The sequence below is a fragment of the Flavobacterium sp. 90 genome (assembly GCF_004339525.1).
In the GTDB taxonomy this organism is placed as follows: domain Bacteria; phylum Bacteroidota; class Bacteroidia; order Flavobacteriales; family Flavobacteriaceae; genus Flavobacterium.
Genome location: NZ_SMGE01000001.1, coordinates 2,883,575 through 2,941,245 on the forward strand (window position 1 = coordinate 2,883,575; position 57,671 = coordinate 2,941,245).

Consider the following 57,671-nt stretch of genomic DNA (forward strand, 5'->3'; position numbering starts at 1 on the left):
AAGCCAAAGTGGCTGTAACAACAAGAGATTTAACGACAGAAGAAAAAGCAAGATTCGACAAAAGCAAGATAAATCCCAGAGTAACTAAGTTTGCAACAGATGCAATTGCTTTAATTTCAAACAAGAGCAATAATGATACATTAATTGCGTTGAAAAGTGTAATAGATTTTATGCAGGGTAAAGCTGATTCTAGAATCAAAGGGCTGGTATTTGATAATCCAAACTCAAGTACTGTGCGTTACATGAAAGAATTAGCTAAAGTTAAAAATATTCCTGCAAATGGTGTTTTTTCTTTTAAAACTAACGATGAAGTTATTAAATTCGTTTCTGAGAATGATGGTATGATTGGGATAGTTGGTGTAAATTGGTTGTCACAGCCTTCTCCAAACATGATAGAGTCGATAAAAAAAATTAATATTTTAAGTGTAAAACCCTTAAATGATGAAAAGTATTATGATCCAAGTCAAAGTGATCTTATATTAGGAAAATATCCTTTGGCACGTGATTTGTTTATTATTAATTGTCAAGGTTATTCAGGTTTAGGAATGGGGTTCGCGTCATTCATTGCCGGAGATATTGGTCAACGTATTATTTTGAAATCCGGATTAATGCCAGTTAGGACTCCAAGTAGAAAACTTAAGATTAGAAGTCAAATTATAAACGAAAACGAAAAAGAATAAATTAATTACAATAAAGATGAATAAATTTAAAATTTTTAGTCTTGCCTTAGTTGCTTCAGCTTCTGTAGCAAAAGCGCAAGATATCAACCAGGCTAAGAAAGCTATCGATGCTGAGCAATTTGATAAAGCAAAGTCATTATTAAAATCAATCATTAAAGCGAAACCTTCTGATGGAGAAGCTAATTTTGTTTTAGGTAATATTTACTTAAATCAGGCTATTGTTGATTCTGCTAAAATTTATTACTTAAATGGATTAGAAGCGGCTGATAAGAAAAACTTAAATTATATCGGATTAGGTCAGATAGATCTTGATGCTAAAAATGCAGCAGCGGCTAAAGCAAACTTTGATTTGGCAGCAAAAGATATGAAACGTAAAGATGTAAATGAGTTTATTTACATTGGTAGAGCTTATATGAATTCTACAAATCCTGATTACACAAATGCTATTGCAGTTTTGAAAAGAGCTTTGTTAATCGAGCCTCAAAATGCTACGGCACTTTTGGCTATTGGAGATGCTTATCATGGAGCAAATAATCAAAATGATGCTTATAAATCTTACCGTGATGCATTTACTGCTGATCCAACGCTTTTAAGAGCAAAAATGCAATTGGGTGTTCTTTTAAAAGGTGCAAAATCTTATGAAGAAGCGATTAAAGCATTTAATGAAGTTATTGCGTTAGACGCAAATTACGGACCGGTTTACAGAGAATTAGCGGAAACATATTACAAATGGGCTAGAAATAAACCATCTACTCAACAAGTAAACTATCAAAAAGCAATCTCTAACTATGAGAAATACTTAAGTCTTACTGATCGTTCAATTGATTCAAGAATGCGTCATGCGGATTTCTTGATCTTAGTAAAAGACTATAAAGCTCTTGAAGCTGAAGCGAACAAAATGATTGAGTTGGATAAAGTTAATCCTAGAATTTTTAGATATTTAGGATATTCAGCTTATGAAAATGGAAACGTTGATGTTGCTATTAAATCATTAGAAGATTATGTGAAAGTTCCAACAAATAAAGTAATTGCAAAAGATTACTTGTATTTAGGATTTGCTAAAATTAAAAAAGGAACAGGTGCTGATGGTGTAGTTGATGCTGCTGCTTTTGATGCTGGTTTAGCCGATATTAAAAAAGCGGTTGCTATGGAACCTTTAGCAGTTGAAGATCTTGGAGATTTTGGAAAAGAATTGTTTACAAAAAAACAATACAATCAAGCTGCAGCTTTATATGAGTTAAGTGCAACTAATACAGAGTCTAAAAATTATTTGAATGATAATGTATACTATGGTATTTCACTTTACTATGGAAATGCAAATAAAGAGAAAACGGCTATTGATGCTGCTGCTTTAGCGAAAGCTGATGCGGCATTTGATAGAGTTTTAGTTGCTTCTCCAACATATGATGAAGCTTACTTGTACAAAGGAAGAATCAATAACTTGTTAGAGAAAGATGATTTAATCATTAAAAACTACCAAGAGTATATCAATAGAACATCTGCTAAAGGTGCTGAAGAACTTGCAAAACCAGCAACTGTTAAAAAAGTAGTTGAGGCTTATAATAGTATTGCAGCAAGTTATGCTAACACAGACAAAGCTAAAGCTGTTGAGTATTTCAATAAAACTTTAGTTTTAGATCCAACTAATGCTTATGCAACACAATCTATAAAAGCTTTAAAATAGTTAAAGACTTTTAATTAGATATAAAAACCGATAGTTCAGAGCTATCGGTTTTTTTTTGTTCCGTATTTAATTGACTATCTTTGCACTTTAAAATAAAATAATGTTATCAAAAGAAATACAATTAGAAGTTAATAAAGGAGCGATGTTACCTTTGATGGAAGAGTTTTACACGATTCAGGGAGAAGGGTTTCATACAGGAACTGCTGCGTACTTTATACGAATTGGAGGTTGTGATGTAGGTTGTCACTGGTGTGATGTAAAGGAAAGTTGGAATGCTGAATTACATCCACCAACAAGTGTTGATTTAATTGTAAAAAATGCTTCAACTTATGCAGATACTGTCGTGATTACGGGTGGAGAACCATTAACTTGGGATATGACATTCTTAACGCAACAATTAAAGAATAAAAATTTAAAAGTTCACATAGAAACCTCAGGAGCTTATCCGTTAACCGGAACTTGGGATTGGATTTGCCTTTCGCCTAAAAAAAATAAATTACCAACTCAAACCGTTTACGATAATGCACATGAGTTGAAAGTGATTATTTACAATAAACACGATTTTATTTTTGCAGAAGAACAAGCAGAACTTGTAAATGATAAAGCTATTTTATTCCTTCAGCCAGAATGGAGTAAAAAAGAAGAAATGACGCCGCTGATTGTTGATTATGTAATGAATAATCCAAAGTGGAGAGTTTCACTTCAGACACATAAATATCTAAATATTCCTTAAGTACAATAAAAAAATCTCTTCAACTGAAGAGATTTTTTGTTTTAGGTAAAGATTACACATTGTATAAAAAAGAAACAGGTTTTTTATTTCCAGTTCTTATATTTTTTTAGAGAAGTAATATGTGCCAAATGATGATATCCGTGCCAGGCATAACTTCCTATGATTTGTTTTATTCGATATTCAGAATTATTTTCGGGATGAATAAATGATTTTTCTAAATCCAATTCTGATAAATTTTTCATTATGTAGCCAAGTCTAAAATGTAAACCTTCCAATAATGTTAATGTTGGCTGAATTGGCATGTTTAAATTGTCATTTAATTCAGACCATAATACTTCGTCATATGCTTTTATCACTGGATTATTTTCGGTCAAAGCCCATTTTAGTCTTATATAACAATTCATATGACTTTCTGCGCAGTGGTGAATCACTTGACGAACAGTCCATCCTCCGGGACGATATGGCGTGTCTAATTGTTCATCAGTCAAATGAATCGTTTCTTTTTTTAATTTTTCTGGAAAAGACTCAATTTCTGCAATTTTATCAGCGATATATTTGAGAGAATATTCTGTTGGAGTTTCAAATTTTCCTATCGGATATTTTAATTTTTCTAAATCTAATTCTTCCATGATTTCAATCTTTAGTTTTAAATAGAAAGTTTGGCTAAATAATCATAATGCTCACCTTCTAAAATAAGTTCACATTTAAGTCCGTTTGCAATTGCAGCATTTTGCAATGTATTGTAATCTAAATATAGCCAATCAAAAGGTTCTTCTTTTTCTCCTTTATACGAAATATTAAAAACAAGTTCCCCGTAATAATCATTATTAGACGGAATCCATTTTCCACCATCTTCATCTTCGTCAAACATATAGATGATATCAGAACTGTCTATTAAAATTTGACCACCAGGATTTAAAAGAGATCTCAGCTTGGTCAAGAATTTATTGCAATTTTCCAGTTTTCCAAAAATACCAGTTCCATTCATCAATAAGATAATCGTATCAAATTTTTCTCCTTCAAAATCTAATATATTCTGAACTTTTGTGTTTTTTACGCCGCGAAGTCTACAGGTTTCGATTGCTTTTTCTGAAATATCAATCGCAGTTACATCCAAATTACGATCATTTTGTAATGACAAACTATGACTTCCCGCTCCGCAACCAACATCTAGTGTTTTTCCCGTCGCTAATTGCAATGCTTTTTGCTCGAGTTTTGGCATTTCAATATAAGAACGGAATAAATAATCGACGCTCATTTCATCCTCTTCAGAAATTGAAGTTTCTGTAATTATGTTTTCCGGCGAATTATTGGTGTGAAAGTCGAACATCGCCTTCCCAAATAGATCTTTCATCGTATTTTAGTTCAAAGTTTAAGGTTTCAAGTTTAAAGTTGTTTAATTTTGCAGATCAACTTTAAATTTTAAACTTGAAACAGATTTTAAATAACTTAAATAAGTTAGCCAAAGATAAGCATATCGAAAACAAAAAGTATTTTGATAAGCTGAAAAAGAAACAGCCCAAGAATTTAGATTATGTAATGCAGGATTTGCATGACGCCGAATTTAAAAAAACGGATTGTTTACAATGCGCCAATTGTTGCAAAACAACCGGGCCATTATTTACTTTGGCAGATATCGAGAGAATTTCAAAATCTTTCAGACAAAAGCCACAGCAATTTATTGAGCAATACCTTCGAATAGATGAAGATAAAGATTATGTTTTAAAAAGCGTTCCATGTACTTTCTTGGATAGTGAGAATTATTGTATGATTTATGATGTTCGTCCAAAAGCATGTCGTGAATTTCCGCATACTGACCGAAAAAAGTTTCATCAAATTACTGATCTTACGCTTAAAAATGTTGCTATTTGTCCCGCGGCTTATAATATAGTAGAAGAAATGAAAAAGAAGGTTCCTTTATAAGGATTAAAGTTTTTGTAATTGTTTTTAGAAGCAAATCATATTTGTTTTTTTAAATGTAATTTTGATTCCGAGGATTTAGTAATGTTATTACGATTAACAAAAGACAACTGAAAATTTGAATTTAGAATATTTCATAGCCAAAAGACTAATTACTGCAAAAGATTATAAAAGCAGTATTTCATCGCCTATTATTAAAATTGCTATTTCGGCAATTGCTATTGGTATTATTATGATGCTTGTTTCAGTTGCAACCGGAATTGGACTGCAGCAAAAAATACGCGATAAAGTTTCTGCTTTCAATGGACAGGTAATTATTTCTAATTACGATAATAATAATTCGGAAGTAACTTTAGTGCCAATTTCCAAAAAACAGGATTTTTATCCCAATTTCAAATCAGTTCCCGAGGTAAAACATATTCAGGCAATCGCAAGTAAAGCCGGAATCATCAGAACTGAAAGTGCTTTTGAAGGAATTATTTTCAAAGGTGTCGGATCAGATTACGATTGGAGTAATATAAAAGAATATCTTGTTGAAGGGAAATTGCCTAATTTCTCAAAAGATCTGAATGAAGAAGTTTTGATTTCAAGATTTCTAGCAAACAGACTGAATTTGAAAGTAGGGGATAATTTCAATACTTTTTTTGTAAAAGAAGAACAAGGAAAGTTACCAAATATCCGCCGATTCAAGATTGCGGGTATTTTTAATTCCGGATTTCAAGATTTCGATGCTACATATGTAATAGGTGATATTCGTCATATCCAAAGAATTAATAAATGGACTCCAGATCAGATTGGTGCATTTGAAATTTTTGTAAATGATTTTGGGAGTATCAAACAAGTGGGAAATCAAATTTATGATCAGACACCGTCAACTTTAGATACTAAAACAATAATTGAAAAGTACAGTTATATTTTTGACTGGCTTCAGCTCTTCGATTTTAATATAATAGTAATTTTAGCCGTAATGATTTTAGTGGCGACTATAAATATGGTAGTGGCATTGTTGGTTCTTATTTTAGAGCGCACCCAAATGATTGGGATTCTAAAAGCAATGGGGGCCAATAACTGGACAGTTCGAAAAATCTTTTTGTATAACGCCTTTTATCTAATCATGCGTGGATTGTTTTGGGGTAACTTAATTGGTATATCACTTTTGTTAATCCAACAGCAGTTTGGAGTAATCGCTCTTAATCCTGAAAACTATTATGTCAACCAGGCGCCGGTTTATTTAAATTGGACTTACATTGTTTTATTGAATGTCTTAACGGTTACGGTTTGCTTTTTGGTATTACTAATTCCTTCCTATATTATAACAAAGATTTCGCCGGTCAAAGCAATTCGATTTGAGTGATTTTTAATCTACATTATATAACCCGTAAGTTTAACTTGCGGGTTTTTGTTTTGTATCTATATATAAGAATAAAATCATGCTATCATTTATAGATAGTTTTTGAGGGACCATTTTGAAGTTTGATTTTAATAAGGAGCTATTTCCTGCTATCCGTTTCAATCTTTTGTGCCGAACCCCGGCACAAAAGGATTTTCTCTACTATCAGGGCTAGGGTGGTAGTTTTTAAAAGAAGCTAAGCGATAAAAATAAAAACTTTGCGTCTCTGCGACTTTGCGAGAAGCAGCAAACAGCATGAAAATAAGATTTGGCGTCTTTCTGTGAGCCAAAACAAAGAAAGAACCAATAAAAGTAGTATTTCATAGCTGTTATAAAGTAATCAGTAAAGAGGTAATAAAGGTGAAAACTCCTTAAAACAGTTGGATTTTGAAACGACTAAATTACGATAAGCACAATGCGAATAAGAAAAATCCTAAAATTTATAAAAAAGTAAAAACTCTAAACTTGCTGTTATCAGAATGTTAAGAAAAAGTTTTGAAAAAGAATAAAAATAGTTTTAAAAAAGGCTTGTAAATGTAAATAAACTGCCTACTTTTGCACCCGCAACAGCGATATACGCTCTTAGAAATACTGACAAGCAAACGAATTAAAACAGAAAATTTATTTTCAAAAAAAGATTCTAAAAAGCTTGTGAGATTCGAAAAGGGATATTACATTTGCACCCCGCAAAACAGGGAAAGTTCATTGAAAGATTGGTAAATAAGAAGTGAAAAAGGAATGAAAATTTTCTTTAAAAAAACTTCAAAAAACATTTGCCAGTTAGAAATAAGTTTTCTACTTTTGCACCCGCTTTGAGAGACAAGCGAAACAAAAAAGAAACACGTTCGTAGACATATTGAATTGACAGCCGTTTTAACAGAGATGTTAAAACAAAAGAATAAGAGTAATAGAATTGAGAGATTCGAAAAGAACCGATAGAGAAAACATCGCAATATAATATTAAAATATACGATGAAGAGTTTGATCCTGGCTCAGGATGAACGCTAGCGGCAGGCTTAACACATGCAAGTCGAGGGGTATAGTTCTTCGGAGCTAGAGACCGGCGCACGGGTGCGTAACGCGTATGCAATCTACCTTTTACAGAGGGATAGCCCAGAGAAATTTGGATTAATACCTCATAGTATAGCTGAATCGCATGATTCTACTATTAAAGTCACAACGGTAAAAGATGAGCATGCGTCCCATTAGCTAGTTGGTAAGGTAACGGCTTACCAAGGCTACGATGGGTAGGGGTCCTGAGAGGGAGATCCCCCACACTGGTACTGAGACACGGACCAGACTCCTACGGGAGGCAGCAGTGAGGAATATTGGACAATGGGCGCAAGCCTGATCCAGCCATGCCGCGTGCAGGATGACGGTCCTATGGATTGTAAACTGCTTTTATACGAGAAGAAACACTCCAACGTGTTGGAGCTTGACGGTATCGTAAGAATAAGGATCGGCTAACTCCGTGCCAGCAGCCGCGGTAATACGGAGGATCCAAGCGTTATCCGGAATCATTGGGTTTAAAGGGTCCGTAGGCGGTTTAATAAGTCAGTGGTGAAAGCCCATCGCTCAACGGTGGAACGGCCATTGATACTGTTAAACTTGAATTATTAGGAAGTAACTAGAATATGTAGTGTAGCGGTGAAATGCTTAGAGATTACATGGAATACCAATTGCGAAGGCAGGTTACTACTAATGGATTGACGCTGATGGACGAAAGCGTGGGTAGCGAACAGGATTAGATACCCTGGTAGTCCACGCCGTAAACGATGGATACTAGCTGTTGGAAGCAATTTCAGTGGCTAAGCGAAAGTGATAAGTATCCCACCTGGGGAGTACGTTCGCAAGAATGAAACTCAAAGGAATTGACGGGGGCCCGCACAAGCGGTGGAGCATGTGGTTTAATTCGATGATACGCGAGGAACCTTACCAAGGCTTAAATGTAGTTTGACCGATTTGGAAACAGATTTTTCGCAAGACAAATTACAAGGTGCTGCATGGTTGTCGTCAGCTCGTGCCGTGAGGTGTCAGGTTAAGTCCTATAACGAGCGCAACCCCTGTTGTTAGTTGCCAGCGAGTCATGTCGGGAACTCTAACAAGACTGCCAGTGCAAACTGTGAGGAAGGTGGGGATGACGTCAAATCATCACGGCCCTTACGCCTTGGGCTACACACGTGCTACAATGGCCGGTACAGAGAGCAGCCACTGGGCGACCAGGAGCGAATCTATAAAACCGGTCACAGTTCGGATCGGAGTCTGCAACTCGACTCCGTGAAGCTGGAATCGCTAGTAATCGGATATCAGCCATGATCCGGTGAATACGTTCCCGGGCCTTGTACACACCGCCCGTCAAGCCATGGAAGCTGGGGGTGCCTGAAGTCGGTGACCGCAAGGAGCTGCCTAGGGTAAAACTGGTAACTAGGGCTAAGTCGTAACAAGGTAGCCGTACCGGAAGGTGCGGCTGGAACACCTCCTTTCTAGAGCCTCAAATGTTAGTTGACTTGTCAACACGTTGAGGAAAAAAGATGTCTATTTATAGGTTTTGAATATTAAGATTCAATTACTCTTGCTGTTAATTTAAAAAAATAATGAAAAACTTAAGAAAAACAGAGTCTCGTAGCTCAGCTGGTTAGAGTACTACACTGATAATGTAGGGGTCGGCAGTTCGAGTCTGCCCGGGACTACTATTTAACTTAAGAAAGGAAATTCTGGAAGTTGGAATTCACCAAAAGAAATTAGAGAAGAATTAGAAATCTAAAATCTGAATTCTACAATCTAAGATTTAAGAAATGGGGGATTAGCTCAGCTGGCTAGAGCGCCTGCCTTGCACGCAGGAGGTCAACGGTTCGACTCCGTTATTCTCCACAAATTTAGTCGAAAGACTAAAGTCTGAAAGTCAAAAGTATGACTTTATGACCTTAGACTTTACAACTTTCGACATAAATAAAGTTCATTGACATATTGAGATAAGAAAATAATAAAAAGTAGAAAGCGTTTTTTACAATTTATTGTAAAAGACAAAAAAAAACGGTCTTGTTTTAAATAACAAGATTGGTACAATAAGCAAAATAAGGGCGTATGGGGGATGCCTAGGCTCTCAGAGGCGATGAAAGGCGTGATAAGCTGCGAAAAGCTACGGGGACGGGCACACACCGATTGATCCGTAGATACCTGAATGGGGCAACCCACTATGTTGAAGACATAGTACACCGATAGGTGGGCAAACCCGCTGAACTGAAACATCTAAGTAGGCGGAGGAGAAGAAAACAAAAGTGATTCCGTAAGTAGTGGCGAGCGAACGCGGATTAGCCCAAACCAATGATGTTACGGCATTGTTGGGGTTGTAGGACCACGACATTTTATGTACAAGGAACCGGAAGTTACTGGAAAGTGACGCCATAGAGGGTGATAGCCCCGTATGGGTAACAAGTATAATAGATAGTGGTATCCTGAGTAGGGCGGGGCACGTGAAACCCTGTCTGAATTTGGCGGGACCATCCGCTAAGGCTAAATACTCCTGAGAGACCGATAGTGAACCAGTACCGTGAGGGAAAGGTGAAAAGAACCGTGAATAACGGAGTGAAATAGATCCTGAAACCATACGCTTACAAGCGGTCGGAGCCCTTTCGTGGGGTGACGGCGTGCCTTTTGCATAATGAGCCTACGAGTTAACGTTGCTGGCAAGGTTAAGTGGTTAAGCCACGGATCCGTAGCGAAAGCGAGTCTGAATAGGGCGCTTTAGTCAGTAGTGTTAGACGCGAAACCGTGTGATCTACCCATGGGCAGGATGAAGCTGTGGTAACACACAGTGGAGGTCCGAACCGGTTGACGTTGAAAAGTCTTCGGATGACCTGTGGGTAGGGGTGAAAGGCCAATCAAACTCGGAAATAGCTCGTACTCCCCGAAATGCATTTAGGTGCAGCGTTATGTTTAAAGTTATATAGAGGTAGAGCTACTGATTGGATGCGGGGGCTTCACCGCCTACCAATTCCTGACAAACTCCGAATGCTATATAATGTTTCATAACAGTGAGGGCTTGGGTGCTAAGGTCCAAGTCCGAGAGGGAAAGAACCCAGACCATCAGCTAAGGTCCCCAAATATACGCTAAGTTGAAAGAACGAGGTTTGTCTGCCCAGACAGCTAGGATGTTGGCTTGGAAGCAGCCATTCATTTAAAGAGTGCGTAACAGCTCACTAGTCGAGCGGACGAGCATGGATAATAATCGGGCATAAGCGTATTACCGAAGCTATGGATTTACAAGCAATTGTAAGTGGTAGGGGAGCATTCTAACAGGGTTGAAGGTGTATCGTAAGGTATGCTGGACTGGTTAGAAAAGAAAATGTAGGCATAAGTAACGATAATGCGGGCGAGAAACCCGCACACCTAAAAACTAAGGTTTCCACAGCTATGCTAATCAGCTGTGGGTTAGTCTGGTCCTAAGGCGAACCCGAAAGGGACAGTCGATGGCTAACGGGTTAATATTCCCGTACTACTAATTACTGTGATGGGGTGACGGAGTGATGAAAGCGCCGCGAACTGACGGAATAGTTCGTTGAAGTACCTACCTATAAGATCTGCAGGCAAATCCACAGATCTTGGGGAAATACGATAGTACTCGGAGTCTTCGGACAAAGAGATAGTGCGCCTAAGGGCTTCCAAGAAAAACCTCTAAACTTCAGGTAATTAGTACCAGTACCGTAAACCGACACAGGTAGTTGAGGAGAGAATCCTAAGGTGCTCGAGAGATTCATGGCTAAGGAATTAGGCAAAATAGACCTGTAACTTCGGGAGAAAGGTCGCCAGCGCAAGCTGGCCGCAGTGAAGAGGTCCAGGCGACTGTTTATCAAAAACACAGGGCTCTGCAAAATCGTAAGATGAAGTATAGGGCCTGACACCTGCCCGGTGCTGGAAGGTTAAGAGGAGATGTTATCTTCGGAGAAGCATTGAATTGAAGCCCCAGTAAACGGCGGCCGTAACTATAACGGTCCTAAGGTAGCGAAATTCCTTGTCGGGTAAGTTCCGACCTGCACGAATGGTGTAACGATCTGGACACTGTCTCAGCCATGAGCTCGGTGAAATTGTAGTAACGGTGAAGATGCCGTTTACCCGCAGTGGGACGAAAAGACCCTGTGCACCTTTACTATAGCTTAGTATTGACCTTGGATAAATGATGTGTAGGATAGGTTGGAGACTGTGAAGTGGCGTCGCCAGGCGTTGTGGAGTCATTGTTGAAATACAACCCTTTGTTTATCTGAGGCCTAACCCCATATTGTGGGGGACATTGCTTGGTGGGTAGTTTGACTGGGGTGGTCGCCTCCAAAAGAGTAACGGAGGCTTCTAAAGGTTCCCTCAGTACGCTTGGTAACCGTGCGTAGAGTGCAATGGCATAAGGGAGCTTGACTGAGAGACATACAGGTCGATCAGGTACGAAAGTAGAGCATAGTGATCCGGTGGTTCCGCATGGAAGGGCCATCGCTCAAAGGATAAAAGGTACGCCGGGGATAACAGGCTGATCTCCCCCAAGAGCTCATATCGACGGGGGGGTTTGGCACCTCGATGTCGGCTCGTCACATCCTGGGGCTGGAGAAGGTCCCAAGGGTTGGGCTGTTCGCCCATTAAAGTGGCACGCGAGCTGGGTTCAGAACGTCGTGAGACAGTTCGGTCTCTATCTACTGTGGGCGTTAGAAATTTGAGTGGATCTGATTCTAGTACGAGAGGACCGAATTGGACAAACCTCTAGTGTATCTGTTGTCCCGCCAGGGGCACCGCAGAGTAGCTACGTTTGGAAGGGATAAGCGCTGAAAGCATATAAGCGCGAAACCCACCACAAGATGAGATTTCTTTTAAGGATCGTGGAAGATGACCACGTTGATAGGCTATAGATGTAAAGGCAGTAATGTCATAGTCGAGTAGTACTAATAATCCGTAAGCTTATGTACACCTTTTCCCGCACCGCAAGGTGCGGGGAGAAACTTTCTAAAATAGTAAATAAAAGTACTTTTCTTTATCTCAGTATGTTAAAATATTTGCTCGACGCAAGAGCAGTTGATGGTTAATAGTTGATAGTTGTTGGAGAAATCCATCAACCGACAACCAAAAACCAACAACTAAAAACCTTAAGGTGGTTATTGCGGCGGGGCTCACCTCTTCCCATCCCGAACAGAGTAGTTAAGCCCGCCTGCGCAGATGGTACTGCAGTTATGTGGGAGAGTATGTCGTCGCCTTTCTTTAAAGAATCCTCATCATTTATGTGATGAGGATTTTTTGTTTTATATGACTTTCTTAAAATAGCTGGTTTACCGCGAAGGGCGCAAAGTTTTTTTGTTATAGATCACGCTCATTAAACGCAAAGTTCGCAAAGCTTTATTAATATAGCTTTGCGAACTTTGCGTTTGTATAAAACCTTACGAATAAAAAAAACTTTGCGTCCTTTGGGGTTAAAATAATTAGTCAATGCAAAATATTTTATGTTTCTGCGCAGGTTTTTGTGTTGATCCAAAGTACGCTTAGAGGTGTTTTCTGTATTTAAATGTGTCTGGATATTTAAAGTGCGCAAAGCTTTGTTTTAGTACCGCATACAATACAAATGAATGAAAAGTCTTTTTAAGGATTGGAATTTTATCCCGAAGTTTTAGAATTGGAATTTCTGATAAAAAGTAAATCTCTTTTTAAACCGGAGCGCGTTAGAGATGGAAGCGATATCCTTTTGTGATAAACCAGACTTCTTCTGTTTTATTAAACTTCTATCACAAAAGATTTAGCGGACAGCCCGACCCGGAGGGAAACGCCATAATAACTATTTTTAATTAAATTAACTTTGCGAACTGTGAGATAAATATTCTCTTTAACTAAAGTTGTTTTTTTGACGAACTATATATCGATTTTAAGCTTTTCTTATCTTTAGAATATAAAAGAACATTAAGCATTCAGATAAGTGCTTTAAATAGTCTGTTTCGATTTAATTTGTAAGTCTTACTTATTAATATTCTGAGTACTTTAAATTATATTGATAAATTTGTTTTCACTAATATTTTAAAAACAATGACAGAACTTCTATACTTAATCAATTCTATTCAGGAATTGGATTTTGAAACAGAACAAGCTATAAAGAAGTATTTCGTTGAAGAAACATTTGAAAAGAATCAAATTATTATTAACGAAGGTAAAATATGCAACAAGATTTATTTTATCAAATCTGGAGTAGTTCGTAGATTTTGTCTGGAAGATAGTATAGAAGTAACAAAGTGGATTTATACCGATAGTCAATTCGTGACTTCTATGAGTAGTTTTTTTGAGCAGAAACCTTCATTTGAGACTTTTCAAACATGTGAGGAAACAACAGTATATTCGCTAACCTATATTGATGAGCAAGTTTTATTAGAATATCCTCTATTCGCTAAATTTCATATTAAATTATTACGAGTTTATCTTTCTAAAATAAATGAGTTTCATCATTTGTTTCGTGCAATGAATGCTCACGAAAAGTATTCGTATTTACTTCAGTTTTTTCCTCAGATTATTTTAAAAGCAAAATTAAAACATATTGCATCATTAATTGGTGTAAGCCAGGAAACTTTAAGCAGAATTAGAGCATCAATTAATTGACATTAGGTCAAATAAATTATTTTTATTTTGTTCAATATTTGCTTTTAATTTTAAAGGTAGTGAATTTGAGAAATATTGTAATTGAACGGAATGCAAATATTGGAAAAAATGTTCATATTGGGAATTTTACAACAATTGAAAATGATGTTGTAATTGGTGAGAATACCTGGATTGGAAATAATGTTACGATATTGAATGGCTGCAGAATTGGTAATAATTGCCAAATACATTCTGGTGCTGTGTTGGGAGGAATTCCGCAGGATTTCAAGTTTAACGGCGAGTATACTTTGCTGGAAATCGGGAATTATAATAGTATTCGGGAGTTTGTAACAATAAATAGAGGAACGGCATCTAAGGGCAAAACAGTAGTTGGCAATCATAATTTAATAATGTCAAATGTACATATTGGTCATGACTGTTTTATTGGAGATCATTGTATTATTGGTTTTAGTGTTGGAATGGCTGGTGAAGTTATTGTAGAAGATCATGTAAACATTAGTGGTTTGTCTGCTATACATCAATTTTCGGTTATTGGCAGACACAGTATTATAAGTGGAATAAGCCGAATTGTTAAGGATGTTCCGCCTTTTATTATGGCAGCTCGTGAACCGCTTTCTTATGTTGGATTGAATGTTGTTGGATTGAAACGGAAGGGTTTTTCAAGTGATAAAATAGAGGAGTTAAAAAATATTTATAGGATTATTTTTCAGGAAAGAAGAAATACTACACTTGCTTTGGATTTGATTGAAAACGAATTTGAGCAATCTAATGAACGTGATTTAATTTTAGATTTTATAAAGAACTCGAAAAGAGGTATTGTTAAAGGATCATTTTCGTGATTTTTAAACTTATCATAGCTAAAAAAACTCCTTAAGCAATTAAGGAGTTTTTCATGACTAATATTAACAATTTATTTAAAAGGCATTCTGATATTATTCTATTCGTATTTTAAATATTTCAAAATATCTGTTTTTGTTGCAGCATATGCTCTTGAAAGCACAATTATTAATGTTAGAATTAACAGAGTTATAAAGCCTAAAATAAATGGAAGCAGAGTTATATCAATTCGAAATGCAAAATTTTCAAGCCATTTATTTAATAAGTAATACACGGGAAATAATGCGATTAAAAATCCTATTATACAATAGACAATATATTGTTTCGATAATTCTTTTAATAAAGTATTTGTTTCTGCTCCAAGAGTTTTTCTAATTGCAATTTCTTTCATGCGTCTTTGTATGGAATAAGATGCGAGTGCAAATAATCCAAAAAGTGCAATTAAAATAACAACGATATTGAGCAGTGAAAACAAGTTTTTTTGTTTTGTGTAAGCTTCATAAGTTCTTGCATATTCTTTATCTACAAAATCATATTTAAACGGATATTCGGTATCAACTTTCGACCATAATTTTTCTATGTTCGCAATAGTGTTTCCAAGATCGTCTGATTTTAGTTTTACATAAACTTTGTTAATGTTTTGTGTCATACCAAACATTTTGATGTTGTAAAAAGCAATTGGTGGCACTTTTAATTCAGGACTTAATAAATGGAAATCCTGAACAATACCAATTATTTTTAATTTCTGCTCTCGAATTAAAAGTTCCTTGCCAATAGGATCTTTTAGATTCATTAATTTTAATGCACTTTCGTTTATGACTACTGAATTTATAGTATCTGAAGCCAGTTTTCTGTCAAAATTTCTTCCCTTAATTATTTTGATGTTCAACATTTCAAACATGCCAAAATCTAAAGGAATAACGCGTTGTTTAAAAAGTTCATCATTGTATAAAACCCCCGATATAGAATTGTCTAAACCATCAAATGCAATAAGGCCCGTGGAGACTTGTTCAACGCCTTTAATTTTGCTAAGCTGCTGTTTTATGATGTTGTATTTGTTGTAAATATTTTGGGCAGCATTTTCTCCTTGGTAATCAACTGATGGAAAATTTAAAGAAACCGAAATTACCTGATCGCCCTTAAAACCCAGATTTTTATTCTGTAAAAATTTAATTTGCTGGTATACGATATTTGAGCCAATAATAAAAAAAGCAGCAATAGCAAACTGAAAAATAAGCATTCCGTTGCGCAGCCAGATACCGTTTTTGCTTCTTTCGAAATTTCCTTTTAAAACTTTAAAAGTTTCGAAATTGGATATATAAATGGCCGGAAATAATCCTGCTGTCAAAATTGTAATGATAAAAATCAATATCAATTGTATATAAAACTGACTGGCAAGAAGTACAATGTTTTTGTTTAAAAAGTTGTTGTAATATGGTAAAGTCAACTCTACAATTACTAATGCCAGTAAAATAGAAAAAGTCGTGGTTAAAACCGTTTCAAAAAGAAACTGCCTTACAATATCGCCTTTTGATGCACCCGAAATTTTACGTACTCCAACTTCTTTCGCACGCTTTACAGCATTAGCAGTTGCAAGATTGATGTAATTAACAATCGACAAAACGAGAATCAAAAGAGACAAACTCATCATGATTATTAAAAACTGATAATTCCCTCGTGTTTCAGGATAACCATCTATCATCGAATGTAATCGGGCTTTTGATAAAGGTTCAAGAATAACCGTAAAATGCCCCACTTTTTTAGTCATAACTTCGACTGTAAAACCTGCTTCTTTGGCAATTATCGCAATAAAATCGTGGTTGTAAATTCTTTCGAGTTTCTGTCTTGTAAGGTCAACTTTTGACGGGTCTTTTACTTTTAATAATAACTTTAAAACAAACGGACCACCTAATCCGGAAGTTGTGTATTGTTTCATTTTATTGATGATGACATTTGGCGCAATCGAAGAATTTCCGGGAATATGGTACACGGCCCTTACAGAAAACAACTGGTCAAAACATTTTATTTGTTTTCCAATGGGGTTTTCATTTCCAAAAATCCTTTTAGCCGTTATATCTGAAATAGCAATGCTGGAATCATCTTTTATAGCTGAAATTGCGTCGCCCTGAATAATTTTGAAAGGAAAAAAAGAAAAGAAATTTTGTTCGACATTGATAATTTTATCTACAAACTCCTTTTTTCCTTTGTAAATAATTTTATCCTTTTGATACCAGCTATCAGCATATAGTATAGATTTGACATTTGGATCTTGATCTAAAGCCGGTTTCAGGAATAAAGCACAATCTGACAGAGCGGGCATATCGCTTAGTTTAACCAAAACCTGATAAACATTCTCTTTTTCAGGATTCCATTCGTTGTAACTCTGCTCGTCGTTCCAATAAAGTAAGGCAAAAACTAATCCTGCGATTCCTATAGATAATCCTAAAATATTGAGAAATGAAAATAATTTATTGTGCTTGAGCTGGTAAATAAATATGTTGATATAATTTAAAATCATAGTTTTAGTTGTATGGTTAAAGAATAAAAAGAAGTTGATTCTTTTATTTATTCGTATTTCAGGTATTTCAAAACATCAATTTTGGTTACCTGATATGCTTTTGCCAAAACAATAGTTAAGGTTAAAAACATTAAAGCAATAAGAGCAACAAAAAATGGAAGAACCGGAATATCAATTCTAAAGGCAAAATTTTCTAGCCATTTTTGCAACAAAAGGTAGGCGGGAACTATTCCGATTGCAAAACCTATCAAACAAAAGAATACATATTGTTTAGATAATTCTTTAAGTAAAATATTGGTTTCTGCTCCTAAAGTTTTTCTAATGGCAATTTCTCGAAATCTTCTTTCCATAGAAAATGAAGCTAAAGCAAATAATCCAAAAACGGCAATCAGAATTACAATTCCGTTTAAGAGTGAAAATAATTGACTTTGATCCTGATATTTTTTATACGTTCTGGCATAGTTTCTATCAACAAAATTATATTCAAAAGGATACTCGGTATCTACCTTTGTTTTCCAAAACTTTCCAATATCACCAATAGTCTTAGATATTTTGTTTGGAGAAATTTTAACGGCGATTGTGCGGATCTCATTTTGAGTCCATAATTGTGCTTTAATGTGAAAGAAAATCATTGGGGAGATTTTATTTTCAAGCCCAAAATAATTAAAGTCTTTTACAATTCCCACTACTTTGTAATTTCCATCTTGCCAATTGATTATCTTATTTATGGGATCTTTTTCCATTAATGTCTTGGCTGCAGTTTCATTTAATAAAACATTTGAAATTGTGTCTGAGGAAATTTTTTCTGTTAGATCACGTCCTTTTATCACTTGTATCTTCAAAAGATTCAGCATTCCAAAATCAACACCCATTTGCTGAGTTATAACCTCCTGATGATTTTTGTAATGTAAGCCAGACCAAGAATTATCGCTGCTTCCAATAGAGAATGATCCCGTAGAAACAGCTTCAACGCCATTAATTTTTTGAAGTTCTTGTTGAATCGCTTTATATCTTTCAAATTGTCCTCTTCCTTTTTTAGACATAAATGAAATATCTATGACTTGTGCTCCTTTAAACCCTAAATCTTTTTCAGTCATAAAATTTACCTGTTGGTATACAATAAAAGAACCAATGATAAAAAATGTGGCAATAGAAAATTGTAAAATCAACATTCCATTACGAAGCCAGACACCGCTTTTACTTCTCGAAAAGTTTCCTTTTAAAACTTTCAGCACTTCAAAATTTGAGATGTAGATGGCAGGAATAACACCGGAAACAAAAACAACAAGAATGAAAACCAATACTAATTGGAGATAGAATTGATTTCCAATAAGAATGAGGTTTTTGTTTAATAAAGCGTTATAAAAAGGCAGTGAAAGTTCTACAATTACCAATGCCAGCAATACTGAAAAAAGAGTAATTAATATGGTTTCAAATACAAATTGAATAACGATTTGCAATTTTGAGGCACCAATAACTTTTCTTATGCCTACTTCTTTAGCACGTTTTACAGCATTGGCAGTTGCGAGATTAATGTAATTGGCAATTGATAATAACAGAATAAGTATAGATAAAGCCATCAATATTCGTAAAAAAGTCAGATTGGCATTTCCTTCAGGAAATGGAGTATTTCCCTGATACAGTCTTGCCCTGTTAAGGGGTAATAATTCTGCTTTAAGAGGTTCACCATATCTTTTTATAAAGTCTTCAAGAGATAAACCTTCTTTCTTTGCCTGTTTTTTGTAGTTTTTTTCAAGAAAGATTTTATCCAGTTGCTTAATAACTGCGGTTGTGTCAGTTTGTTTTTTTAGCTTAAGCATTAATCCGTAACTCAAACCCCAGCTTTCTCTGTATTTTTCTAAATCGTCTTCTATTATTGTTGTAACTGCAGACGGCTGTACCGAAGATTTGTCTGACAATCGATATACACCCCGAACAACGAAAAGACGTTCAGCATATCGGACTTGTTTTCCCATCGGATTTTCGTCCTTAAATAAACGTGCAGCAGTTTCTTCAGAAAGCGCAATACTATTGCGATCATGAATGGCATTTTTTGCGTTCCCACGAATAAATTCAAATGGGAAAAAAGAAAAGAAACTACTTTGCGCTGTAAAAATCTTATCAACTAACTCTATTTTTCCGCGATATTGTATTGTTCCCTTGGAATAATTGTTTCTAAAATAGCAATATTCATCTAAGTAAGAAGTGGTAGATTTTAAAATAGGTGCAGGAATTGTTGAAGTTACAGCCCAGATATTTCCTCCTCCAAGATTACTCATTACCGAATAAATTTTATCTTTTTCGGGATTCCATTGATCGTATGAATGTTCTTCATTCCAATATAAAATTGCAAAAATTAATCCTGCAATTCCAATACTCAAACCCAAAACATTCAAAGCCGTAAAAAACTTGTTGTTCTTGATGTGATAAATAAATATGTTCGTCCAGTTTTTCAGCATGATCTTAATTATTTAGAGAGACTGCAAAAACATCGACATTTCTATTGTTTACTTTTTCTGAAAGTATAATTCCGTCTTTCATCAAAATTGTTCTTTGCGAAAAAGAAGCATCATAATCAGAGTGTGTTACCATCAAAATTGTAGAACCACTCGCATGAAGATCCGTCAATAATTCCATTACTTCATTTCCATTTTTACTGTCCAGATTTCCTGTAGGTTCATCGGCAAGAATGATTTTTGGATCATTGATCAAAGCTCTTGCAACTGCCACACGTTGTTGCTGTCCTCCGGAAAGTTGCTGCGGATAATGTTTTAAACGATGCGAAATTCCTAATATAGTAGCAATATTTTCTACCTTTTTCTTTCTTTCAGATGAAGGAACATTATTGTAAATCAACGGTAATTCTATATTGTCAAAAACAGATAGTTCATCAATCAGGTTGAAATTCTGGAATATGAATCCGATGTTTTCTTTTCTGGCTTTCGATTTTAATTTCTCACTAATACCAATCATTTCCTGACCAAGCAATTCATAACTTCCGCCAGAAGCGCTGTCTAATAATCCTATGATATTTAACAAAGTTGATTTTCCGCTTCCTGATGGTCCCATAATTGAGATAAAATCGCCTTGATTGATCGTTAATGAAATTTCGTGTAATGCATTTGTTTCTACTTCCTCGGTTCTAAAAATTTTTGAAAGTTTTTTGATTGTGATCATGATTGTTGTTTTAAGATTGTTTTTTTCGTTTTAATAATTTTATTCCCGAGTAAAAGAATTTTATCCTAAATTAAGATAATTGACAATATAGTTTATAGAAACCTATTTTTGTTACTTTTACCAGTAATAATGATTGTCATATTTGCTGATTTGTTAGTCTTAATGTGATTTTCGTGCCAAAAATTTAAAGGTTGTAACTGCCTTATTTTTAAAATTTTATTTTTTAAAAGAAATCTAAAGTGTCCGTTATTGGACAGCTTTCGTCCAAAACCGAACAAAAATGAAAAAGACAAATGCTTCAATATTAATTATCGACGATCAGGAAGACATCCTTTTTGCGTCAAAAGTGTTCCTGAAAAAGTATTTTGAAGAGATTTATACGCTAAATAATCCAAAAAATATTGTCGAATTATTGTCGAAAAAAACAATTGATGTCGTTTTGCTCGACATGAATTATCGAATAGGTTTTGAAGACGGAAGAGAAGGTTTGTATTTATTGAAAGAAATAAAAACGCTTTCGCCAAAAACAGTTGTGATTTTAATGACCGCTTTTGGTAAAGTTGAAACTGCCGTTGAAGGATTAAAAAACGGTGCTTTTGATTATATTCTAAAACCTTGGGAAAATAAAAAACTGCTTGAATCTGTAAAACAAGCCGTTGATAAATCCCGAAAAGATCAAAAGAAATCGAAGAATATCGAAATTGAAAATGACTATTTTATTGGAACTTCTGAAATTATAAAAAAGGCATATTCTCTGGCTGATAAAGTGGCAAAAACCGATGCGAATGTTTTGATTCTTGGAGAAAACGGAACCGGAAAATTTGTTTTGGCACATCATATTTTTAGTCAATCCGAAAGAAAAAACAATCCTTTTATTGCGGTTGATTTGGGATCTCTGAATTCGAATATTTTCGAAAGTGAATTGTTTGGTTATGCCAAAGGCGCTTTTACAGATGCTAAAGTTGATACACCCGGACGTTTTGAGATGGCGCAAAACGGAACTATTTTTTTAGACGAAATCGGGAATGTTCCGCTGCATTTGCAATCTAAATTGTTACAAGTAATTCAGACTAAAACCGTAACAAGATTGGGCGAAACCAAACCAAGACCTTTGAATGTCAGGATTATTACAGCTACAAATTTAAATCTGAAACTGGAAGTTGCCGATAAAAGTTTTAGAGAAGATTTGTATTATCGAATCAATACAATGGAAATTATTTTGCCTCCTTTAAGAGAACGCAACGAAGATAAAATTCCGTTAGCCGAATATCTTCTCGATAAAATGATTGAAAAATACGGAAGAGACGAAATTACTTTCGATAAAAAAGTCTTAGAACAAATCGAGAAGCATGCCTGGAATGGAAACATCAGGGAAATGGAAAATAAAATTGAGCGTGCCGTAATTCTTTGTGAAAATAATAAAATCACAGTTTCTGATTTAGATTTAGAAATCATAACGACTTATGAAGCAAGTCCGGATGACATTCAGCTTTCTTCGGTAGAGAAAGCGACGGTCGAAAAAGTTTTGTTCAAAAACAATAATAATATCAGCAAAACTGCCGAAGAACTTGGTTTGTCAAGAGGCGCATTATACAGACGTTTAGAGAAATATAATATCAGCATCAATTAATATGTTTAAATCATTTCAGACTTACAAACTTCTTTTTTTGCGATTAATTCTTATTGTCGCAGGAATAGAAATCTCGATTTACTTTTTTAAAGAAGGTTTGCTTTTTACGGCTGTATTTGGTCTTTTTATAGTTTTTCTATTAGGTCGGGAAATGTATTTTTATGTTCGAAATTTCGTTCTGTTTTACGATAAAACTATTTCTTCGATCTTGCAGAATGATTTTACTTCGGATTTTACCAAGCATAAATTCAATAAAAGTTATACTGATTTATTCCTTTTATATGATACTTTAAAAAACAAACAAAACGAGCAGGTTTCAAAAGATATCATTTACCGTTCAATTTTAAATAATATTGAAACCGGAATTATCATATTGCAAAAGCAGGATAATGATTGGGATATATTTTTACTAAACGATTATTTTTCTTCTCATTTTAATGTTCCTAAAGTTTCAAAATGGAAATATCTCAAAAACCAAATGCCTTCATTGTGCGAGATTATTGAAGAAGAAGGTTTTCAGGAAATCAAAACATCTGTAGAAATTAGAATAAACGAACAAAATATGCAAACGTTCGTTTTGCAAGCTTCGAGAACAGAGATATTCGAAAAGGATTATTTTATTGTTTTGCTCGATTCGATTCAGAATGTTGTTGAGAAAAAAGAAAAAGATGCGTGGGTAAATTTGATGAAAGTTATTTCGCATGAACTTTTAAATTCCATAACGCCAATTCGTTCTATATGTCAGAATTTGCAGGATTTGGTCGAGCAGGATTCGTTATCGGCTGAAGATTTAGAAGATATCAAAAATAGTGTCGAAACGATGTTGAGACGAAGCGATCATCTTCAAAAATTTGTCGAAGGTTATCGAAAGTTGGCGATGCTTCCTTCACCCAAGAAAGAAAAAATAGAATTACAATATTTGATAGACAATTGTTTACAAATCATGAATCCCTTATTTAAGGAAAATAAGATTGAGGTTTTGAATGCAATTTCTTTGAAACGCTGGATAAATGTTGATTCACAGCAAATCGAGCAAGTTTTGATTAATCTTCTTACAAACTGCATTTATGCGGTAAAAGATATTGAAGAAAAACAGATTTTAATTTCGGCGGAAGCCAAAGAAAACCGAACTTTTATTAAGATCACAGACAACGGAAATGGCATTGAAAAAGAAATCGAAAATAAAATATTCCTTCCATTTTTTACCACTAGAAACGAAGGCGCCGGAATTGGATTGACGCTTTCTAAAAATATTATTGAAGCTCACGGCGGTTATATTACACATAAAAGTGAAGGCGGAAAAACTATTTTTGAGATTTCTTTGGTTGAAGATTGAGCTCTTTCATTTTGATATAATTTAAATACTAATACTTGTAAAGATGGAACTAAATAATTTAAAGCTGGATTTTTACTCTGATTTTGTAGGAGAATTTGAAATACGGCTTTATTGCAATGCTAAAACGACTGAATTTAAATTAAATATTTCTGAAAATGAATCAGGCGGTTACACTCAAATTTCACTTAAACAAGGAGAAAATGGAATTTATTATTTCAGTTTGTGGGATGGATATTTTGATCAATTAATGCATATTTTATACAATAATGCTACTTCATCTGAATTACCAAAATTCATATTAGATTATGAGATTGGCGAAGGATGGGTTTGGGATGTAAGTAATGAATTGATAACGGAAACCGAACTGAATTGGGTTTTAGTACAAATTAAAACATCTATAATGAATAATACAGAAAAGTATAAAAATGAATTTAGAAGTTTTGATTGTATAAGTAACCTTTATTTATTTTTAAAATTTGTTAAGGAGAATAATTTACAATTGCACATAACTAAAGAATAGAACGGGAATCTATTAGCGTTTCTTTATTCTGATATAAATAGAGTTTAACAATAATCGTATTGATTGTTTAGTAAGATTAATATTCTTTTTAGCAATAAAATTAGTTCTATATTAGCGATCATAAAAAGTTGTTCGGCAATAAAAACATGAAAATGTTGATTGCAGAAAAATAGAAAAAAGACCAAAAGCATATCTAAATATTCCAACTAAAAATGACATCATCTCCTCTTGAAAATAGAATTTCTAAAGACAAAAACATTCTAATTATTTTACATGAAAATGTAACTATAACTTCAGAACTTCAATATCTAATCGATAATTTTTGCGGAATTGTGGTAAACAATCTCTCTGAAATAAAAATTTCGCTTGACAACAAAAAGATTTATGTATGCGGAGATATTGATCAACTTCAAAATGATGATACTACTTTATATATAATTAAAGAAGTTTCTACAAATTATGAAAATCGAACAGAGAAAAATATTCATCTAATAGAATTAGGTAAAGTTCCAATTTTGGTTAGTAATGCCGGAGTTTATTTTAGAGCAATGTTTGACGATGAAGATTATTTTAATACGATAAAATCAGAACACACTTTTCAGCATTTGACAGAATCCAATAAAGAATCTACAGCTTTAAGAACAGGAATTTATTTAACGGAAGTTTCAAAAGAAGAAACCGAAGATGAAAGATTAAATTTTCGCCTTTTGAGATGTTCCAGTAATTTTACCGGACCAACAGATAATTTCCGTAACGCAGATCATATCATAATAAATGCATTAAACGATGCCGTTAAATATACTTTTGAAGAAGAAACAAAACTCAATCACGTTTTGGTTCAGATTTATGAGAATAAAATGAAAACGGAAGAAAATACAAAAGAAGTAAAATCTAAAATAAAAGCACATTCTGATAAAACCAAGGATATGCCAAAAGACGGTCTTATTGCTTTTTGTACTTTTTATGATCAATCTAATTTTGATAAACTAAAACCATCAAAAGAAGATCGATACGATTGGTGTTATAAAAAAAGCAGCGGATTTACGAGACTTCATTTCAAGTTAAAAAACACGGTTAATGATGAAACTTTAGACAAAGAATTTACGGTTACTTTATATCCAAATTCGGCTTTTTTAATTCCGCTTTCGACCAATAGATTGTACACGCATGAGATTAAACCATCGGTTTTAAATGTCGATCAAATCCCGATTAGAATGGGTTATGTTGCCCGATGTTCAAATCTTGAAGCTGTATATATGAAAGGTGAGACTTATATTAAAGAAAATAATGAGTTAGTTAAACTAGAGCAAATGACTCCGGAAATGATGACCGATTTGCGAAATTCATATTACGAAGAAAATAGCACCGAGAAGAAAGTAGAATACGGAAAAGTCCACTTTAGTATGAATTCCGGTGATTATGAAAAACCAATATATTAAGTTGAAACGCGATAAAAGAAACAATGAATAAGTCAGATTTTTATAAAATTACACTTCCGTTAGAAAAGAACTTATTCGATGAATTATTGCTTTCTGCAGAATTTGAAGATGTCGCCAAAGGAAGAATCGGAAATCATTTGGTTGATGTAAGCGACAAAGGCGTTCCAATAGTCAGAACGACGACAATGTACAATATACCGGCGCAAAATTTCTCTGAGATTCATCATAAGATAATTGAATCTATAAATGATACAACGGAAGATTTTCCGCAATTAGAATTCAATAATGCATTGATAGAAAGATACGATTGTAATTATACGACAATGAAATATCATTCAGATCAATGTTTAGATTTAGAAGCAGATTCTTATATAGGACTTTTTAGCTGTTATGAAAATCCGGAGAAATTAATTGAGAAAAATATCCGAAAACTGAAACTCAAAGACAGAATTACCAACGAAGAATTTGAAATTTCATTGACGCATAATTCGGTTGTTATTTTTTCATTAGAGGCAAATGCAAAGTTTCTTCATAAGATTATATTAGAATCAATTCCGAATCCAAAACGATCAGAATCAGATAATAAATGGCTTGGAATTACCTTTCGAAAATCAAAAACCTTTATAGAATTTAAGGATAATTTGCCTTATTTTTCTAATGGAGAATTATTGACTTTAGCAGACGAAGATCAACAAAAAGAATTTTTTAAATTAAGAGGACAGGAAAATAGCGTTATGAATTTTTCTTATCCAAAACTATCGTACACACTAAGTGTTGGCGATACTATTATGCCAAAATTATGATATTAGCATTCGATACTTATTACTACGACGGAAAAGCAAAAACAGTTTGTCTTGAATTTACAGAATGGAACCAAAGTGAAAACTTCAAAATTCACACCGAAATAATCGATAACGTCGAAGATTATATTCCGGGAGAATTCTATAGAAGAGAATTACCTTGTATTCTGAGTGTCTTAAATAAATTCGATTTAAAAGAAATTGAAGCCATTATAGTTGATGGTTTTGTTTATCTGGACGATGAAAAGAAATACGGTTTAGGCGGACATTTATATGAAAAAATAAATAAAGAAGTTCCGATTATTGGCGTTGCTAAAACAAATTTTGCTTCGATCGAAAAAGACAAAAAAAGTTGGATTAGAGGCGAAAGTAAAAAGCCGCTATATGTTACCGCAATTGGTTTAGAACTGGAAGATGCTTTCGCGAAAGTAGAAAAAATGGCGGGCGAATTTAGAATGCCAACTTTGTTGAAAGAAATGGATCGATTAACGAAGGAAATATAAAGTAGTTTAGATATGAGTAATATATATAAAGATTTTTTCAGAGAGGTAAAATGTTTTATTGTCGAGTTGGGCATTGATGGGAATAAAGTAGCAGGTTGTTCAGAAGAAGAAATAAATCAAATAGAGCAGGAATACGGGAAATTACCCTTGGCTTATAAAGAATATTTAGCTGAAATTGGTAAAAATTTTCTGTTTGAATTTTTTGATGGAGAGCAATTTTCTTATCAGGATTATGAAGATATTAGAGAACATGTAAATGATACTCTGGAAGAAACTAAATTTAAATTTGAAAAAGATATATTTCCGATTTCTCATTATAGATACGACTATTTTACTTTTTTCTATAAAGATGAAAGTGATAATCCTAAAGTATGGCTTTATAAACAGTACGTTCAGGAAAATGAAAAGAACCCAAAATTAATGGAAACTCAATTTACGGATACTATTATAATGTTCTTTCAACGAATTTTAGTCAATAAAACTGCTGGCTTTCATTGGGTGACGGCTGAAGAGGAAAAAAATAATAAAAATATTGTTGAAGACAGATATATTAAATGGTTTTCAAGTTTGTTTAAAATGAAAAAATGGATTGAAAATTCTAAAAGCGATAATGTCTTGGTGAAAAAATTACATTATTCTTTTTCAGAGTATTATTTACGTAATGAAAATCAGATTGTTGCAGAACTTCAAAAAAAAAGAATACTTACTACTAGTGGAATTTTAATTCAAAAAGAGGTTGTAAAGAAAACAAATAATCAAGAGGAAGGAAAGGAAGCAGAAATAAAGAAATCTAGTAAAAATATAGAACAACAAGAGAGAAATTTAATTGAAAAGTTGCTAAAGTTTTTTAAAGTATAGTGGGCGAATTTAGAATGTCAACTTTTGCCGAAAGAAATATAAATTAAGATAAAAAACAATAGATTTATTTTTACGATTGTAAATACCATTATTTACCAGAGAAGAGGACTAAAACTTAGAATAACATCAAATATGAATGGACAGATAAAATCTTGCAAAACGATATCACAAGATAAAATTAAAAGTGCTCGATATTTTGATGTTCAGGGAAAAGTGATTAAGGACGAAGAATATGATTATGATAGTGGAACTTTAAAGTACGTTCTAATTTTTAAGTATGAAGACAATAGTATTTTAAAAGAAACATTTAATGCGGATGGAATTCTTGTTGGGAGAAACTTAAAAAAATTAAATAAAGAAGGAAAAATCGAAGAAGAATACGACGGATTCGGAAATTATGTATCTAAATCTTTTTATAAATATGATCAAAATCAAAAATTAGTATCTGAAACAGCATTTGATTCAGAAAATAAAATTGAGCGTACAATTCTTTACAACTTGATTGGTAATAATCAATATACCAAACATTATAATAATAACGGACTTCTTGAATATTTGGAAATTCTAAAGTTTAACGAAAAACAACAAGTCATTCGTGAAATATATTTTAGAAAGCCAGAGATTACGAATTACGATCCTGATGAATTGCAGTATTTTGAAGAATATTTCGAAATGATGAAAGCTTTTCGTGTTGATATTTCCGGAAACACAATAGAGATTCCTTTGGCTATGAATTTTATGGATTCTGAAACCATTTATGAATATGATGAATCTGGAAATAAAATACTTCAGGAAGAATTTGAGTATTATCAAGAATCTTCTTCACGCGCAATAGCACTTGTCAGCGGAGATAACTACGAGTATAATGCATTAAATTTGGTAATCAAAAATATGTCATATGAAATTCATACCGATTGGGATGATAAAAGGGAACTTGATTTTACATATTCCTTTGACGAAAAGGGGAATATGATTGAAAAAACAATGAACAGTGGCTTCAATAAAATAAACGAGAAGTTTAGTTTTAACGATAACGGAAAACTAGTTTACTACATTGAAGACCGAAATAATACGGAAGAAACTAATGAAAAGTTTTATGATGATGATGGTAATCTAATTTTAGAAGCAAGAAAATGTTATTATGATAATGAGTATGAAGAAGAAATAACCAAATATGAGATTGAATATTATTAATTGAAATTTAAGTTTCTCTTTCATATAGATTTTCTAATTTAGTATAACGTATGAATTTTAATACATAGTAAGAATTTAAAAATAAAATACTATGAATCCTGAAGTTGATTTTTATTTTGATGAAGCCGAAAAGTGGCAAAAAGAACAGGAACAATTACGCGAAATTGCGCTTGATTGTCAACTGAACGAAGAATTAAAATGGGGAAGTCCTTGTTATACTTTAGGTAAAAACAATGTTGTTTTGATTCATGCTTTCAAAGAATATTGTGCATTCTTGTTTTTTAAAGGAGCTTTATTAAAAGATACCGATGATATTTTGGTGCATCAAAGTGAAAACGTACAAGCTGGAAGACAAATCAGATTTACTAATCTTGCTGAAATAATAGAACAAAAAGCTATCTTGAAAACCTACATTTATCAGGCGATCGAAATAGAAAAAGCCGGCCTAAAAGTGGCGCTTAAAAAGACAACTGATTTTGAAGTTGCAGAAGAATTTCAAAAGAAACTCGACGAGATGCTCGATTTAAGACAAGCTTTTTACGACTTAACTCCAGGCAGACAAAGAGGTTATTTACTATATTTTTCTCAACCGAAACAATCCAAAACCAGAGAATCAAGAGTAGAAAATAGTATCGCAAATATTCTGAACGGAAAAGGTTTGAAAGATTAGGATTTAAATCAGGTTTAAAGATTCCATAAAAAAGAACAATATGAGTCAAAAAAACAAATTGTCAGCAGAACAACAAGAATCATTATTGAGTGTTTTAGAAGGACGTTTCGAGAAAAACATGCAACGTCATAAAGGTCTTGAATGGTCAAAAGTAGAAGCAAAGCTAAAAGCAAATCCGGATAAACTTTGGTCACTTGACGAAATGGAAAGCACCGAAGGAGAGCCGGATGTTGTAGGTTTTGATGCTAAAACTGGCGAATATATTTTTTATGATTGTTCAACAGAAAGCCCAAAAGGGCGCCGAAGCATTTGTTACGATCATGAAGCTTTAGAAAAAAGAAAGGAAAATAAACCCGCAAACAGCGCCATTAATTTGGCCGAAGAAATGGGAATCGAAATTCTGACCGAAACACAATATCGCGAACTTCAGCAATTGGGTAAGTTTGATGCTAAAACTTCAAGCTGGATTCAAACTCCGGCAAATATAAGGAAATTAGGCGGCGCCATTTTTTCGGATTTTCGTTATGATACCGTTTTTGTATATCACAACGGAGCAGATTCTTATTATGCCGCCAGAGGATTTCGCGGTTCATTAAGAGTTTAAATTAAATTTTATAAGTTTTATCAGGAGCTAATCCAGCCATTCATTATATCTTTTATGGCTCCCGATAGCTATCGGGACCGCCATAAAAGGATGCCATTTCTGTCTGGGCTAGGGCATCAGGTTTTAAAAGAAATCAATGTTTTATAATTTAAAAATTAACATTCGTCATTTTGGCTAACACAAGAACCAAAGTGGCTACATTCAACTTTAGATTTCATCGGACTTTTGCATTGTAATATTAAAACAATAAAAAAATGCAAAAGACAATCTTCATTACAGGCGCTTCTTCAGGATTAGGAAAAACAACCGCAAAATTATTTCAAAGCAAAGGCTGGCAAGTAATTGCAACCATGCGTAATCCTGAAAAAGAAACCGAATTAAACCTTCTCGAAAACGTAATTCTACTTCCGCTTGACGTATCAAATTCGGAACAAATTAATGAAACCATCAAAAAAGTAACCGATTCTTATTCGGTAGATGTTGTCATGAACAATGCCGGTTACGGATTAATTGGCGCGTTGGAATCTTTAACTGAAGAACAAATTCAGCGTCAGATAACAACCAATTTATTAGGCGTTATTTTGGTTTCAAAAGCTTTTACGCCACATTTCAGAACAAATAAAAGCGGTGTTTTTCTAAATATTTCTTCGACATTTGGATTAATCGGATTCCCAACTTGTTCTATTTACAGCGCTACAAAATTTGCCGTTGATGGGTTTTCAGAAAGTATGGCTTATGAATTGGCACAATTTGGAATACAAGTAAAAGTTGTTGCTCCAGGCGGAATGCAAACTGATTTTGCCATTCGTTCTATGGAAGTTGGTCAACACGATGCTTATGCAAAACTAACCGAAGAAGTTAGTAAAGGTTATAGCGCAGAACAAATTGCCAATTACAGCAAAGTCGAAGATATTGCTCAAATTGTTTATGAAGACGCAACAGACAATAAAAACCAACTGAGATATGTTGCCGGAAATGATGCGAATGCTTTATATGACGAAAGAATAAAATTTGGTGTAGAAACACAAGTTCAGAATATCAAAGCAATGTTTACTTTTTAATTAAATCTGAAAAATGAAAAATCAAGCGATAGAACTCACTACTTTTAGACTTAACGGATTTACGATTGAACAATTTATTGAAGCCAATAAAGAAGTAGACGAATTCCTGAAACGTCAGGAAGGATTTAGATCCAGAAGTATTTTTGAGCTCAAAAAAGGCGTTGTCCATGATATGCTTTTTTGGGATAGTAAAGAAGAAGGAACAGCGGCAATGCATCAATTAATGACAGAACTTAGCGATTCAGTCGTTCACGATATGATCGATCAAAGTACCGTAAGCTGGAATATTGCAACAGTAGAACATTTCGTAAATTTGTAAATGTTGACCATTCAAAACTTAATGGTTTTAAATTCAGAATAATGAAAAATCAACCCAAAATATTCGAGACAATATCAGAATTGCATAAAGCAATGGGACAACCCAAACCGATGCATCCGCTTATCAGTATTCTGAATTACGGCGAAGCTATTTTTGATCCAAAAGATTTTGAGAACGGCATTATTCTGAACTTTTACAAAATATCTTTTAAAACTAATTTCAGTGGAAAATTGCGATACGGACACGGTTTTTATGATTTTGAAGAAGGTGGAATGTCATTTGTAAGTCCGGGACAAATTTTAAAAATGCAAGAGGAAGAAGCAGATTATAGCGGAATGTCGTTGAATATTCATCCGGATTTTTTTCGTCCATATTCTTTAAATACCAATATTAAAAAATATGGCTTTTTTGCTTATTCAGCTGCTGAAGCGTTGTATTTATCAGAGAAAGAAAAGGAAACTATTTTGGGTGTTTTTGCAAATATTCAAAATGAGCTTAACGAACGAATTGACAATTTTAGCCAGGATGTAATTATTTCGCAAATCGAACTTTTGCTCAATTATAGTAATCGTTTTTACAACCGTCAGTTTCTAACCAGAAAAGCGATTAACAATGATGTACTTTCTCAGTTAGAAAAGCTTTTGAATGATTATTTCAATGACGAAAAATCAATTTTAAACGGAATTCCAACCGTACAATTTGTAGCCGACGAATTAAAGCTTTCGCCAAGATATTTGAGCGATTTACTCAGGAATCTTTCGGGGCAGAATACGCAACAATTCATTCATGATAAATTGATTGAAAAAGCAAAAGAATATATCACAAACGGAACTTTATCGATATCTGAGATTGCGTATAATTTGGGATTTGAGCATCCGCAATCTTTCAATAAACTGTTCAAGAAAAAAACAAACGTAAGTCCAATTACGTTCAAAGAATCATTTTATAAAAACTAATTATGGCATCAATAGATTTTGAGCAATTAAAAGAACGCTCTTTAAAAATAAGAGAACGTTACCATGAACTTGAACGCACGCATCACGGCAGCGAATGGAGTGTTGAAGAAGATGCTTTGGCTTTCTTAACTGATGCTGGTTTAGTCGGGCGTCACGTTATGTCGCAACAAGGGCGTTGGCCAAAAGGAAATACGCAAGAAGAATTACAACATAAACTAGGAGAATCAATTTGGTGGTTGACAATATTAGCCGAACGAATGAACCTGAATATCGAAGAAGCTACAGAAAATTTCCTGAATAAGACTGAAAAGCTATTAGGCGATTAAACTAAATCATAAAAAACTCCAAAATCATATGACTTTGGAGTTTTTTATTTTTCAAATCAATTGAATTTCTGAATGGCTTCTGCACTAACAGGCGCGAAAAAGTTAATCAAATTACCATCAGGATCACGAAATAATAACGAACGATTTCCCCAAGGCATTGTGTTTGGTTCCTGAACAACATCTTCGATAAAATCCTTAATTCTCTCATATTCATCGTCAACATTGTCAACGCGAAATTCTATAATTACGCTTTTATTGTGGGTAGGTTCTGCAATTCCTTCTCCAAAGAAGCTTAGTGTTTTGGTACTTCCTATTGCCAAAGTCGATGAACTCGTTTTTATTTCTGCAAAGTCTTCCGTATACCAAGTCGCTTTCAAATTAGTGATGTTTTCTAAAAACGGAACCAAACGTTTGATGTTGGCGGTGATAATTCTTAATGATGCTAAATTCATGTTCTTGTTTTTAATTTGTTTATTTAATAATTCAAAAGTAAAATGGTCGTGTGACAAGAGTATGTCAGCAGGGTTTAAGTTTTTTTTGCCATATGGCAAATTCTGCAAAAAAAACTTTGATTAACTTGCACGTATGAAAGAATTTATAGAATATGTATTGCAATTTGGAAATTTGAACCAACAGCAAATTGAGTTAATTTCTAAGAAAACATCCGTGTTAGAACTTTCTAAAGACGAGTATTTTTCAGAAGCAGGCAAAATTGCACAACAAGTTGGTTTTGTTCTGGAAGGCGTTCTGCGCGTTTGTTATTACAATAATAAAGGCGAAGAAATCACCAAATATTTCCCTGTTGAAAATAATCTGGTGGTAGATATGGAAAGTTTTGAAAATGATATTTGTTCAAATGTTTATGTTCAGGCGATTACAAATTGCAGAATATTGGTTTTTTCTAAAAAAGACTGGCAAGAGCTTTTAGATACGATTGTAGGCTGGGACGCTATTGTACATAAAGTTGTTTCGAAAACATTGAGACAAAAAATGGAAAGAATAAGCACTTTGGTTGCAGAAGATGCCACCACGCGATATTTAACATTTCTAAAAAACTTTCCTAATGTTATCAATCGTGTTCCGTTATCTTATGTTGCGTCGTATCTGGGAATTACACAATCTTCTTTAAGTAGAATTCGAAAAAACATTCGATAAATCGCTTTTTGCCAAATGGCAAATGATTTTGTTTTTAAACGAATGACCTTTGTTTTAATAATTTAAAAAAGGAAAAAATGAAATCAGTATTAATTACAGGAGCAAATAGAAGTATAGGATTAGAATTAGTAAAACAACTTTCGAAAAAAGGGTTATTCGTTTATTTAGGAACGCGTGATCTTGAAAAAGGAAACGCTGTGGTAAAAGAATTAAACGAAAATGGATTCGAAAATATCAAAGCAATTCAAATTGATGTTACAAATCCGGATACAATTCTAGCGGCAAGAAAAATTGTAGAAAGCGAAAAAGGAAAATTAGATATTCTGATTAACAACGCCGGAATCAGCGGTGAATTTCCTCAGAGTGCATCAACAACAGCAATTTCGGCTATTAAAGATGTATTTGAGACCAACTTTTTTGGCGTTATTAGTGTTACTCAGGCATTTTTGGATTTGCTTAAAAAGTCAGAAAGTCCAAGAATTAGTAATATAACTTCCGGACTTGGATCTTTGACATTGCACAGTGATCCTAATTGGAAATACTACAATTTTAAAGCAACAAGTTATGTGACTTCAAAAGCCGCTTTGAACGCTTTTACAATTGGATTGGCGTATGAGTTGAAAGATTTACCATTTAAAGTAAACGCAATTGATCCGGGTTATACTTCTACAGATTTTAATCATCATTCAGGTCCGGGAACTGTAGAAAGTGCAGCAACTTTTATCATTAAACATACCGTTACGGATGAAAAAGCACCAACAGGAAAATTTTTCAGTAATGATATTGAAGACGAAACAGAAGTTAGTCCGTGGTAATTATTTTATGATTTTTAGAAAATAAAATATAAAAGACAGAACAGAATTTGAAAATTCCATTAGTGATAATGGAGTTTTTTTTGTTTTATAAATAAAATTAAAAGTTTAATTAATAATTCCTATCGATTATAATAGTTCTTAAATTTGTAAGTAGACAACTAAAAAACAACCAGATATGGAAGATTTAAATTTGCCAAACGATACAACACCAAAAGTTACAGGAATTGGAGGTATTTTCTTTTTTTCGGACAATCCAAAAGAAACAAAAGAATGGTATTCAAAAAATCTAGGATTGGAAACCAATGATTGGGGTTCGACTTTTGAATCCAGAGATATTAATAATCCTGACAAAGTAAATTCACTTCAGTGGAGTCCTTTCAAAAAAGGAGACGAGTATTTTTCTCCGTCCAAAAAAGAGTTTATGATTAATTATCAAGTTCAGAATATTGAAGCACTTGTAGCTAAACTCAAAGAAAACGGAGTTACTATTCTAGATGAAATTGCAACTTATGACTACGGAAAATTTGTGCATATTCTAGATGCCGATGATAACAAAATTGAACTTTGGGAACCGGCTTAATTATTTAAACCAATAAAAGAATAATTGTTTTTTAGGTTTAAAAAGAAGGTAATTTTAGAAAAATCAAAAACCACATAATAAGAATGGAGAAAAAAATACTATCAGAATTAACGGATCACGAATTGTTGCAGGAAGCAAAAAAAAGCAAATCAACTTCTATAACTAATGCTTTCCTTATTGGATTTCTAGTAGGAATTGTAGTTTACAGCGTTGTAAAAAACACTTGGGGTTTTCTGACCCTAATTCCTTTGTTTCTTATTTATAAGTTGATTAATAATTCAAAAGTCGATAAAAAAGAATTAGAAGATATATTAAAAGAGCGCGGTTTGAAATAATCCTTGAGATTTATAAATCCTGTTTCAGATACAAAAAAAACTCCTTAAGAAATTAAGGAGTTTTTTGTAGATTTATGCTAATTAATCTGAGCCGTACTTAGGAAACGATTATATTCTTTGATTTTAATTTTTAATCTTTCGGCGAGATATTTATTTCCATCTTTTAATTCGTCATAAATAATTTCGGCTTCTTCCATATACATTAACTTTTTTTCGTCTTTCCAGTAAAACGGAGGTTCGTATAAGTTTGTAATTCTGTCCGCCATTTTAACAGCCCAAATTTCGATTGGTTGTTCTTTAATTCGTTTTAGACTATCTAACATTTTTTCAAGCGATCCTTCAATTTTGTCATTTTTCGTTAGTGCAAGAACTCCACTTGCAACTTCATGACCAAAAAGAGCCTTTACTTTTTCGTATGTAATTGCTGTGTCTTCGATCGTATCATGAAGTATGGCACATTTAATGGCTAAATCAGAATTGATGTTTTCTGTGTATTGAATTGCATTTAGGACTTCAAAGACAACACTTCCAATATGATTTAGATATTCTACTTGTTCGCCATCACTAAAACCGCCATATTTTTGTCCGTTATGTAATTTTGAAGCCAATTGCCATATTTTTTGAATTTCATCGATTGACCATTGTTTTTGTTGTTCCATTTGTGATGTTTGAATTAATACAGGCTATTATTTTATTGATGTAATTTATTACTTTTTTTTGGAATTTATCTTTTACAAAGAAAATATTGTTTGTAAGAAAGATCTATATTCGCAATTATAAAAACTAAATCCAAAAAAGCTAAACCGAATGAGAATATTTCCTGAAAGTGATTATTCAATCGAATTAAATAATGATAGTGTATTGTCTATTTCGAAATTACAAGATCTAACTTTATCAGAAAAACAATTCGTAACAAACTGGAATAGTCAAGTTTTTATAGGCAATGTTAAAGAGAGAGAATTTGAAATAAAGCTGTCCAGAAAGATATTAGGAGAATTTTGTGTTTTAAGGGGAAAAATCGAAAATAGAAATGGAATACTAGAAATTCGTACAAGTAAAATTCTAAAAATTATTTTTTTAATGATAATGTTGTTTAGTCTTTCCGGAATAATTGTAGCAATTATACAGAATAAGCTGGAATTGATATTTAATCTTGTTATATCTATTATTGTCGTGAGATTTATTTTTCTAGAATTGGGATTTAGACTTGTTTCAAAAATCGCAATAAATAAACTGGTGGAAATAATTGGAATTAAAAAAATAAGACACAAAAAAACTCCTTAATTTCTTAAGGAGTTTTTGCTTTTCTAAAAGGTTATTTCCCTTTTATTATTTTTTCCAGATATTCAACTTTTTCTTTTTCGGACTGAACTAAACGTTCGTAAAGTTCTACAACTTTATCAAGAGGATTAAAAGTACAGTTGTAATTAGTACTTGCAAAGTGGCTATTATTTACAGCATCATTAAAAGTATTAAAAAAATTAATCATATTTTCTTCCGAAAAATTTTTGATTGCTTCTACTGTTACACCTAATGCTTTTGCAACTTCGGCAAGTTTATTATCATCAATAGTTTCGCTGTTTTCAATAGCCGAAATAGCCTGTTGATTTGTTCCTAAAGCTTGCGCCAAAGCTTCTTGTTTCATGTCTCGAAGTTCACGAATACGACTTATTTTTCGCCCTATGTGATTTGGTTTTATTAGTGTGCTCATAGTTCAAAGATATTTAAAATTTCTCAGAAATTTCCCAATTGGTAAAAAACAAGATTGAAATTGTGAGATACAATTGTATAGAAAACATTCTATCTTGAAGTGCTTATAAACAGTCTTCGTTTCTTTTTAATAATAAGTTATTGTTCTGGTAGTTGTGCTGTCATTGTTGATAAACGTTAAAGTTACCCAATTACCATATTTGTCATAAGTATAGTTGCGCTCAAACTCTTTTATTTTTTTTCCATCTGTTTCTGCAGATATAAACCTATCGTGATTGTCGTAAATACAATCGTATTGAAAGTCTTCATTTTGTCCAAGTGTTTGCCTAATACTAGAAATATTACCTTTACTATTATATTTAAAATATCCACTTGAACCTCGTGAGCTTAGGAATTCAGTAATATTACCAAACTCATCATAATTTATGAAAACTTCCCTGTTTAAGGAGAGATCTTGACCGAAATTAGTAATTCTGGAGATCTTGTTGTTTTGGTTGAGGTAATAAACTGATTTTGAGGCAAAATTATTTTTGTATGAAATAGTATCACTTGCCGATAATTTATTTCTATAGATATAATAATCTTTTTCAACTATTGAATCTTTGTAATTTTGATATACTGTTTCGCGAACTTCTTCTAACGGAATATTTATATGGTCAATTGAATTGTAATATTTTTTTTCCAACTTATTATCTTTTGAAAATTGGTTTTCAACAACGATTCTTTTATAATTCTTGCCAAATTTTTCAGACACTTTCATTGTGAAGGAGTGCTTTATTATATTCTCGTTTTTGTCAAAAAATATCGAATCGATTTCCGCAGATTGCACTATATTTTTGTAGTTTGAATTCCGGTCAGTTTTTGTAACGATTATTAAATTTTCAAAATATTCGTAAGTCATTGTATAATTTCTGAGCAAATCTTCACAAAGTACAATTTTACCTTTTGGATTAAAACTTAAATGATATTCATTGATTCCGTCACTATTGTTATCAATGCTAAGTTTTTTAACGATTTTCTCTTTTTTTAAATCAAAATCTGTGTTATTGAAAGAGTAATTATTGTAATTAAATTCACTGTTCCTATTTGGGTTAAGATAAGTGTTGACTAATTCCTGATAACGATTTTTAGGGTTATTTAACGGTAGAGCTAATCCAGGAGCTTCTGAAATTTGGGCTGTAATCTTAAAAGAAATTAAAATAATTATTACAAGAACATTTTTCATTTGATTATTAATTTTAGTAATTCCCGACTAAAATAGTATTTTCTGCTCATTAACATCATTTATGGGACTTAATATAGTATTGATTTTTAATTTAGTTCTTAATAAATGCACTTCTCTAATTTCTTAGTGGTTTTTATAAATCTGTTTTCAAACCATTTTTGCGGATTCAGATAAAATTTCAATGAGATTATAATGATTTCATTTGTCGTAAAAGGTTAATAAATTGTGGTATGAATATTTCTTATATTCGCTTGGAAAAAAGTGAGCTTATAGTTCAAAGCCACCTAAAAAATGTATTAATCTCATTTTGGTTTGAATAACTAAGTTGTAGCTATTTTGCCCAAAAAGCGCCTAAAATCATAAAGAAAATGAATCTTAAAAAAAGAGTATTTTTAATTGCTTTCTTAATTTGTACCATAACTTCATTCTCGCAAAATGTAATTGAGTATAACGGAGAAAAAATAAATGCATTAGATGAAAATAATAATCAAACCGGAACTTGGAAATTGTTTGATGAAAAAAATAATGCTTTAATAATGTGTGAATTTAAAGATGGAGAATATACTGCGAACACGAAATTTTATAAAGATTCTAAGTTAATTGCGTCCTATAATAATTTAGATAAATTAGAAATATATAAAGATTCGAAAACAACAATTTGTAATTTTTATAGAAATGAAGATAATAGCACAACTCTTGTTGAGGAAAATGGAAAGGAAATCGATTCAGAAACAAGAAAATATTATTTTTTTAATGGTGGTCAGGTTATGCCAATGTTTTATGGAGGAGTAAATAAACTTTATGAGTTTATTGGAAATAATTTTAAAAGTAATGGGAATAAGGGAAGCTTAAAAGTTAAATTCACAATTGATTCAAAAGGATTTGCTACAGAAATCGAAATCGAAAGTTCTACAAATGAAAAATTAAATCAAGAAGCAATAAGAGTAATGAGTATCATGCCAAGGTGTCAACCAGCATACCAGCGTGGTAGATTCGTAAAATATCTATATATGGTTCCAATAAATATAAACTAAAAAGTATGCTAATAAGTACTGTGTTTACAATTATAATATTAATAGTGTTTGTATCAATTGCTATTGTGACCAGTAAAGAAATGTCTAAAAATAAGGAAAAAGACGAAGATGAAAATTTGATAGACGACTTTCATCCTTTGGTTGAGAGACATACAATTACAGCTGATCCTATTTTATCTGAAACTCATTATCAGAAAAAAACTCAAAGAGAGGATTTTTACCAAGACGCTGATTTTGTAAATAAAGGCTGTCAAAGCTTAAATGACTTTGTGATTAATGACGATATAAATGTATTTGATTTAAAAAAACTGGCAGATTTAAACGGTATATCATTACAGATTCATGAAGGATGGTATTCGTTAGTAATCAAATTGATAAAAGAATTACATGCTAATGGCTGGGACAAAAGAGTATATTGTATTAAAACAAAATATGCGTTTTTAGAATTTTATGCTTCTAATGAAGAACATCTTCAAAAAATTATTCAAGGTTATGGTTTTGCTTCTCAAAGTGTTTGCGAAACTTGCGGAGAAAGAGGAGAAATGAGATATTATTCAGGATGGGATTATATAGATTGCAGAAAGCATTATTTAGAAAAAAGAGGAAAAATTACACTTGAAAATGAAGGTTTTTGGTATGAAGATTTTTTTTATCAGTGGAACACAATAATAGACAGATCTTTTGAAGAAGCCAATTATTTTGGACAATATAAAACTCTGGTAATTAAATTCGACAATGCAATTCAGAATGAACGTATAATTTATGGTAGATTATCGATCTCAAAAAGCACTCTGGGATTTGGAAGTTTAGTCGATTATCTTTCAAAAAACTTCTACCGATCAAAACACAGTTACATAGCAAAATTTGAAAATGTAGAATTTTGCGAAATCTGTGGTTACAAAGCTGTTTATATCGATCAATGTGAATGTTGTGAAAACTATACTAGGGAATCTTATTTTAAAAGATCTGGAAATGAGGAACACACAGCAGAAGAAAAGCAAGAATACATTAAAGATTGCCAAATTTCCTGGATAAAAGATGAAGGAGAAATTTATGAAGCGAAACAAAATAATTATACAAAAAATCCGAGTTACAAAGTACTATATAATGTAGAAGAACTTAATAATTGGGATTTGGATTAGAGATTTTGAATCTGATTTTCTTAATCTCTAATTTTTGGACAAATTATTAAAATCTAGCAGTTCTCAAAGCCAAAACGTTAATCTGAATTATGAGTAAAGCAAATTTAACTATTCTAACTTTTTTATTAGGACTTCAAATTTTAATTGGGCAAAATAAAATTAGTCCATTAAATGATTGGGATAAAATAATTATTACAGACGCTTATAGTGGCTGGTCAAATTTCGAAAATAAATTTCAAATTAGAAGCCAGGATTTTTTGCTTACATCATTAGAGAAACCTGATTCAATAATCAAAAAGATTGATCCTAACCTAACTTCTGAAATAGTTAAGTTGATTAGAAATACAAATGATACTTCATTTAAAAGACCTTTGATTTCTTTTGGCAGAGATTCTCTTTGGCTTATTCACAATGCAGAAAACCTTTGGAAAGAACATACAAAAAACAGAAAGACAACGAAGGAAATAGATTCTATTGCAATTAATACAATCAAGGATTATAAAAAAGCAAATCAGGCTGCTTCATCCCTCGAAGGTTCAAATAGAACGGATGATTACCCATTAATCGTGATTAGTGTAATAAAAGGAAATGATACGATTTCGGCATATTCAATAGGACAGGAACCTTATATGTTGCCATGGTATGTAGTAAAGAAAGGAAAAATCTACGATTCAAAACTTTCCGCATTAGTGGCTGAATTATTACCAGATACACTTCCAAACAATAAAAAACGGTTAAGTGGTCAGGATTTTAACGGAGCATTTGTTCAAAAAATCTATTCAATTTTTCTTGCGGAGAAAGAAAATTATTTAGATGCTAAAAATGCATTTCCAGGAACTTTCAAATCTTTAGGAAAGAATTTTGAAATTATGAAAGCAGAAATTATGGATATGTCTTCAATTGAATGGGGTGGAGATTTTGGAAGGCGGTGTTTAGAATTTTCTTTAAAGGATTCAACAATCTCCAAAAATATTAGATTCAATACAATTTCAGGAGTAAATGAACTCTTTAGTACTAAGAAATCGATTATTTATAAAAAAAATGATTTAATGGATTCGTTAAAAGAAAATCCGGTCTACCAATATACATTAAACTGCAATAATTGTTTAGGAGAAATACATTGGGTAAAATCTAAATCCTTAAGCACAGAGGCAAAAGATAATTTTAAAGAATACTTAGAAGAAAGTGGAGTAGATAAAAACAAATACGACGGAAAATATAAGGATGCAATCTTCTTTGAATTGACCGAACATAGAGACTTAGAACAAAGTTTTTCTCGCTGGATTTTTCTTAAATACGGAACATTAATACTTTGGCAATTGAGTGGACGTTTTTTGATGAATTTACCAAAAGAGGTTTCCGAAAATCAAGGCTATGTATGTAAAGAAATTAAATTATGAAATGACTTTTTTTCTTAAGTTAAAACTGTAATCTGCTAAGGTTTTATTTCCTATTCATAAAAATGTAAACTATAGCCCGTGGTTTCAACCATGGGAAACTCATTTTTGATTCCCCAAAACATTTCGTCTTGATTTTGTATAAAGCAAAAAAAACTCCTTAATTTCTTAAGGAGTTTGTTGGTGGGCGATGAGGGGTTCGAACCCCCGACCCCCTCGGTGTAAACGAGGTGCTCTGAACCAGCTGAGCTAATCGCCCTATTTTACTAGGTTGCTATCGTTTGTGATTGCGAGTGCAAATATAAGCCACTTTTTCAGTTCTGCAAACAAAAGATGCTAAAAATTTAAAGTTTTTTTAAAGTTTTTCCTATCTCGTTGTAATTGAATTTATTATAAAAGAAGTTTTTTTAGTCTTTTTCTTATGATTTAAAATTCCGCTAGTTTAATGGCAATTCGGCTACAACAAAAGTACTTCCGCCAACGTAGATAAAATCATTTTGAGCAGCATTTTCCTTCGCAGCAGCGAAAGCTTCGGCTACAGAATTATATTTTTCTCCGAGTAAATCGTGATTTTTGGCAGCTTCCTTCAAGATTTCAACGCCTAAACCTCTCGAAGAATTTGGACTGCAGAAATAGTATTGCGCTTTTTTAGGAAAAAGAGGCAAGATAGAATCCAGATCTTTATCGTTTACAACTCCTAATACAATATGAAGATTCTCAAAAGTTTCATTTTTAATTTGATTCATCACAACAGCCAATCCGTGTTTGTTATGTGCAGTGTCACAAACGATTTTCGGATTTTCTCCCAATTGTTGCCATCTTCCTTGTAAACCCGTATTTTTTATAACGTTTAATAAACCAGTTTTTAGACTTTCGTCAGAAACCTTAAATTCATTTTGAGAATTTAGAATACTGATAGTTTCCTGAACCGTTTTCTTATTGTGAAATTGATAATCTCCAATTAAATCTGAAGGGAAAACTTCTGAAATCAAATCTGCAGCAAAATATATAGGCGCTTTATTTTCTTCGGCTTTAGCCAAAAATACAGGCTGAGTTTCCATAGTATATTCACCAATAACTACAGGAACATTCGGTTTTATAATTCCTGCTTTTTCAGCTGCAATTAGCGCCGGAGTATTTCCAAGAAACTGAGTATGATCTAAATCGATGTTTGTAATCACAGAAACCAATGGCGTTATAATATTCGTAGCGTCAAGTCTTCCGCCAAGGCCAACTTCAATAATCGCGATATCTGTTTTTTTCGAAGCAAAATAATCAAACGCCAAACCAACAGACATTTCGAAGAAACTCATATCATTGGCTTCAAAAAAATCTTTATGTTTTGCGACAAATTCACAAACAAAATCTTCTGAAATTTCTTCGCCGTTGATTTTAATTCGTTCTCTAAAATCTTTTAAATGTGGCGAAGTATACAATCCAACTTTATATCCCGCTTCCTGCAAAACCGAAGCCAACATATGCGAAGTAGATCCTTTGCCATTGGTTCCTGCAACGTGAATGTATTTTTGCCCATTTTGAGGATTACCAAGATGTTCTGCCAGCAACTTAATATTGGTCAAATCTTCTTTGTATGCCGAAGCGCCTTGTAGTTGGTACATTGGTAGTTGATTAAACATCCAATTGGTAGTTTCCTGATAGTTCATTTATTTTGGATAAAAGTGTTGTTGATTGAAATAATTTTCGTTTTTTTTAGTTTTATATTACAGCGAAAATTATCTTTATTGCAAATTTCAAATATTTTTTAGAATTAATTATTAAAAACCAGAATTAATGTATGTTTAGTTTTATACAAGTACAAACAGATACCATTGCAAACGCCGCTTCTAACGTAGTTATTGAAAAAATTGCTCCAAATACCGAAATCTCAGTTTTAGGATTTATCTTAAAAGGAGGTTTTTTCCTGATTCCAATCGCCATCTTATTATTCTATACTTTTTATGTCATCATAGAACGTTACTTATATATCAGTAAAGCTTCAAAAATTGACAGCAGATTAATGCAGGATGTTGGCGATAAGCTAAATTCTGGTAATATCGAACTCGCAAGAACAATTGTAGAAAGAAGCAATACTGCAGCCGGAAATATCTTGAAAGAAGGAGTTTTGGTTATCGGAAGACCAATTGCCGAAATCGAATCCAATATGGATCGTGCCGCAGATATCGAAATTGGAGAAATGGAACGTCGTTTAGGTCACCTTGGATTAATTGCCGGTATCGCGCCAACACTTGGTTTTATTGGAACAATTTCTGGAGTTATCAAGATTTTCTACAGTATTTCGGTTACAGAAAATATTAGTATCGGAAACATTTCCGGAGGTTTATACGAGAAAATGATTAGTTCCGGATCAGGACTTATTGTTGGTATTGTTGCTTATAGCGCTTACCATTTATTAAACGGAAAAATTGATGATTTTGCTTTAAAAATTCAGAAACAAATACTCGAATTTGTAAACATAATTCAAAGATCGTAAGTTATGTCTATTAAAAGAAAAAGAAGATTTCATGCCGAAGTAGCCACTTCATCATTGAGTGATATTATGTTTTTCTTGCTGTTGTTTTTCTTAATTATTTCAACGCTTGCAAATCCTAATGTTATCAAAATGACGTTGCCAAAAGCGAAATCAAATGAAAAAACAAACAAACAACTGATCAGTTTATCCGTTACCGAAGATAAAAAATTCTATATCGACAAAGAACCCGTAGATTTCGAAAATCTCGAAACAACTTTAATGTCAAAAATTGGAGCCGACAAACAGCAAACCGTTGTCGTTAGAATTCCGTTTAACTTACAAGTTCAGGATTTAGTAGACGTACTACAAATAGGCGTGAAGAACAACTTGAAATTTGTAATCGCTACAAGTCCGAAGTAAAATTATCATCAGGGCGTGACCACAATAAAAAAATGGGCTAATCAGCATAACGTTGATTCGCCCATTTTTTTATTCCGGTCGGGCTATCCACGCTACTTCGGTAGCTAGCTTCTATCCCTCACGCGGAAAAAAAGATAATAGAAGAAAGATAATAGAAGAAAGATAATAGAAGAAAGATAATAGAAGAAAGATAATAGAAGAAAGAGTATAGAAGAAAGAATAAAGAGTAAAGAATAAAGAAGAAAGAGGGTAGATTAAAGAGAAGTAGCCATTGAGTATGTCTTTGCGAGGAACGAAGCAATCTCACTAATAAAGAGATCTCTAACATAATCTTGTCATCCTGAGCGAAGTCGAAGGACACGCTTGAAGCTATACAAAGATTGACTTTGTTTGCGGAGTTTCTCGTGTGATTTCTCCCTTCGCTCGAAATGACAAACCATACGAAATCAAAGAAGTAAACAATAAAAAAGGGTTTCTGAAATATTTCAGAAACCCTTTTTCTATTCGTGTAAATCCGTGCAATTCGTGTTTTAATCTAAGCTAAAATTATAGATTATTCTTCCAACTTGTTTTGCAGTTGCATTTTCATCAGGAGACCATTTTGTATTCATCGCTGCAATTTTTGCCTGATCTAGTAAACATTTTGCTGTGTTTGTTGTTCCTTTTATTCCTGGCGTTGCGCTAATTGTTTTTCCGCTTTGATCTACTGTAACTTCTACAACTACTTTTCCAGCTTCGTCACAAGTATATTTTGGTGCAGGTTTAGATAATGCTTTTCTGTTTCCTAAGGAATATCCTGATCCTCCGCCAGAACCACCGCCGCTTCCGGCTCCGTAACCGCTTCCGGTACCAATACCATTTCCTGTTCCGTTTCCACCGCCAGTTCCGCCACCGGAACCTCCAGTGCCGTAATATCCGTTAGATCCTAAACTTCCGTTTGCTTTTCCTTTGTTTCCGGCAACTTTATCATCTCCATCACCACCTTTATTTGATCCTTTTAAAATGCTCGATAAAGCATCATTTGTCGAATTCGAAACTTTTGGTTTTTCAGGTACAGGTTTCGCTTCAGGTTTTACAACCGGAGTTGCTTTTTTAGGTTTTTCTTTCGTCGGAATTACGACGTCATTATCATCAGTTGTATTTTCTTGTGTAATTATAGCTTCGTCTGGAGTTGCTTTTGCAGGAGCTTGCTTTACATTGTTTTTTACTTCCAGAACTTCACTTTTATAATTTGCTCCCGAACCTAAATCGCTGTCTCCAAAATTTACCGTTACTCCGCCACCGCCTCCACCTTGTGCAAGCGCAACATTGTTTTCGGGATTATAAGGAGGCCAAAAACGTATGAAAAATAAAAGCAACAATAATACAGCATAAATTGCCGTAGATATTAATAGAGATTTCTTTTTATCTGAAGAATCCGTAGAAGTCATTTTGATTCTGAGTTTTGTAATAGTATTAAATAAAAACGTTTAAAAGTAGTAAAAATTGTTTAGAATGAAAGTGCTGGGCTTAATTTAACCTCAAAGCTCGTTAAGGTTTTCCGCAAAGTTGACAAAGAAGTTAATCTGTTTTAATTCGTGTAAATCTGTGGCAAAAAATTAACCGCAAAGTACGCGAAGGTTTTTCGCAAAGGTCACAAAGTTTTGTTGAGTTGCTTTAAACGAAGTTTATTAAGTTAACAAAGAAGTTAATCTGTTTTAATTCGTGTCAATCTGTGGCAAAAAATTAACCGCAAAGATTTTTTAAGCAATGATTAAAATAGTAATATTTGTCATTTCGACGAAGGAGAAATCTCCGCAAGTAACTCCGCAACGAAAATCCAATCTTTGTCGAGCTTCTCGTGGAGATTTCTCCTTTGTCGAAATGACATAAAATGAGCAAAAAACTTTGCGGTAAAAAAAAACGGACCAAATAAAAGTATTTGATCCGTTTAGAATTAAAGTATAAACTAAATTATACTAATTGTTTCAATGCAATTTCGAAAGCAGTTGCACTGATATTTGTTTTAGATGGATTTAAAGCGTGCGCTTTTACAATCGCATTTTTTATAATTTCAGAAGTATCATTGAAGATCGCTTCATCTGTCATTTGAACTTTTTTCTCCATGAAATAAGCAAAAACTCTTGCCATTCCGCAGTTTGAGATAAAGTCAGGAATCAAACTTACTTTATGATCCACTTCTTCCATGATAGAACCAAAGAAAATTTCTTTATCAGCAAAAGGAACATTCGCTCCACAAGAAATAACTTCTAGTCCGTTTGCAATTAAGCTATCAATTTGACTTTGTTGTACCAATCTTGAAGCAGCACAAGGCGTGAAAATTTCAGCACCAATTGTCCAGATTTTAGAATTGATTTCTTCAAACGGAATCATATTATCGGCAACCAATTTGTTTCCGTCTTTGTTTAAAAATAAAGTTCTGATTTCTTCAAAAGAAAAACCATCTTCTTTAATTAATCCGCCATCGCGATCAATGATTCCAATAACTTTTGCCCCCATTTCAGCAAGGTAAAAAGCAGCGGCAGAACCTACGTTTCCAAAACCTTGAACGATTGCTTTTTTACCTTTAATGTCTCCGCCATAAGTAGTATAAAAATGACGAACAGCTTCGGCAACTCCGTAACCTGTAATCATGTCGGCAACAGTATATTTTCTGGTAACATCCGGTGAGAATTTTGGGTTTTCGATTACCTTGATAACACCTTGACGTAATTGTCCAATTCTATTAATTTTGTCAGCTTCAGTTGGTTTAAAGTGTCCGTTGAAAACTCCTTCTTGCGGATGCCAAACACCACATTCTTCTGTCATAGGAATCACTTCGTGAATTTCATCTACATTTAAATCTCCACCAGTTCCGTAATAACTTTTCAATAATGGTGAAACTGCTTTGTACCAACGTTGCAAAACTCCTTTTTTACGCGGGTCATTTGGGTCGAAGTTAATTCCTGATTTAGCTCCTCCAATTGCAGGTCCCGAAACCGAAAATTTAACTTCCATTGTTTTGGCCAATGATAAAACTTCATTCATATCTAAGCCTTTTCTCATTCTTGTTCCTCCACCTGCAGCTCCTCCACGTAGTGAATTAATAACGGTCCATCCTTCGGCTTCTGTTTCAGAATCTTTCCAGTTAAAAACAATTTCAGGTGCTTTATTTTCAAATTGCTGTAATAAATCTTTCATTTTGTTGAGATATGTTTAGTTTGCGTAAAAGTATAAAATAGAATAATGTGAATAATGTATTTCATAGCAAATTTATCAAACAAAAAAAGAAAGCCGAAAACAATATGCTTTCGGCTTAAGAATTTTATATAAAATTGGGATAATTATTATTGTCCCAATAAATGTTTCTTTAAAGTTTCGTCAACTGGTTTATCAGATAACCAGATTCCGAATAATGCTTTTTTGAAATCAAATCCTGGGATTTTTCCTTTAGAAACATCATTTTTAATAACGCTCACAGTTTGGTCTAATGGATTGTACCATAAAATAAAGACATCTTTTTCTTTTATAACATCGCTTAATAAGGTTTTGAAATCCTCAATTCTTGGACGTAATTCTTCAAGATTGCTTCCTGCAGATTTCTCAAATCCGGCATTCATTGCTTTTGTCAATTTGTTTGAAGAAACCATAGCTGAGGTAATTTCAATTCTAATCGCCATTTCAGTATCACTGTCAATAATGAATTTTGGATCCTGACTTAATTGCGATAAATACAAGGCTTGTACATAAACTTCCAACCACATTTTTGATCTTCCGCCTGCACCATTAAGTTGCATTGTTTTATTTTGAACTTCAATTTTTCTTGGAACAGTTACGCCATTTACATCAAGTGTAGCTTGTGCAGAAACCGTCGAAAACTGGGCGCTTAAAAGTAGTGTAAGTAATAGTAAAATCTTTTTCATATTCTGTCGATAATTTTGTTTTTGGGCAAAAATAATGTTAATTTATTAATTTTAAGTTGTTATTGAGCATGTTTTTTTATTCCGTATTTTAATTTTTTTTAATGTATGTATTTAACAATCAAATTAGTAAGACTTGTTTTACGTACATTTGCGCGTTTTAAGGTTTGTTTAATCTTTTTGAGATTAAAATTGTCCAGTTTCTTTATGTTTTATCGTTTTTTCAAGACAATTATATTCTTAAATTTTAAAGAAAACATTGCAAATTTTATGTCAGTTGGGCTAAATTTCGTTATTATTACGAAAACGTTATCGTAATTGTTGCTGATCTATTAAAATTATATGCATGCATTGTTAAATTGAGTTTTAAAAATTATCTTTGGAAGCCTTTTAAAAAAACAAAAACAAGTAAAACATAAAACCGAACAATTCTATAAACGAAGTTTTCTGAATTTTGGTTTTCAAAAACAATAAAACTACAAAGACTATGGATTTCAATCTGACCGAAGAACATTTAATGATTCAACAAGCCGCTAGAGATTTTGCTCAAAACGAATTGTTGCCGGGTGTTATTGAACGTGACGAAAAACAAATTTTTCCGACGGAACAAGTAAAAAAAATGGGACAATTAGGATTCATGGGAATGATGGTTGATCCTAAATATGGCGGAAGTGGACTTGATGCAATTTCATACGTAATTGCAATGGAAGAAATTTCTAAAGTTGATGCATCTGCTTCTGTAGTAATGTCTGTGAACAACTCATTAGTTTGTTGGGGATTACAAGAGTTTGGAACTGAAGAACAAAAACAAAAATATTTACCGGGTCTGGCTTCAGGTGAAATTCACGGAGCTTTTTGCTTAAGCGAGCCGGAAGCCGGAAGTGATGCAACTTCTCAAAAAACAACTGCGGTTGATATGGGAGATCACTATATTGTAAACGGAACAAAAAACTGGATTACGAACGGAAATACAGCATCAGTTTATTTGGTAATTGCTCAAACGCATCCTGAATTAAAACATAAAGGAATCAATGCTTTGATTATGACCAAAGATATGCCTGGTTTTTCTATTGGACCAAAAGAACAAAAAATGGGAATCCGTGGTTCTGATACACATTCTTTAATGTTTAGTGATGTAAAAGTTCCTAAAGAAAACAGAATTGGTGAAGATGGTTTCGGATTCAAATTTGCAATGAAAACGCTTGCCGGAGGACGTATTGGTATTGCTTCTCAAGCTTTAGGAATTGCTTCGGGAGCTTATGAATTAGCTTTGAAATATTCTAAAGAGCGTAAAGCCTTTGGAACTGAAATTTGCAATCATCAGGCAATTGCTTTTAAATTGGCAGATATGGCAGTTAATATCGAAGCAGCGCGCCATTTATGTATGAAAGCGGCTTGGGATAAAGACCAACATAAAAATTATGATGTAAGTGGAGCAATGGCAAAATTGTTTGCATCTCAAGTGGCGATGGACACGGCGGTAGAAGCAGTGCAGATTCACGGAGGAAACGGTTACGTAAAAGAGTACCATGTAGAACGTTTTATGCGTGATGCAAAAATTACTCAAATCTATGAAGGAACATCAGAGATTCAGAAAATTGTAATTTCAAGAGCTGTTATTGCAGGATAATTTTTTTATAATATTTAAAATAAAACCCTTTCAAGCATTTGAGTTTGAAAGGGTTTTTTTGTCAAGCTGAACTATAATTTGAACGCTGATGACGCGGATTCGCTACCGCGAAAACGCTGATAAAATGGATTTCTATTATTTTTTAAAATAAAAAATCCGCCTCAATCTGTGTCTTCGCGGTAGCGAATCTGTATAATCCGCGTGCTAAAACTTATCAGAAAGATAATCCATGCAACTGCTAAATTAATTACATTTACACAACAGATTTAATTTTTATGTACGAAGATTTAAAATATTGGTATTTACGAGATCATAAATTGTTTAGAACTTTGAGTTATTCACAAATCAAGCAATTGTGTATTATTACAGGTTTTAAAAAAGCTTCAAAAGGAGAAATTATCTATTTTTCTACTTCAGATTTACCCCGAATCTTTTTACTTAAAAAAGGAAACATCAAAATTGTAGCCATTGATGACGATGGAAACGAAACCATAAAAGATATTATTCAAAAAGGAGATTTGTTTGGCGAATTGACTTTAGAAACCGATTCTAAAAACGAAGAATATGCAAAAGTCCTTTCAGACGATGTCGCAATTTGTAGTTTTCTAATGTCGGATTTTGAAGATTTATTGCTTAGAAATCCAACTTTGGCGCTTTCATACACCAAATTTGTTGGTCTGAAAATGAAACGTATCAAGAATAGTTATGCCAATTTAATTTCTAAAGACGCAAAAACAAGATTACATCAGTTTCTAAAAGATTGGGCAGAAAAAGAAGGTATTCAAAATGGAAATACTGTGGTACTTGATAATTATCTGACGCAAAGTGATATTGCACAAATCATTTGCACGTCAAGGCAAACAGCCACACAATTATTGAACGAAATGGAAACGAATAATCTTTTGGCTTACAACAGAAAAGAAATTATCATTCCGGATATTACCAAAATATAATTAGCTCAAGTTGATATTTAATAAAGTGTAGTCCCTACGGGACAAAAATTGGCATGAATAAACTGATTTCTACCAATATGTAATCTCTCCGAGATATTTTTTGTTACTCCGTTAGGAGTTAAATATATCATTCCGGATATTACCAAAATATAATTAGTTCCAATTGCTATTTAATAAAGTGTAGTCCCTACGGGACAAAAATTGGCATGAATAAACTGATTTCTACCAATATGTAATCTCTCCGAGATATTTTTTTGTTATTCCGTCAGGAGTTGAATATATCATTCCGAATTTTACCAAAATATAATTAATTCCAATTGCTATTTAATAAAGTGTAGTCCCTAAGGGATAAAAAATGATATGAATAAATTGATTTCTACCAATTTCTAATCTCTCCGAGATATTTTTTGTTACTCCGATAGGAGTTAAATATTGGTAGCAGAATAGTAAAATCTACCAGAAAAATATCCCGTAGGGATTAAACTTTTTAGAGCAACTTATTTATTAAACTAGTAACTTGAATTAATTAACTCATTCTGTATAATTCATTAAAATCTAATTTAGTACATAGCAAACACGGATTTAACTATTGTGAATTGATAAAAATGAAATGCCTTTTTACGTAAACAGAATCTATATATCTGTGTGTTTAAATATAATTGTTTACAACGGTTATAATTTATTTTAGGCGAAGTGTAAATTAGCCGACATTTTCCTTTTTCATAGCAAAGTAATTTTACATCATCAAAAAGATGTAACACCAAAAAGCTATGAAAAAATTAATTCTTATTTTTTTAGTAACCTTCACTACGGTTGCTAACGCACAAAACGCAATCCCCAAAGTTGCGACAGATATTGCTCCTTTATTAATAGGAGAGAAAATTCCCGACATTACTTTGAAAACAGCTGAAAACACAGTTGTCAAAATTTCTGATTTGCTTAAAAAGAAAAAAACAGTTTTAGTTTTTTATCGAGGCGGTTGGTGTCCGTATTGCAATATGCATTTGCAGGCATTGGCTGAAGCCGAAAAACAAATTCTCGATTTAGGATATCAAATTATTGCGATTAGTCCTGATGCCCCGGAGAATTTGAAAATTACAGAAGAAAAAGATAAAGTAAAATATACCTTACTTTCTGATTCAAAAGGCGAACTTATAAAAGCAGTTGGAATTGCTTATGAAGCTCCGGAAAACTATAAATCAGTAATTAACGTACATTCTAAAGGAGCCAATACCAATTTCTTACCAGTTCCGTCCGTTTTTGTTCTCAACCCGGAATCTGATATCTTATTCGAATATATTTCTCCTGATTTTAAGCACCGAATTTCGACCGATTTACTTGTTTCAGTATTAACAAATATCAAATAAAATAAGATGAAAAAGCTAGTGTTATTTGTGTTGATTTTGGTTTCAGGTATTTCATTTGCTCAAAACGATGCAAAACGAATTAATCAATATAATTTAGAAAATAAAGTTGCAATTCAGGGTTATGATCCGGTTGGATATTTTAATCAGGCAAAAGCAATCAAATGGAAAAAAGAAATTTCAGCTTCTTATCAAGGTGTAGTTTATAAATTTTCGTCAAGCGAAAATAAAGATGCGTTCTTAAAAAATCCCTCAAAATATGAACCTCAATACGGCGGATGGTGCGCTTATGCAATGGGAAGTTCTGGCGAGAAAGTCGAAATAAATCCTGAAACTTTCAAGATTATCGACGGTAAACTTTATCTGTTTTACAACGCTTATTTCAATAATACTTTGAAAACCTGGAATAAAGATGAGACGAAATTAAAGTCACAAGCAGATACGAACTGGAAAAATATATTTAAATAATAACGATCATGAAAACAGAAAAATTAGTCTGGATTTTAAGAGTCGTAGCAGCAGGAATCTTGTTGCAAACCTTATTTTTTAAGTTCAGCGGAGCAGCAGAAAGTATCTATATTTTTTCGACTTTAGGAATAGAACCTTACGGAAGAATCGGATCCGGAATTGCCGAATTGATTTGCGCCATTTTAATTCTGATTCCAAAAACCACATGGATTGGAGCTTTAGGCGGATGCGGAATAATGACAGGAGCAATTTTGTCGCATTTATTTGTCTTAGGAATAGTAGTCGAAAATGACGGAGGATTTCTGTTTCTCTTAGCCATTATTACCTTAATATGTTGTTTAACATTGCTTTATTTCAATAAAAATAAATTGTTTAATCTTCTAAAACTAAAATAGCCATGTTACTAAAATCAATACGCCACAGTTTAGAGGAATTAGTTTCTCTATTAGATCAATTATCTGATCAGGATTATGCGAAATCTTGCGAAGCTTTAAGTGACGCAACAATTGGAGAACATGTAAGACATATTCTCGAAATGTATAAATGTCTTGAAAATGGTTATGAATTGGGAATTTTAAATTATGATAATCGCGAGAGAAATATTCGAATTCAAACCGAAACGGAATTTGCAAAAGAATTTATAACAGAAATAAAAAGTGGTTTGAAAAGCGAAAACAAAACCATTTATCTGGAACAGCAAATTGATGGACTTGCAATTAGAATTCAGAGTAGTTATTATAGAGAATTACTTTATAATCTGGAACATTGCATTCATCATCAGGCATTAATAAAAGTAGGCGTTCTACAACTAAAAAATATTTCGGTTCACGAGGATTTTGGTGTGGCGCGATCTACTATAGAATATAGAAAACAATGTGTACAGTAAGTTTTGTAAACAATAATGGAGTTGTGATTATAACTTCAAATCGTGATGAAAAAGTAATTCGTCCCGGAGCTCTTGCGCCAAGAAATTATTGTTTGGGCGGTAAAAACATCATGTATCCAAAAGATCAAAAAGCCGGAGGAACTTGGTTTGCGGTTGATGAAAACGGAACCGTTTTGGTACTTTTGAATGGCGGAATTAAAAAACACAATCCCTTATTTCTTTATAGAAAAAGCCGGGGATTAATTGCTTTGGATGTTATTTCGAATGCTTCGCCAAAGGATTTCTGGAATGAAATTAATCTCGAAGATATAGAGCCATTTACCTTGGTTCTATATCAGAAAGAAGAATTGTACGAACTGATTTGGGACGGTATTACAAAATGGAAAACATTATTAGACGTGACGAAAAATCATATTTGGTCATCGGTTACTTTATATTCTGAAGAAATTAGAAAAAGCCGTTCTCGTTGGTTTTTTAATTTTTTGAAAGACAAGAATAAAATCTCTGCTTTGGATATGCTGAACTTTCATAGAAATACCGAAAATGATGATTCAGAAAACGGTTTGATTATCAACAGAGAAAATACCTTAAAAACATTAAGTGTGACGCAAGCGATAATTAAGAAAAATAAAGGTACAATGAAGTACTTTGATTTGATTAAAACAGAAGATTTTTCGACTTCTTTTATAAGTATTTAAAACAAATTACGATGAAACTATTTTTTCATAAAGTCAGCAATTGGGAATATTGGCCGTTTCAGGTTTTGTACGTTCCTATTTATTTTCTTTGGGCGTATTATGCAATCAAAGCGAGATCAGTTTTCTTTTTTAACGCCTCGAATCCAAAGATTAAAAACGGCGGTTTTTTAATGGAAAGCAAAAAGCAGATTTATGATTTGCTTCCTAAAGAACATTACCCAAAAACTATTTTGATCAGAGAAAGTACAGATTTAAAAAAGATTGTAAGTACTATAGTCGATAATAGAGTTTATTTTCCTTTTATAGCCAAACCAGATATTGGTTTGCGTGGTTCTGGTGTAAAAAAAATCAGAAATATTTATGAATTAGGGGAATATGCGAAGAAAGCAAATTTTGATTTTTTGATTCAGGATTTAATTCCGTTTAAAAATGAAGTTGGGATTTTTTATGTACGTCATCCACATCAGAAAGAAGGAAGGATTACCGGAATTGTTTCGAAAGAATTTTTAATTGTTACCGGCGACGGAATCTCAACAATTGAAGATTTAATATGTAAAACGCCAAGATTTAAACTCCAACTCGAAGCATTGCAGGAAGAATACGGAAGTGAGTTACATAAAGTTTTGAAAAGTGGCGAAATGTTGAATTTAGTACCGTTTGGGAATCATGCGCGGGGAGCAAAATTTCTTGACGGAAGTAATTTGATTACACCAAAATTAACTGCAATGATAAATGAAGTTGCGACTAAAATTCCGGAATTCTATTTTGGACGATTTGATATCATGTACAATACTTTTGAAGAATTGGAACGAGGAGAAAACTTTCAAATTGTAGAACTTAACGGAGCTGCAAGTGAGCCAACACATATTTATGATCCGAAACATTCCGTTTGGTTTGCCTGGAAAGAATTGGCACGACACATCACTTATATGTATGAAATTAGTGCCGAAAATCATAAAATGGGAGTTCCGTATTTAAATTATAAAGTTGGAATTCGCGAATACAGATTGCATTTGGTGCAAAATAATAAAATTGTAAATTTTTGAAAATGAAAAAGATAAAAAATATCTCAATAGGGTTTCTGGTGAGTTTCATTGGTTCAATTCCGTTGGGATATTTGAATTTAGTAGGCTTAGAAATTTATTCAAAATCAGGAATTCATAATTTGGTTTTCTTTTTGTTCGGAGTCATTTTTATCGAAAGTTTTGTTATTTATTTCACCTTACTTTTTGCGAGACAACTTATTAGAAATAAGCAATTAATGAAAGTAATAGACTTTTTTGCCATTGGATTTATGTTTGTTTTGGCTTATTTGTTTTACTTTAATTTTAATTCGGGAGCAACTTTAAATAATAGCTTAAGTAAATATTTAATGTATTCGCCATTTGTAATTGGAGTGGTTTTGAATTGCTTTAATTTTTTGCAATTGCCTTTCTGGACGAGTTGGAACTTATACTTGCTTAACGGAAAGTATATTGCAGTTGAAAGAAAGTTAAAATATTATTATATTGCAGGAACTTTGATTGGTATTTTTTTAGGAATGTTTAGTCTGATTGTAATTTTACAGACCATTTTTCAAAAAACAAACCAATTTTCAAAGTATATAATGCCTGTTTTTATTCCGTTGTTTTTTATTGTTTTAGGAAGTATTCAGGTGTACAAAGTGTATAAGAAATATTTTAAACCATCAGCTTTAGAAGTTTAAGTTCTAAGCTCAAACCGAATCTTTCCTTTATGAAAAAGCTTTATTTTTTTCTTCCATTTGTTTTTTTAGCTTGCAAATCAAATCCGTCTGCGGTAAGTGAAACAACTTCAAAACCTCTTGAAATCGCTTATAAAGTAGATGAAAACGAAGTCTCGGATTTTCTAAAATATCTTTCTTCAGATGAATTAGAAGGACGTGATACCGGATCAAAAGGTATCGAAAAAGCAGCGGTATTTTTAGAAGATTTCTTCAAAAATAATAATGTAAAGCCTTATTTTGCGACTTATCGCGATACACTTACCAATTTTGATAAACCGGCATTTAATATTGTTGGAGTTCTGGAAGGAACAGATCCTAAATTAAAAAAGGAATTTGTAGTTCTGAGTGCACATTACGATCATATTGGTTTAGAAACAAAAGAGCAACCAGACGTAATTTTTAATGGTGCAAACGATGATGCGTCCGGAGTTACTGCCGTTGCACAAATGGCAAAATATTTTAGTAAAACCAAAAGTAATAAACGCAGTATTTTATTTGTGTTTTTTACTGGAGAAGAAAAAGGTCTACTTGGATCTAAAAGTTTAGTACAGAAATTGAAAAAGCAAGATTTTAATTTATACGCACAATTAAATATCGAAATGATTGGTGTGCCAATGAAACGCGATTATCTGGCTTATATTACCGGTTTTGATAAATCGAATATGGCAGATAAAATAAACGAATATACAGGTAAAAAGACAATTGGTTTTCTACCAAAAGAAGCCGAATATAATTTGTTTTACCGATCAGATAATTATTCGTTTTTTAAAGAATTTGGAAAACCATGTCAATCGATAAGTACTTTTGATTTTGAGAATTTTGATTATTATCACCATGTTTCAGATGAATTTAAGGTAATGGATATTCCGCATATGACTTCTTTTATTCAGGAGTTTTTGCCGGCGGTGACTAAAATCGCTATAACGCCAACAGAAGAAATAACGATGAATAAATAACCGATCCTTTTACGGGATTTGCTT

The 57,671-nt window shown here is 33.0% G+C and carries 54 protein-coding genes, 3 tRNA genes and 3 rRNA genes (1 of these 60 cut by a window edge); 46 read left to right on the top strand and 14 right to left on the bottom strand.

What is annotated here, in order from left to right:
• From C8C83_RS11690 to C8C83_RS11700, 3 genes are all read left to right on the top strand, one after another.
• Positions 1 to 680, top strand: partial view of a substrate-binding domain-containing protein gene (locus C8C83_RS11690; RefSeq protein WP_121328738.1) — the 3' portion only. The gene continues 250 nt to the left of window position 1, outside the view; 680 of the gene's 930 nt are visible here — the last part of the coding sequence; its start codon lies beyond the left edge, outside the window; the stop codon is at positions 678 to 680.
• Positions 681 to 696: 16 nt separating this feature from the next.
• Positions 697 to 2,364, top strand: coding sequence for a tetratricopeptide repeat protein (locus tag C8C83_RS11695; protein ID WP_121328739.1), 1,668 nt, complete (start codon positions 697 to 699; stop codon positions 2,362 to 2,364).
• A 100-nt stretch (positions 2,365 to 2,464) separates the two neighbouring features.
• Complete coding sequence (locus C8C83_RS11700; RefSeq protein WP_121328740.1) at positions 2,465 to 3,097, top strand: 7-carboxy-7-deazaguanine synthase QueE; 633 nt, start codon at positions 2,465 to 2,467, stop codon at positions 3,095 to 3,097.
• 83 nt (positions 3,098 to 3,180) lie between these two features.
• On the opposite strand, the gene C8C83_RS11705 is transcribed toward C8C83_RS11700, so the two are convergent.
• On the bottom strand, positions 3,181 to 3,726 hold the full coding sequence (locus C8C83_RS11705) for a YfiT family bacillithiol transferase (protein WP_121328741.1): 546 nt from the start codon (positions 3,724 to 3,726) through the stop codon (positions 3,181 to 3,183).
• Positions 3,727 to 3,743: 17 nt separating this feature from the next.
• Positions 3,744 to 4,451 (bottom strand): class I SAM-dependent methyltransferase, encoded by a 708-nt coding sequence (locus C8C83_RS11710; protein WP_121328742.1) that lies wholly within the window; start codon positions 4,449 to 4,451, stop codon positions 3,744 to 3,746.
• 74 nt (positions 4,452 to 4,525) lie between these two features.
• On the opposite strand from C8C83_RS11710, the gene C8C83_RS11715 reads away from it, so the two are divergent.
• From C8C83_RS11715 to lpxA, 9 genes are all read left to right on the top strand, one after another.
• Positions 4,526 to 5,020: a YkgJ family cysteine cluster protein gene (locus C8C83_RS11715; protein WP_121328743.1), complete on the top strand. Its 495-nt coding sequence runs from the start codon at positions 4,526 to 4,528 to the stop codon at positions 5,018 to 5,020.
• 115 nt (positions 5,021 to 5,135) lie between these two features.
• Positions 5,136 to 6,371 carry an FtsX-like permease family protein gene (locus tag C8C83_RS11720; protein ID WP_121328744.1) on the top strand — a complete coding sequence of 412 codons (1,236 nt, stop codon included), beginning with the start codon at positions 5,136 to 5,138 and terminating at the stop codon, positions 6,369 to 6,371.
• A 1,005-nt stretch (positions 6,372 to 7,376) separates the two neighbouring features.
• Positions 7,377 to 8,890 (top strand): 16S ribosomal RNA (locus C8C83_RS11725).
• A gap of 133 nt (positions 8,891 to 9,023) precedes the next feature.
• Positions 9,024 to 9,097, top strand: a tRNA-Ile gene (locus tag C8C83_RS11730).
• A gap of 107 nt (positions 9,098 to 9,204) precedes the next feature.
• Positions 9,205 to 9,278 (top strand) — tRNA-Ala (locus tag C8C83_RS11735).
• 192 nt (positions 9,279 to 9,470) lie between these two features.
• Positions 9,471 to 12,352: ribosomal RNA gene (locus tag C8C83_RS11740) — 23S ribosomal RNA — on the top strand.
• A 178-nt stretch (positions 12,353 to 12,530) separates the two neighbouring features.
• A 5S ribosomal RNA gene (gene rrf, locus C8C83_RS11745) occupies positions 12,531 to 12,640 on the top strand.
• Together the 16S, 23S and 5S rRNA genes with 2 tRNA genes alongside form the textbook arrangement of a ribosomal RNA operon.
• Positions 12,641 to 13,454: 814 nt before the next feature.
• The gene (locus tag C8C83_RS11750) at positions 13,455 to 14,018 is read left to right on the top strand and encodes a Crp/Fnr family transcriptional regulator (RefSeq protein ID WP_121328745.1); all 564 of its coding nucleotides are present in this window, start codon (positions 13,455 to 13,457) and stop codon (positions 14,016 to 14,018) included.
• Between the two features lie 65 nt (positions 14,019 to 14,083).
• Positions 14,084 to 14,857 carry an acyl-ACP--UDP-N-acetylglucosamine O-acyltransferase gene (gene lpxA / locus C8C83_RS11755; protein ID WP_121330027.1) on the top strand — a complete coding sequence of 258 codons (774 nt, stop codon included), beginning with the start codon at positions 14,084 to 14,086 and terminating at the stop codon, positions 14,855 to 14,857.
• Positions 14,858 to 14,955: 98 nt separating this feature from the next.
• Here lpxA and C8C83_RS11760 read toward each other — a convergent pair whose 3' ends face one another.
• Genes C8C83_RS11760 through C8C83_RS11770 form a run of 3 tightly spaced genes read right to left on the bottom strand, consistent with a single transcriptional unit; the run spans position 14,956 to position 20,550 of the window.
• On the bottom strand, positions 14,956 to 17,373 hold the full coding sequence (locus tag C8C83_RS11760) for an ABC transporter permease (protein ID WP_121328746.1): 2,418 nt from the start codon (positions 17,371 to 17,373) through the stop codon (positions 14,956 to 14,958).
• Between the two features lie 47 nt (positions 17,374 to 17,420).
• Positions 17,421 to 19,832: an ABC transporter permease gene (locus C8C83_RS11765; protein ID WP_121328747.1), complete on the bottom strand. Its 2,412-nt coding sequence runs from the start codon at positions 19,830 to 19,832 to the stop codon at positions 17,421 to 17,423.
• A 4-nt stretch (positions 19,833 to 19,836) separates the two neighbouring features.
• Positions 19,837 to 20,550, bottom strand: coding sequence for an ABC transporter ATP-binding protein (locus C8C83_RS11770; RefSeq protein ID WP_121328748.1), 714 nt, complete (start codon positions 20,548 to 20,550; stop codon positions 19,837 to 19,839).
• A 280-nt stretch (positions 20,551 to 20,830) separates the two neighbouring features.
• Between C8C83_RS11770 and C8C83_RS11775 the strand changes: the two genes are divergently transcribed.
• The 14 genes from C8C83_RS11775 to C8C83_RS11840 all read left to right on the top strand — a co-directional run bounded on the left by C8C83_RS11775 (position 20,831) and on the right by C8C83_RS11840 (position 32,766).
• Complete coding sequence (locus tag C8C83_RS11775; RefSeq protein ID WP_121328749.1) at positions 20,831 to 22,180, top strand: sigma-54 dependent transcriptional regulator; 1,350 nt, start codon at positions 20,831 to 20,833, stop codon at positions 22,178 to 22,180.
• A 1-nt stretch (position 22,181) separates the two neighbouring features.
• The gene (locus C8C83_RS11780) at positions 22,182 to 23,516 is read left to right on the top strand and encodes a HAMP domain-containing sensor histidine kinase (protein ID WP_121328750.1); all 1,335 of its coding nucleotides are present in this window, start codon (positions 22,182 to 22,184) and stop codon (positions 23,514 to 23,516) included.
• Positions 23,517 to 23,559: 43 nt separating this feature from the next.
• Complete coding sequence (locus tag C8C83_RS11785) at positions 23,560 to 24,036, top strand: hypothetical protein (protein ID WP_121328751.1); 477 nt, start codon at positions 23,560 to 23,562, stop codon at positions 24,034 to 24,036.
• A 212-nt stretch (positions 24,037 to 24,248) separates the two neighbouring features.
• Complete coding sequence (locus C8C83_RS11790; protein WP_121328752.1) at positions 24,249 to 25,475, top strand: hypothetical protein; 1,227 nt, start codon at positions 24,249 to 24,251, stop codon at positions 25,473 to 25,475.
• A gap of 23 nt (positions 25,476 to 25,498) precedes the next feature.
• Positions 25,499 to 26,278, top strand: coding sequence for an alpha-ketoglutarate-dependent dioxygenase AlkB (locus C8C83_RS11795; RefSeq protein WP_121328753.1), 780 nt, complete (start codon positions 25,499 to 25,501; stop codon positions 26,276 to 26,278).
• Positions 26,275 to 26,778 (top strand): endonuclease V, encoded by a 504-nt coding sequence (locus C8C83_RS11800; RefSeq protein WP_121328754.1) that lies wholly within the window; start codon positions 26,275 to 26,277, stop codon positions 26,776 to 26,778. Before C8C83_RS11795 ends, C8C83_RS11800 begins: the two co-directional genes overlap by 4 nt.
• Before the next feature lie 12 nt (positions 26,779 to 26,790).
• Positions 26,791 to 27,636: an SMI1/KNR4 family protein gene (locus tag C8C83_RS11805; protein WP_132011755.1), complete on the top strand. Its 846-nt coding sequence runs from the start codon at positions 26,791 to 26,793 to the stop codon at positions 27,634 to 27,636.
• A gap of 132 nt (positions 27,637 to 27,768) precedes the next feature.
• Entirely contained in the window at positions 27,769 to 28,830 is a 1,062-nt protein-coding gene (locus C8C83_RS11810; protein ID WP_121328757.1) for a hypothetical protein, read from the top strand.
• Between the two features lie 91 nt (positions 28,831 to 28,921).
• Positions 28,922 to 29,500, top strand: coding sequence for a DUF1801 domain-containing protein (locus C8C83_RS11815; RefSeq protein ID WP_121328758.1), 579 nt, complete (start codon positions 28,922 to 28,924; stop codon positions 29,498 to 29,500).
• Between the two features lie 40 nt (positions 29,501 to 29,540).
• A complete protein-coding gene (locus tag C8C83_RS11820; RefSeq protein WP_121328759.1) occupies positions 29,541 to 30,104 on the top strand; it encodes a DUF4256 domain-containing protein in 564 nt (187 codons plus the stop codon).
• Positions 30,105 to 30,358: 254 nt separating this feature from the next.
• Positions 30,359 to 31,165 (top strand): SDR family oxidoreductase, encoded by an 807-nt coding sequence (locus C8C83_RS11825; protein WP_121328760.1) that lies wholly within the window; start codon positions 30,359 to 30,361, stop codon positions 31,163 to 31,165.
• 13 nt (positions 31,166 to 31,178) lie between these two features.
• Positions 31,179 to 31,484 (top strand): hypothetical protein, encoded by a 306-nt coding sequence (locus tag C8C83_RS11830; protein WP_121328761.1) that lies wholly within the window; start codon positions 31,179 to 31,181, stop codon positions 31,482 to 31,484.
• Between the two features lie 41 nt (positions 31,485 to 31,525).
• Positions 31,526 to 32,440 (top strand): AraC family transcriptional regulator, encoded by a 915-nt coding sequence (locus C8C83_RS11835; protein ID WP_121328762.1) that lies wholly within the window; start codon positions 31,526 to 31,528, stop codon positions 32,438 to 32,440.
• A 2-nt stretch (positions 32,441 to 32,442) separates the two neighbouring features.
• Positions 32,443 to 32,766 (top strand): MazG-like protein, encoded by a 324-nt coding sequence (locus C8C83_RS11840; RefSeq protein WP_121328763.1) that lies wholly within the window; start codon positions 32,443 to 32,445, stop codon positions 32,764 to 32,766.
• Positions 32,767 to 32,822: 56 nt separating this feature from the next.
• Here C8C83_RS11840 and C8C83_RS11845 read toward each other — a convergent pair whose 3' ends face one another.
• Positions 32,823 to 33,218 carry a VOC family protein gene (locus C8C83_RS11845; RefSeq protein ID WP_121328764.1) on the bottom strand — a complete coding sequence of 132 codons (396 nt, stop codon included), beginning with the start codon at positions 33,216 to 33,218 and terminating at the stop codon, positions 32,823 to 32,825.
• A gap of 133 nt (positions 33,219 to 33,351) precedes the next feature.
• Here C8C83_RS11845 and C8C83_RS11850 point away from each other — a divergent pair, with 133 nt between their 5' ends.
• From C8C83_RS11850 to C8C83_RS11865, 4 genes are all read left to right on the top strand, one after another.
• A complete protein-coding gene (locus tag C8C83_RS11850) occupies positions 33,352 to 33,921 on the top strand; it encodes a Crp/Fnr family transcriptional regulator (protein WP_121328765.1) in 570 nt (189 codons plus the stop codon).
• Between the two features lie 77 nt (positions 33,922 to 33,998).
• Complete coding sequence (locus C8C83_RS11855; RefSeq protein WP_121328766.1) at positions 33,999 to 34,736, top strand: SDR family NAD(P)-dependent oxidoreductase; 738 nt, start codon at positions 33,999 to 34,001, stop codon at positions 34,734 to 34,736.
• Positions 34,737 to 34,911: 175 nt separating this feature from the next.
• Positions 34,912 to 35,316, top strand: a complete 405-nt coding sequence (locus tag C8C83_RS11860; RefSeq protein ID WP_121328767.1) for a VOC family protein — start codon at positions 34,912 to 34,914, stop codon at positions 35,314 to 35,316.
• Between the two features lie 83 nt (positions 35,317 to 35,399).
• Positions 35,400 to 35,651, top strand: a complete 252-nt coding sequence (locus C8C83_RS11865; protein WP_132011756.1) for an FUSC family protein — start codon at positions 35,400 to 35,402, stop codon at positions 35,649 to 35,651.
• Positions 35,652 to 35,728: 77 nt separating this feature from the next.
• Here C8C83_RS11865 and C8C83_RS11870 read toward each other — a convergent pair whose 3' ends face one another.
• Positions 35,729 to 36,310 carry an HD domain-containing protein gene (locus tag C8C83_RS11870; protein ID WP_121328769.1) on the bottom strand — a complete coding sequence of 194 codons (582 nt, stop codon included), beginning with the start codon at positions 36,308 to 36,310 and terminating at the stop codon, positions 35,729 to 35,731.
• 148 nt (positions 36,311 to 36,458) lie between these two features.
• On the opposite strand from C8C83_RS11870, the gene C8C83_RS11875 reads away from it, so the two are divergent.
• Positions 36,459 to 36,935: a hypothetical protein gene (locus C8C83_RS11875; RefSeq protein ID WP_121328770.1), complete on the top strand. Its 477-nt coding sequence runs from the start codon at positions 36,459 to 36,461 to the stop codon at positions 36,933 to 36,935.
• 31 nt (positions 36,936 to 36,966) lie between these two features.
• Here C8C83_RS11875 and C8C83_RS11880 read toward each other — a convergent pair whose 3' ends face one another.
• Both C8C83_RS11880 and C8C83_RS11885 read right to left on the bottom strand, forming a co-directional pair.
• Positions 36,967 to 37,362, bottom strand: coding sequence for a helix-turn-helix transcriptional regulator (locus C8C83_RS11880; protein ID WP_121328771.1), 396 nt, complete (start codon positions 37,360 to 37,362; stop codon positions 36,967 to 36,969).
• 126 nt (positions 37,363 to 37,488) lie between these two features.
• A complete protein-coding gene (locus C8C83_RS11885) occupies positions 37,489 to 38,586 on the bottom strand; it encodes a hypothetical protein (protein WP_121328772.1) in 1,098 nt (365 codons plus the stop codon).
• 368 nt (positions 38,587 to 38,954) lie between these two features.
• Between C8C83_RS11885 and C8C83_RS11890 the strand changes: the two genes are divergently transcribed.
• The 3 genes from C8C83_RS11890 to C8C83_RS11900 all read left to right on the top strand — a co-directional run bounded on the left by C8C83_RS11890 (position 38,955) and on the right by C8C83_RS11900 (position 42,162).
• On the top strand, positions 38,955 to 39,620 hold the full coding sequence (locus tag C8C83_RS11890) for an energy transducer TonB (protein ID WP_121328773.1): 666 nt from the start codon (positions 38,955 to 38,957) through the stop codon (positions 39,618 to 39,620).
• Positions 39,621 to 39,625: 5 nt separating this feature from the next.
• Positions 39,626 to 40,762, top strand: a complete 1,137-nt coding sequence (locus tag C8C83_RS11895; RefSeq protein ID WP_132011757.1) for a hypothetical protein — start codon at positions 39,626 to 39,628, stop codon at positions 40,760 to 40,762.
• 89 nt (positions 40,763 to 40,851) lie between these two features.
• Complete coding sequence (locus tag C8C83_RS11900; protein ID WP_121328775.1) at positions 40,852 to 42,162, top strand: hypothetical protein; 1,311 nt, start codon at positions 40,852 to 40,854, stop codon at positions 42,160 to 42,162.
• Between the two features lie 178 nt (positions 42,163 to 42,340).
• Here C8C83_RS11900 and C8C83_RS11905 read toward each other — a convergent pair.
• Together C8C83_RS11905 and C8C83_RS11910 are read right to left on the bottom strand one after the other, a co-directional pair.
• Positions 42,341 to 42,418, bottom strand: a tRNA-Val gene (locus C8C83_RS11905).
• Between the two features lie 178 nt (positions 42,419 to 42,596).
• Positions 42,597 to 43,823: a folylpolyglutamate synthase/dihydrofolate synthase family protein gene (locus tag C8C83_RS11910; protein ID WP_121328776.1), complete on the bottom strand. Its 1,227-nt coding sequence runs from the start codon at positions 43,821 to 43,823 to the stop codon at positions 42,597 to 42,599.
• Between the two features lie 131 nt (positions 43,824 to 43,954).
• Between C8C83_RS11910 and C8C83_RS11915 the strand changes: the two genes are divergently transcribed.
• Together C8C83_RS11915 and C8C83_RS11920 are read left to right on the top strand one after the other, a co-directional pair.
• Complete coding sequence (locus C8C83_RS11915; protein ID WP_121328777.1) at positions 43,955 to 44,650, top strand: MotA/TolQ/ExbB proton channel family protein; 696 nt, start codon at positions 43,955 to 43,957, stop codon at positions 44,648 to 44,650.
• A 3-nt stretch (positions 44,651 to 44,653) separates the two neighbouring features.
• On the top strand, positions 44,654 to 45,049 hold the full coding sequence (locus C8C83_RS11920; RefSeq protein WP_121328778.1) for a biopolymer transporter ExbD: 396 nt from the start codon (positions 44,654 to 44,656) through the stop codon (positions 45,047 to 45,049).
• Positions 45,050 to 45,579: 530 nt separating this feature from the next.
• Here C8C83_RS11920 and C8C83_RS11930 read toward each other — a convergent pair.
• From C8C83_RS11930 to C8C83_RS11940, 3 genes are all read right to left on the bottom strand, one after another.
• Positions 45,580 to 46,479: an energy transducer TonB gene (locus C8C83_RS11930; RefSeq protein ID WP_121328779.1), complete on the bottom strand. Its 900-nt coding sequence runs from the start codon at positions 46,477 to 46,479 to the stop codon at positions 45,580 to 45,582.
• A 523-nt stretch (positions 46,480 to 47,002) separates the two neighbouring features.
• A complete protein-coding gene (locus C8C83_RS11935) occupies positions 47,003 to 48,229 on the bottom strand; it encodes a Glu/Leu/Phe/Val dehydrogenase dimerization domain-containing protein (RefSeq protein ID WP_121328780.1) in 1,227 nt (408 codons plus the stop codon).
• Positions 48,230 to 48,375: 146 nt separating this feature from the next.
• The gene (locus tag C8C83_RS11940; RefSeq protein WP_121328781.1) at positions 48,376 to 48,951 is read right to left on the bottom strand and encodes a chalcone isomerase family protein; all 576 of its coding nucleotides are present in this window, start codon (positions 48,949 to 48,951) and stop codon (positions 48,376 to 48,378) included.
• A gap of 484 nt (positions 48,952 to 49,435) precedes the next feature.
• On the opposite strand from C8C83_RS11940, the gene C8C83_RS11945 reads away from it, so the two are divergent.
• From C8C83_RS11945 to C8C83_RS11990, 10 genes are all read left to right on the top strand, one after another.
• A complete protein-coding gene (locus C8C83_RS11945) occupies positions 49,436 to 50,578 on the top strand; it encodes an acyl-CoA dehydrogenase (protein WP_089478315.1) in 1,143 nt (380 codons plus the stop codon).
• Positions 50,579 to 50,853: 275 nt separating this feature from the next.
• Complete coding sequence (locus C8C83_RS11950) at positions 50,854 to 51,531, top strand: Crp/Fnr family transcriptional regulator (protein ID WP_121328782.1); 678 nt, start codon at positions 50,854 to 50,856, stop codon at positions 51,529 to 51,531.
• A gap of 770 nt (positions 51,532 to 52,301) precedes the next feature.
• Positions 52,302 to 52,898, top strand: coding sequence for a peroxiredoxin-like family protein (locus C8C83_RS11955; RefSeq protein ID WP_121328783.1), 597 nt, complete (start codon positions 52,302 to 52,304; stop codon positions 52,896 to 52,898).
• A gap of 6 nt (positions 52,899 to 52,904) precedes the next feature.
• Positions 52,905 to 53,363 (top strand): YHS domain-containing (seleno)protein, encoded by a 459-nt coding sequence (locus tag C8C83_RS11960; RefSeq protein WP_121328784.1) that lies wholly within the window; start codon positions 52,905 to 52,907, stop codon positions 53,361 to 53,363.
• A gap of 8 nt (positions 53,364 to 53,371) precedes the next feature.
• Positions 53,372 to 53,758: a DoxX family protein gene (locus tag C8C83_RS11965; protein WP_121328785.1), complete on the top strand. Its 387-nt coding sequence runs from the start codon at positions 53,372 to 53,374 to the stop codon at positions 53,756 to 53,758.
• Between the two features lie 2 nt (positions 53,759 to 53,760).
• Complete coding sequence (locus C8C83_RS11970; protein ID WP_121328786.1) at positions 53,761 to 54,249, top strand: DinB family protein; 489 nt, start codon at positions 53,761 to 53,763, stop codon at positions 54,247 to 54,249.
• Positions 54,237 to 54,947, top strand: a complete 711-nt coding sequence (locus C8C83_RS11975; protein WP_121328787.1) for an NRDE family protein — start codon at positions 54,237 to 54,239, stop codon at positions 54,945 to 54,947. The genes C8C83_RS11970 and C8C83_RS11975 overlap by 13 nt, the downstream gene beginning before the upstream one ends.
• Before the next feature lie 11 nt (positions 54,948 to 54,958).
• Positions 54,959 to 55,993, top strand: a complete 1,035-nt coding sequence (locus C8C83_RS11980; protein WP_121328788.1) for a D-alanine--D-alanine ligase — start codon at positions 54,959 to 54,961, stop codon at positions 55,991 to 55,993.
• A gap of 2 nt (positions 55,994 to 55,995) precedes the next feature.
• The gene (locus C8C83_RS11985) at positions 55,996 to 56,652 is read left to right on the top strand and encodes a hypothetical protein (protein ID WP_121328789.1); all 657 of its coding nucleotides are present in this window, start codon (positions 55,996 to 55,998) and stop codon (positions 56,650 to 56,652) included.
• Between the two features lie 29 nt (positions 56,653 to 56,681).
• Entirely contained in the window at positions 56,682 to 57,647 is a 966-nt protein-coding gene (locus C8C83_RS11990; RefSeq protein WP_121328790.1) for a M20/M25/M40 family metallo-hydrolase, read from the top strand.
• Positions 57,648 to 57,671: the final 24 nt, after the last annotated feature.

Excerpts from the sequence above, each read along its gene's own strand:
- C8C83_RS11920 (WP_121328778.1), top strand. The coding sequence starts at position 44,654 with ATGTCTATTAAAAGAAAAAGAAGATTTCATGCCGAAGTAGCCACTTCA.
- C8C83_RS11785 (WP_121328751.1), top strand. The coding sequence starts at position 23,560 with ATGGAACTAAATAATTTAAAGCTGGATTTTTACTCTGATTTTGTAGGA.
- C8C83_RS11800 (WP_121328754.1), top strand. The coding sequence starts at position 26,275 with ATGATATTAGCATTCGATACTTATTACTACGACGGAAAAGCAAAAACA.
- C8C83_RS11950 (WP_121328782.1), top strand. The coding sequence starts at position 50,854 with ATGTACGAAGATTTAAAATATTGGTATTTACGAGATCATAAATTGTTT.
- C8C83_RS11780 (WP_121328750.1), top strand. The coding sequence starts at position 22,182 with ATGTTTAAATCATTTCAGACTTACAAACTTCTTTTTTTGCGATTAATT.
- C8C83_RS11825 (WP_121328760.1), top strand. The coding sequence starts at position 30,359 with ATGCAAAAGACAATCTTCATTACAGGCGCTTCTTCAGGATTAGGAAAA.
- C8C83_RS11705 (WP_121328741.1), bottom strand. The coding sequence starts at position 3,726 with ATGGAAGAATTAGATTTAGAAAAATTAAAATATCCGATAGGAAAATTT.
- C8C83_RS11880 (WP_121328771.1), bottom strand. The coding sequence starts at position 37,362 with ATGAGCACACTAATAAAACCAAATCACATAGGGCGAAAAATAAGTCGT.
- C8C83_RS11835 (WP_121328762.1), top strand. The coding sequence starts at position 31,526 with ATGAAAAATCAACCCAAAATATTCGAGACAATATCAGAATTGCATAAA.
- C8C83_RS11850 (WP_121328765.1), top strand. The coding sequence starts at position 33,352 with ATGAAAGAATTTATAGAATATGTATTGCAATTTGGAAATTTGAACCAA.
- C8C83_RS11815 (WP_121328758.1), top strand. The coding sequence starts at position 28,922 with ATGAATCCTGAAGTTGATTTTTATTTTGATGAAGCCGAAAAGTGGCAA.
- C8C83_RS11830 (WP_121328761.1), top strand. The coding sequence starts at position 31,179 with ATGAAAAATCAAGCGATAGAACTCACTACTTTTAGACTTAACGGATTT.
- C8C83_RS11875 (WP_121328770.1), top strand. The coding sequence starts at position 36,459 with ATGAGAATATTTCCTGAAAGTGATTATTCAATCGAATTAAATAATGAT.
- C8C83_RS11945 (WP_089478315.1), top strand. The coding sequence starts at position 49,436 with ATGGATTTCAATCTGACCGAAGAACATTTAATGATTCAACAAGCCGCT.
- C8C83_RS11975 (WP_121328787.1), top strand. The coding sequence starts at position 54,237 with ATGTGTACAGTAAGTTTTGTAAACAATAATGGAGTTGTGATTATAACT.
- C8C83_RS11900 (WP_121328775.1), top strand. The coding sequence starts at position 40,852 with ATGAGTAAAGCAAATTTAACTATTCTAACTTTTTTATTAGGACTTCAA.
- C8C83_RS11910 (WP_121328776.1), bottom strand. The coding sequence starts at position 43,823 with ATGAACTATCAGGAAACTACCAATTGGATGTTTAATCAACTACCAATG.
- C8C83_RS11865 (WP_132011756.1), top strand. The coding sequence starts at position 35,400 with ATGGAGAAAAAAATACTATCAGAATTAACGGATCACGAATTGTTGCAG.
- C8C83_RS11935 (WP_121328780.1), bottom strand. The coding sequence starts at position 48,229 with ATGAAAGATTTATTACAGCAATTTGAAAATAAAGCACCTGAAATTGTT.
- C8C83_RS11915 (WP_121328777.1), top strand. The coding sequence starts at position 43,955 with ATGTTTAGTTTTATACAAGTACAAACAGATACCATTGCAAACGCCGCT.
- C8C83_RS11710 (WP_121328742.1), bottom strand. The coding sequence starts at position 4,451 with ATGAAAGATCTATTTGGGAAGGCGATGTTCGACTTTCACACCAATAAT.
- C8C83_RS11760 (WP_121328746.1), bottom strand. The coding sequence starts at position 17,373 with ATGATTTTAAATTATATCAACATATTTATTTACCAGCTCAAGCACAAT.
- C8C83_RS11695 (WP_121328739.1), top strand. The coding sequence starts at position 697 with ATGAATAAATTTAAAATTTTTAGTCTTGCCTTAGTTGCTTCAGCTTCT.
- C8C83_RS11985 (WP_121328789.1), top strand. The coding sequence starts at position 55,996 with ATGAAAAAGATAAAAAATATCTCAATAGGGTTTCTGGTGAGTTTCATT.
- C8C83_RS11965 (WP_121328785.1), top strand. The coding sequence starts at position 53,372 with ATGAAAACAGAAAAATTAGTCTGGATTTTAAGAGTCGTAGCAGCAGGA.
- C8C83_RS11700 (WP_121328740.1), top strand. The coding sequence starts at position 2,465 with ATGTTATCAAAAGAAATACAATTAGAAGTTAATAAAGGAGCGATGTTA.
- C8C83_RS11930 (WP_121328779.1), bottom strand. The coding sequence starts at position 46,479 with ATGACTTCTACGGATTCTTCAGATAAAAAGAAATCTCTATTAATATCT.
- C8C83_RS11860 (WP_121328767.1), top strand. The coding sequence starts at position 34,912 with ATGGAAGATTTAAATTTGCCAAACGATACAACACCAAAAGTTACAGGA.
- C8C83_RS11840 (WP_121328763.1), top strand. The coding sequence starts at position 32,443 with ATGGCATCAATAGATTTTGAGCAATTAAAAGAACGCTCTTTAAAAATA.
- C8C83_RS11980 (WP_121328788.1), top strand. The coding sequence starts at position 54,959 with ATGAAACTATTTTTTCATAAAGTCAGCAATTGGGAATATTGGCCGTTT.
- C8C83_RS11940 (WP_121328781.1), bottom strand. The coding sequence starts at position 48,951 with ATGAAAAAGATTTTACTATTACTTACACTACTTTTAAGCGCCCAGTTT.
- C8C83_RS11990 (WP_121328790.1), top strand. The coding sequence starts at position 56,682 with ATGAAAAAGCTTTATTTTTTTCTTCCATTTGTTTTTTTAGCTTGCAAA.
- C8C83_RS11960 (WP_121328784.1), top strand. The coding sequence starts at position 52,905 with ATGAAAAAGCTAGTGTTATTTGTGTTGATTTTGGTTTCAGGTATTTCA.
- C8C83_RS11895 (WP_132011757.1), top strand. The coding sequence starts at position 39,626 with ATGCTAATAAGTACTGTGTTTACAATTATAATATTAATAGTGTTTGTA.
- C8C83_RS11750 (WP_121328745.1), top strand. The coding sequence starts at position 13,455 with ATGACAGAACTTCTATACTTAATCAATTCTATTCAGGAATTGGATTTT.
- C8C83_RS11805 (WP_132011755.1), top strand. The coding sequence starts at position 26,791 with ATGAGTAATATATATAAAGATTTTTTCAGAGAGGTAAAATGTTTTATT.
- C8C83_RS11765 (WP_121328747.1), bottom strand. The coding sequence starts at position 19,832 with ATGCTGAAAAACTGGACGAACATATTTATTTATCACATCAAGAACAAC.
- C8C83_RS11890 (WP_121328773.1), top strand. The coding sequence starts at position 38,955 with ATGAATCTTAAAAAAAGAGTATTTTTAATTGCTTTCTTAATTTGTACC.
- C8C83_RS11775 (WP_121328749.1), top strand. The coding sequence starts at position 20,831 with ATGAAAAAGACAAATGCTTCAATATTAATTATCGACGATCAGGAAGAC.
- C8C83_RS11810 (WP_121328757.1), top strand. The coding sequence starts at position 27,769 with ATGAATGGACAGATAAAATCTTGCAAAACGATATCACAAGATAAAATT.
- C8C83_RS11885 (WP_121328772.1), bottom strand. The coding sequence starts at position 38,586 with ATGAAAAATGTTCTTGTAATAATTATTTTAATTTCTTTTAAGATTACA.
- C8C83_RS11790 (WP_121328752.1), top strand. The coding sequence starts at position 24,249 with ATGACATCATCTCCTCTTGAAAATAGAATTTCTAAAGACAAAAACATT.
- C8C83_RS11795 (WP_121328753.1), top strand. The coding sequence starts at position 25,499 with ATGAATAAGTCAGATTTTTATAAAATTACACTTCCGTTAGAAAAGAAC.
- C8C83_RS11845 (WP_121328764.1), bottom strand. The coding sequence starts at position 33,218 with ATGAATTTAGCATCATTAAGAATTATCACCGCCAACATCAAACGTTTG.
- C8C83_RS11970 (WP_121328786.1), top strand. The coding sequence starts at position 53,761 with ATGTTACTAAAATCAATACGCCACAGTTTAGAGGAATTAGTTTCTCTA.
- C8C83_RS11820 (WP_121328759.1), top strand. The coding sequence starts at position 29,541 with ATGAGTCAAAAAAACAAATTGTCAGCAGAACAACAAGAATCATTATTG.
- C8C83_RS11770 (WP_121328748.1), bottom strand. The coding sequence starts at position 20,550 with ATGATCACAATCAAAAAACTTTCAAAAATTTTTAGAACCGAGGAAGTA.
- C8C83_RS11955 (WP_121328783.1), top strand. The coding sequence starts at position 52,302 with ATGAAAAAATTAATTCTTATTTTTTTAGTAACCTTCACTACGGTTGCT.
- C8C83_RS11870 (WP_121328769.1), bottom strand. The coding sequence starts at position 36,310 with ATGGAACAACAAAAACAATGGTCAATCGATGAAATTCAAAAAATATGG.
- C8C83_RS11855 (WP_121328766.1), top strand. The coding sequence starts at position 33,999 with ATGAAATCAGTATTAATTACAGGAGCAAATAGAAGTATAGGATTAGAA.